49 protein-coding genes, 7 tRNA genes, 2 rRNA genes and 1 riboswitch (2 of these 59 cut by a window edge) are annotated in these 56584 nt (G+C 60.8%); of the genes, 36 read left to right on the top strand and 22 right to left on the bottom strand.

What is annotated here, in order from left to right; genetic code table 11:
- From V9K84_RS14450 to V9K84_RS14425, 6 genes are all read right to left on the bottom strand, one after another.
- Positions 1–771, bottom strand: partial view of a HAMP domain-containing sensor histidine kinase gene (locus V9K84_RS14450; RefSeq protein WP_088514521.1) — the 5' portion only. 567 nt of this gene lie to the left of the window's left edge; 771 of the gene's 1338 nt are visible here — the first part of the coding sequence; it begins with the start codon at positions 769–771; its stop codon lies beyond the left edge, outside the window.
- Between the two features lie 57 nt (positions 772–828).
- Positions 829–1245 carry a Spy/CpxP family protein refolding chaperone gene (locus V9K84_RS14445; RefSeq protein WP_043864115.1) on the bottom strand — a complete coding sequence of 139 codons (417 nt, stop codon included), beginning with the start codon at positions 1243–1245 and terminating at the stop codon, positions 829–831.
- Positions 1246–1408: 163 nt separating this feature from the next.
- Positions 1409–2086 carry a response regulator transcription factor gene (locus tag V9K84_RS14440; protein ID WP_043864114.1) on the bottom strand — a complete coding sequence of 226 codons (678 nt, stop codon included), beginning with the start codon at positions 2084–2086 and terminating at the stop codon, positions 1409–1411.
- Between the two features lie 7 nt (positions 2087–2093).
- Positions 2094–2495 (bottom strand): translation initiation factor 2, encoded by a 402-nt coding sequence (locus V9K84_RS14435; protein ID WP_043864113.1) that lies wholly within the window; start codon positions 2493–2495, stop codon positions 2094–2096.
- Positions 2496–2696: 201 nt separating this feature from the next.
- Positions 2697–2996 (bottom strand): YciI family protein, encoded by a 300-nt coding sequence (locus V9K84_RS14430; protein ID WP_088514522.1) that lies wholly within the window; start codon positions 2994–2996, stop codon positions 2697–2699.
- A gap of 1 nt (position 2997) precedes the next feature.
- The gene (locus V9K84_RS14425) at positions 2998–3594 is read right to left on the bottom strand and encodes a septation protein A (RefSeq protein WP_043864111.1); all 597 of its coding nucleotides are present in this window, start codon (positions 3592–3594) and stop codon (positions 2998–3000) included.
- Between the two features lie 66 nt (positions 3595–3660).
- On the opposite strand from V9K84_RS14425, the gene V9K84_RS14420 reads away from it, so the two are divergent.
- The 7 genes from V9K84_RS14420 (at position 3661) to arfB (ending at position 10634) form a co-directional block, all read left to right on the top strand.
- Positions 3661–4524, top strand: coding sequence for a PHP domain-containing protein (locus V9K84_RS14420; protein ID WP_043864110.1), 864 nt, complete (start codon positions 3661–3663; stop codon positions 4522–4524).
- Positions 4525–4537: 13 nt separating this feature from the next.
- Positions 4538–5167 (top strand): L-threonylcarbamoyladenylate synthase, encoded by a 630-nt coding sequence (locus tag V9K84_RS14415; protein ID WP_043864297.1) that lies wholly within the window; start codon positions 4538–4540, stop codon positions 5165–5167.
- Positions 5168–5295: 128 nt separating this feature from the next.
- Positions 5296–5994, top strand: coding sequence for a ScpA family protein (locus V9K84_RS14410; RefSeq protein WP_168186833.1), 699 nt, complete (start codon positions 5296–5298; stop codon positions 5992–5994).
- Positions 5995–6012: 18 nt separating this feature from the next.
- Entirely contained in the window at positions 6013–6777 is a 765-nt protein-coding gene (scpB, locus tag V9K84_RS14405; protein ID WP_043864108.1) for an SMC-Scp complex subunit ScpB, read from the top strand.
- A 153-nt stretch (positions 6778–6930) separates the two neighbouring features.
- The gene (gene rluB / locus V9K84_RS14400) at positions 6931–7995 is read left to right on the top strand and encodes a 23S rRNA pseudouridine(2605) synthase RluB (protein WP_054916588.1); all 1065 of its coding nucleotides are present in this window, start codon (positions 6931–6933) and stop codon (positions 7993–7995) included.
- Positions 7996–8698: 703 nt separating this feature from the next.
- On the top strand, positions 8699–10120 hold the full coding sequence (locus V9K84_RS14395; protein ID WP_043864106.1) for an amino acid permease: 1422 nt from the start codon (positions 8699–8701) through the stop codon (positions 10118–10120).
- 100 nt (positions 10121–10220) lie between these two features.
- Positions 10221–10634, top strand: a complete 414-nt coding sequence (gene arfB / locus V9K84_RS14390; protein WP_043864296.1) for an alternative ribosome rescue aminoacyl-tRNA hydrolase ArfB — start codon at positions 10221–10223, stop codon at positions 10632–10634.
- On the opposite strand, the gene V9K84_RS14385 is transcribed toward arfB, so the two are convergent.
- The 5 genes from V9K84_RS14385 to phhA form a co-directional block, all read right to left on the bottom strand.
- A complete protein-coding gene (locus V9K84_RS14385; RefSeq protein ID WP_058540765.1) occupies positions 10628–11827 on the bottom strand; it encodes an MFS transporter in 1200 nt (399 codons plus the stop codon). The genes arfB and V9K84_RS14385 overlap by 7 nt on opposite strands.
- Positions 11828–11964: 137 nt before the next feature.
- Complete coding sequence (locus V9K84_RS14380) at positions 11965–12096, bottom strand: hypothetical protein (RefSeq protein WP_255002693.1); 132 nt, start codon at positions 12094–12096, stop codon at positions 11965–11967.
- A gap of 203 nt (positions 12097–12299) precedes the next feature.
- Positions 12300–13493 carry an amino acid aminotransferase gene (locus V9K84_RS14375; RefSeq protein WP_088514524.1) on the bottom strand — a complete coding sequence of 398 codons (1194 nt, stop codon included), beginning with the start codon at positions 13491–13493 and terminating at the stop codon, positions 12300–12302.
- Complete coding sequence (locus tag V9K84_RS14370) at positions 13493–13849, bottom strand: 4a-hydroxytetrahydrobiopterin dehydratase (RefSeq protein WP_036994257.1); 357 nt, start codon at positions 13847–13849, stop codon at positions 13493–13495. The genes V9K84_RS14375 and V9K84_RS14370 overlap by 1 nt, the downstream gene beginning before the upstream one ends.
- Positions 13850–13893: 44 nt before the next feature.
- Positions 13894–14682: a phenylalanine 4-monooxygenase gene (gene phhA / locus V9K84_RS14365; RefSeq protein WP_043860279.1), complete on the bottom strand. Its 789-nt coding sequence runs from the start codon at positions 14680–14682 to the stop codon at positions 13894–13896.
- A 272-nt stretch (positions 14683–14954) separates the two neighbouring features.
- Between phhA and V9K84_RS14360 the strand changes: the two genes are divergently transcribed.
- Positions 14955–16514 carry a sigma-54-dependent phenylalanine hydroxylase transcriptional regulator PhhR gene (locus V9K84_RS14360; RefSeq protein WP_043860280.1) on the top strand — a complete coding sequence of 520 codons (1560 nt, stop codon included), beginning with the start codon at positions 14955–14957 and terminating at the stop codon, positions 16512–16514.
- Positions 16515–16601: 87 nt separating this feature from the next.
- On the opposite strand, the gene V9K84_RS14355 is transcribed toward V9K84_RS14360, so the two are convergent.
- Positions 16602–16862 carry a DUF2790 domain-containing protein gene (locus V9K84_RS14355; RefSeq protein ID WP_043860281.1) on the bottom strand — a complete coding sequence of 87 codons (261 nt, stop codon included), beginning with the start codon at positions 16860–16862 and terminating at the stop codon, positions 16602–16604.
- Positions 16863–17276: 414 nt separating this feature from the next.
- Between V9K84_RS14355 and acs the strand changes: the two genes are divergently transcribed.
- From acs to astE, 13 genes are all read left to right on the top strand, one after another.
- Complete coding sequence (acs, locus tag V9K84_RS14350; protein ID WP_043860282.1) at positions 17277–19238, top strand: acetate--CoA ligase; 1962 nt, start codon at positions 17277–17279, stop codon at positions 19236–19238.
- 535 nt (positions 19239–19773) lie between these two features.
- On the top strand, positions 19774–20556 hold the full coding sequence (locus V9K84_RS14345; RefSeq protein ID WP_043860283.1) for an ABC transporter substrate-binding protein: 783 nt from the start codon (positions 19774–19776) through the stop codon (positions 20554–20556).
- 90 nt (positions 20557–20646) lie between these two features.
- On the top strand, positions 20647–21336 hold the full coding sequence (locus tag V9K84_RS14340) for an ABC transporter permease (protein WP_054916585.1): 690 nt from the start codon (positions 20647–20649) through the stop codon (positions 21334–21336).
- Positions 21333–22031, top strand: a complete 699-nt coding sequence (locus tag V9K84_RS14335) for an ABC transporter permease (protein WP_054916584.1) — start codon at positions 21333–21335, stop codon at positions 22029–22031. The genes V9K84_RS14340 and V9K84_RS14335 overlap by 4 nt, the downstream gene beginning before the upstream one ends.
- A gap of 65 nt (positions 22032–22096) precedes the next feature.
- Positions 22097–22861 (top strand): ATP-binding cassette domain-containing protein, encoded by a 765-nt coding sequence (locus V9K84_RS14330; RefSeq protein WP_043860285.1) that lies wholly within the window; start codon positions 22097–22099, stop codon positions 22859–22861.
- Positions 22862–22968: 107 nt separating this feature from the next.
- On the top strand, positions 22969–23949 hold the full coding sequence (gene argR, locus V9K84_RS14325; RefSeq protein ID WP_043860286.1) for a transcriptional regulator ArgR: 981 nt from the start codon (positions 22969–22971) through the stop codon (positions 23947–23949).
- 318 nt (positions 23950–24267) lie between these two features.
- Positions 24268–25488, top strand: coding sequence for an aspartate aminotransferase family protein (locus V9K84_RS14320; protein ID WP_043860287.1), 1221 nt, complete (start codon positions 24268–24270; stop codon positions 25486–25488).
- A 128-nt stretch (positions 25489–25616) separates the two neighbouring features.
- Positions 25617–26636, top strand: coding sequence for an arginine/ornithine succinyltransferase subunit alpha (aruF, locus tag V9K84_RS14315; RefSeq protein ID WP_043860288.1), 1020 nt, complete (start codon positions 25617–25619; stop codon positions 26634–26636).
- Between the two features lie 62 nt (positions 26637–26698).
- A complete protein-coding gene (astA, locus tag V9K84_RS14310; RefSeq protein WP_088514526.1) occupies positions 26699–27727 on the top strand; it encodes an arginine N-succinyltransferase in 1029 nt (342 codons plus the stop codon).
- Complete coding sequence (gene astD / locus V9K84_RS14305) at positions 27724–29190, top strand: succinylglutamate-semialdehyde dehydrogenase (protein WP_173925083.1); 1467 nt, start codon at positions 27724–27726, stop codon at positions 29188–29190. The genes astA and astD overlap by 4 nt, the downstream gene beginning before the upstream one ends.
- 25 nt (positions 29191–29215) lie before the next feature.
- Positions 29216–30565: an N-succinylarginine dihydrolase gene (gene astB / locus V9K84_RS14300; RefSeq protein ID WP_088514527.1), complete on the top strand. Its 1350-nt coding sequence runs from the start codon at positions 29216–29218 to the stop codon at positions 30563–30565.
- 14 nt (positions 30566–30579) lie between these two features.
- Complete coding sequence (locus V9K84_RS14295) at positions 30580–30870, top strand: hypothetical protein (RefSeq protein WP_043860292.1); 291 nt, start codon at positions 30580–30582, stop codon at positions 30868–30870.
- A 12-nt stretch (positions 30871–30882) separates the two neighbouring features.
- Positions 30883–31890, top strand: a complete 1008-nt coding sequence (gene astE, locus V9K84_RS14290) for a succinylglutamate desuccinylase (RefSeq protein WP_088514528.1) — start codon at positions 30883–30885, stop codon at positions 31888–31890.
- Positions 31891–31979: 89 nt separating this feature from the next.
- Here the strand turns inward: astE and V9K84_RS14285 are convergent, their stop codons facing one another.
- Positions 31980–32486 (bottom strand): 6,7-dimethyl-8-ribityllumazine synthase, encoded by a 507-nt coding sequence (locus tag V9K84_RS14285; protein ID WP_043860294.1) that lies wholly within the window; start codon positions 32484–32486, stop codon positions 31980–31982.
- A gap of 93 nt (positions 32487–32579) precedes the next feature.
- A riboswitch (FMN riboswitch) is annotated at positions 32580–32731 on the bottom strand.
- Positions 32732–32944: 213 nt separating this feature from the next.
- Here V9K84_RS14285 and alaS point away from each other — a divergent pair.
- The 8 genes from alaS to mgtE all read left to right on the top strand — a co-directional run bounded on the left by alaS (position 32945) and on the right by mgtE (position 39743).
- Positions 32945–35563, top strand: coding sequence for an alanine--tRNA ligase (gene alaS / locus V9K84_RS14280; protein WP_043860295.1), 2619 nt, complete (start codon positions 32945–32947; stop codon positions 35561–35563).
- Between the two features lie 90 nt (positions 35564–35653).
- Positions 35654–36889 carry an aspartate kinase gene (locus tag V9K84_RS14275; RefSeq protein WP_043860296.1) on the top strand — a complete coding sequence of 412 codons (1236 nt, stop codon included), beginning with the start codon at positions 35654–35656 and terminating at the stop codon, positions 36887–36889.
- 183 nt (positions 36890–37072) lie between these two features.
- The gene (gene csrA / locus V9K84_RS14270) at positions 37073–37261 is read left to right on the top strand and encodes a carbon storage regulator CsrA (RefSeq protein ID WP_010226667.1); all 189 of its coding nucleotides are present in this window, start codon (positions 37073–37075) and stop codon (positions 37259–37261) included.
- Positions 37262–37333: 72 nt separating this feature from the next.
- Positions 37334–37424 (top strand) — tRNA-Ser (locus V9K84_RS14265).
- Between the two features lie 108 nt (positions 37425–37532).
- A tRNA-Arg gene (locus V9K84_RS14260) sits at positions 37533–37609 on the top strand.
- Between the two features lie 77 nt (positions 37610–37686).
- Positions 37687–37763, top strand: a tRNA-Arg gene (locus V9K84_RS14255).
- A gap of 77 nt (positions 37764–37840) precedes the next feature.
- Positions 37841–37917, top strand: a tRNA-Arg gene (locus V9K84_RS14250).
- A 383-nt stretch (positions 37918–38300) separates the two neighbouring features.
- Positions 38301–39743 (top strand): magnesium transporter, encoded by a 1443-nt coding sequence (gene mgtE / locus V9K84_RS14245; RefSeq protein ID WP_043860297.1) that lies wholly within the window; start codon positions 38301–38303, stop codon positions 39741–39743.
- Between the two features lie 56 nt (positions 39744–39799).
- Here the strand turns inward: mgtE and V9K84_RS14240 are convergent, their stop codons facing one another.
- Positions 39800–40126, bottom strand: a complete 327-nt coding sequence (locus V9K84_RS14240) for an Arc family DNA-binding protein (RefSeq protein ID WP_003254499.1) — start codon at positions 40124–40126, stop codon at positions 39800–39802.
- Positions 40127–40470: 344 nt separating this feature from the next.
- Between V9K84_RS14240 and phnN the strand changes: the two genes are divergently transcribed.
- Together phnN and V9K84_RS14230 are read left to right on the top strand one after the other, a co-directional pair.
- Positions 40471–41061, top strand: a complete 591-nt coding sequence (phnN, locus tag V9K84_RS14235; protein ID WP_088514530.1) for a phosphonate metabolism protein/1,5-bisphosphokinase (PRPP-forming) PhnN — start codon at positions 40471–40473, stop codon at positions 41059–41061.
- A gap of 109 nt (positions 41062–41170) precedes the next feature.
- Positions 41171–41247: transfer RNA gene (locus V9K84_RS14230), tRNA-Arg, on the top strand.
- Positions 41248–41621: 374 nt separating this feature from the next.
- On the opposite strand, the gene V9K84_RS14225 is transcribed toward V9K84_RS14230, so the two are convergent.
- The 8 genes from V9K84_RS14225 to V9K84_RS14190 form a co-directional block, all read right to left on the bottom strand.
- Positions 41622–42320: a phage tail protein I gene (locus V9K84_RS14225; RefSeq protein ID WP_338790738.1), complete on the bottom strand. Its 699-nt coding sequence runs from the start codon at positions 42318–42320 to the stop codon at positions 41622–41624.
- A complete protein-coding gene (locus tag V9K84_RS14220) occupies positions 42317–42679 on the bottom strand; it encodes a hypothetical protein (RefSeq protein WP_338790736.1) in 363 nt (120 codons plus the stop codon). The genes V9K84_RS14225 and V9K84_RS14220 overlap by 4 nt, the downstream gene beginning before the upstream one ends.
- Positions 42680–42878: 199 nt before the next feature.
- Positions 42879–43058 (bottom strand): hypothetical protein, encoded by a 180-nt coding sequence (locus V9K84_RS14215; RefSeq protein WP_157356548.1) that lies wholly within the window; start codon positions 43056–43058, stop codon positions 42879–42881.
- 12 nt (positions 43059–43070) lie between these two features.
- Positions 43071–43394 carry a hypothetical protein gene (locus V9K84_RS14210; RefSeq protein ID WP_338790730.1) on the bottom strand — a complete coding sequence of 108 codons (324 nt, stop codon included), beginning with the start codon at positions 43392–43394 and terminating at the stop codon, positions 43071–43073.
- Positions 43395–44318 carry a hypothetical protein gene (locus V9K84_RS14205; RefSeq protein WP_338790728.1) on the bottom strand — a complete coding sequence of 308 codons (924 nt, stop codon included), beginning with the start codon at positions 44316–44318 and terminating at the stop codon, positions 43395–43397.
- Positions 44319–44609: 291 nt separating this feature from the next.
- Positions 44610–48137, bottom strand: a complete 3528-nt coding sequence (locus V9K84_RS14200; protein ID WP_338790726.1) for a plasmid replication protein, CyRepA1 family — start codon at positions 48135–48137, stop codon at positions 44610–44612.
- 3 nt (positions 48138–48140) lie between these two features.
- Positions 48141–48485 carry a hypothetical protein gene (locus V9K84_RS14195; RefSeq protein ID WP_338790724.1) on the bottom strand — a complete coding sequence of 115 codons (345 nt, stop codon included), beginning with the start codon at positions 48483–48485 and terminating at the stop codon, positions 48141–48143.
- Between the two features lie 504 nt (positions 48486–48989).
- Complete coding sequence (locus V9K84_RS14190) at positions 48990–50414, bottom strand: tyrosine-type recombinase/integrase (RefSeq protein WP_338790722.1); 1425 nt, start codon at positions 50412–50414, stop codon at positions 48990–48992.
- Between the two features lie 427 nt (positions 50415–50841).
- On the opposite strand from V9K84_RS14190, the gene V9K84_RS14185 reads away from it, so the two are divergent.
- The 5 genes from V9K84_RS14185 to V9K84_RS14165 form a co-directional block, all read left to right on the top strand.
- Positions 50842–51270, top strand: coding sequence for a GNAT family N-acetyltransferase (locus tag V9K84_RS14185; RefSeq protein ID WP_088514531.1), 429 nt, complete (start codon positions 50842–50844; stop codon positions 51268–51270).
- Positions 51271–51795: 525 nt separating this feature from the next.
- Positions 51796–53332: ribosomal RNA gene (locus tag V9K84_RS14180) — 16S ribosomal RNA — on the top strand.
- 84 nt (positions 53333–53416) lie between these two features.
- Positions 53417–53493, top strand: a tRNA-Ile gene (locus tag V9K84_RS14175).
- Positions 53494–53500: 7 nt separating this feature from the next.
- A tRNA-Ala gene (locus V9K84_RS14170) sits at positions 53501–53576 on the top strand.
- A gap of 224 nt (positions 53577–53800) precedes the next feature.
- Positions 53801–56584 (top strand): 23S ribosomal RNA (locus V9K84_RS14165); it runs 106 nt beyond the window's last position.
- Together the 16S and 23S rRNA genes with 2 tRNA genes alongside form the textbook arrangement of a ribosomal RNA operon.

Genomic DNA, 56584 nt, shown 5'->3' with positions numbered 1-56584 from the left:
CTCTGCCCGCTCGGCCAGGGCCAGGGCGATCCGCAGGCGTGCCAGCGGTGAGCGCAGTTCATGGGACACGTCACGCAGCAGTTGGCGCTGGCTGGCAATCAGGCTCTGCAGGCGCGCGCCCATGCGGTTGAAGTCATTGGCCAGCACACCGAACTCGTCGCGCCGGTTGGCCAGGCGTGCCAGGCTGTTCTGCTGGTAGGTGGTCTGCCCCAGGTCATGTACCGCGCCACGCAGGCGACTGAGGGGGCGGGTGATCGACAGGGTTACCAGCAGGCTGAACAGGGTCAGTACCACCAGGGCAATGCCCAATGCACTCAGCGGCCACAGCAGGCTGTCGCGGTGCCAGGCGTCGAGTTCGGGGTGAGGGATGCGGTAGATCAGCAGGTAGGTGTCGCCCGTGCCAGGGCTGGTGTACTCCTCGGTGAGGCGTCGCCAGGGCAGCGGCTCGCCGTTGTGCCGGCGCGCCTCGAAGGCTGCTGCGCGGCGCGGGAACGTGCCTGGCACCACGGCCTCGCCGCTTTCGTTGAGCACCTGCACGTCGATGTTGTAGCGTCGCTTGCGCAGCTCCAGATAACGCTGCGCGGCCTCGGGCCCTTGCTGTTCGTAGCGCGCCGACCAGTTCATGGCCAGGGTATTGAGCCCCGGGTGGCGGCTGAGGATCCAGGCGTCCTGATTGAGCATGTGGCCGAGCAGGATCGACAGCCCGGCAACCAGGGTGATGGCCAGCCAGAAACTGGCCAGGATGCGCCAGAACAGTGAACGCAAGGGCATTACCTCAAACGAAAGAAGCCCGACCTGCGGGGGCAGGTCGGGCGGGGTGTGGACAGCTTACTGGGCCTTGCTGGCTTTTTCAGCTTTCCAGGCTTTGAACTCGGCCCACTCGGCCTTGCGCTCTGCCTGCTTCTTCTTCATTTCATCGAACTGCTTCTGCTGCTCTGGCTTGAGCATGCCGCGGATCTGGGTATCGACCTTGTCGTGGCTTGCCTTGAGTTCGTCCTTGAGTGCCTTCTGGTCGGCTGCCGGCAGCTTGGCCAGGTAGCGCTGGGTGATTTCGTGGCGGCTCTTCATCTGCTCGCCCATCAGTTGACGGATCTGCTGGCGCTGCTCGCGGGTCAGGTCCAGCTGGGCGAAAGGCGCTCCACCGCGTTGGTGCTCGGCGCCGTGACGGGGGCCGCCGTCGGGCATGGCCATGGCTACGGTTGGCAGGGCGGCAGCGAACATCAGGGCGATAAGGGTCTTGCGCATGGTGACTCTCCTTGTTGAGGCCGGTCGTTACCGGATGTGCCCAGTCTAGGGAGATCAAGGTCAGCGGCGGTCAGGCAAGGGTAAAGCTTGGGTAAAGACGGTGGGCGAGGGTGTTTACACGGTGGGGCGTTGGCGTGCGCCCCTTCGCCAGCAAGGCTGGCGCCTACAGGCTGTAGTAATAGCCGCGGCTGCGCAGGGCGACGATGCGCGGCCTGCCATCGGGATGCGGGCCGATCTTCTTGCGCAGGTTGCTGACGTGCATGTCCAGGCTACGGTCGTACAGGGTCAGCTTGCGGCCCAGGGCGAGCTGCGCCAGTTCCTGTTTGTCCAGCGGCTCACCCGGCTGGCCCAGCAGGGCTTCGAGAATGCGGCTTTCGGAAAGGGTCAGGGTCAGCTCGCGTTCGTCGATGTCGACCACGCCACGGGCGGGGCTGAAGCGCAGGTCGCCCACTTCCATCTGGGTGGGTGTGGCGGCCGGGTGGCTGCGGCGCAGCACGGCGCGCAGCCGCGCGGTGAGCTCGCGGGGGTCGCAGGGCTTGGCCAGGTAGTCGTCGGCGCCCAGTTCCAGGCCCAGGATACGGTCCAGCGGCTCGCCGCGAGCAGACAGCATCAGCACTGGCAGTTCGGCGTGGTCGCTGCGCAATTGCTTGAGCAGTTCCAGGCCGCTGCCGTCGGGCAGCATCACATCCAGCACCACCGCTGCCGGGGCGTGCTCGGCCAGGGCCTTGCGGGCGCTCTGGCCATCATGGCAGGCACGCACCTGAAAGCCTTCCTGGGTCAGCCAGCTGCTCAGCAGCTCGCACAGTTCCTGGTCATCATCAATCAGTAGCAGCTCGCTCATGTCTCACTCAATTCAACCATTGCCGGCGCCGTCTGTGGCTGCCACTGGCAAAGATACCGCAGAGCACGGCCAACAGGGCAACTCCGGCGCCAATCACGAACCATTGCTGCTGATCGGTGAGCAGCTTGGGCAGCGGGTTGGCCTGGTGTTGCTCGAGCTGCTGCTTCAGGCGTTGGTTCTCCTGGCGCAGGCGGGTCAGCTGGGCACTTTCGCGTTCGTTCTCGGCATTTTTCAGCTGCTGCTTGAGCGCTTCGTGCTGGCGCTCACTTTCCTTGAGACGTTGCTGCAGCTCGGAGATCTGGCTACCCGCACTCAACGACAAAGGGGTGCTGGCGGAGGCTTCGGCGGCCTTGGCGAGCGGGGTCAGCAGCAACAGGCACAGCAGCATGGACAACGGACCTTGACGCATCGGAACTCCTTGATTCCAATCGGGTGTTGCGTAGGTTGTCGGCAGGTGGACGAGAATGATGAACATTCGAGTGGATTTTAAGGCGTAGCACTACAGGCCCGCTGTAGTGGGCAAAGCCAGGAAGGGGGCAGCGAGTGTGTGCGAAGGTGCGCAGAAGGTAAGGCGAACCGGCGCGACGAAGGGCTCGTCGCGCCGATCAGGTTACGGCAGGACCTGCTTGAACGGCTTCACCAGCACTTCGGCATATACACCCGCCGCAATGTAAGGATCCGCATCTGCCCAGGCCTTGGCAGCCTCGAGCGACTCGAACTCGGCGACGATCAGGCTGCCACTGAACCCGGCCGCGCCAGGGTCGTTGCTGTCGATCGCCGGGTGCGGGCCGGCCAGTACGATGCGGCCTTCGGCCTTGAGCTGCTGCAGGCGCTCAAGGTGCGCCGGGCGTGCAGCCAGGCGGGCTTGCAGCGAATCGGCAACGTCTGTGGCGATGATGGCGTAGAGCATGTCAGTCCTCGGTCTTGGGGGTAGTAGGGTCGCTGTCGTGCAGGTGACGGGACAGGTAGACACCCTGGCCCACCAGGAACAGTACGGTCATGCCCAGGCTGCCGAATACCTTGAAGTCCACCCAGATGTCCTGGAAGGTGAAGGCAACGAACAGGTTGGCCGCGCCGCAGAACAGGAAGAACGCGATCCACGCCAGGTTCAGGCGCGTCCACACCGGCTCGGGCAAGGTCAGCGCATGGCCCATGATGCGCTTGATCAATACACGGTCACCAATGAAGTGACTGCCCGCAAAAGCGGTGGCGAACAGCCAGTTCACCGCCGGGGCCTTCCACTTGAGGAAGGTCTCGCTGTGGAAGGCCAGGGTCAGGCCGCCAAATACCAGGCATGCCACCAGGGTCAGCCACTGGCCCTTCTCCAGCTTGCGCTGGCGGATCAGCAATGCGCCATACACCACCAGCGAACTGATGATCAGCACCGCCGTGGCGCTGTAGATGCCGCCCAGCTCGAACGACTGGCCGGCAACGTCGACCGTGCGCGGGTCGAGCTTGTAGACGATGAAAAACAGGAACAACGGGATGAAATCGATGAATTGTTTCACAGTGGCAGCCAGAAGCAGGATGTGACGGCATAATAACAAACATCAATGAGAGCGTATGCGCCACCTATGAATGTTGATCTGCACTGCCACAGCACCGCTTCCGATGGCGCCCTGTCGCCCACGGCGCTGGTCGCTCGCGCCCACGAACACGGCGTGCGGATGCTTTCGCTGACCGACCACGACACCCTCGAAGGCCAGCTCGAAGCCCAGGCTGCCACCCAGGCGCTGGACATGCAGTGGGTCAGCGGGGTCGAGCTGTCCTGCACCTGGGGCGGGGCGACGATTCACATCCTGGGCTACAACTTCCCGCTCGATGCCGAACCGCTGCAGCGCGCCGTCGAGTCGCTGCACCGTGGACGCTGGCTGCGCTCCGAGGAAATCGACCGGCGGCTGGCGCTCAAGGGCATGCCCGGCGCGCTGGACGGCGCCCGTGCCATCCAGCAGGAGCTGGGCGACAGCGGCAATGCGCCGGCCCGTCCGCACTTTGCCGAGTACCTGGTGCGTGCCGGCCACGTCAAGGACCGCGGCGAAGCCTTTCGCAAGTGGCTGGGCGCCGGCAAGCTGGGGGATGTGAAGCTGCACTGGCCAAGCCTGGAAGACACCGTGCAGACCCTGCGCCAGTCCCACGCATGGGTCAGCCTTGCCCACCCGATGCACTACGAATTAACCCGCAGCAAGCGTCGACGCCTGATTGCCGACTATATTCAAGCAGGTGGCCAGGCGCTGGAAGTGGTGAACGGGATGATGCCCGCCGAACAGGTGGGCACGATGTCGATCCTGGCCCGTGAGTTCGGTCTGCTGGCCAGCGCCGGCAGCGATTTCCATGGCCCGGGCGCCTGGTCTGAGATCGGTGTCTACCGGCCGTTGCCGGAGGACCTGCCACCTCTGTGGCGTCGATTCAAACATGAGCAGCCCACTGCACCCGTCTGAACAGGTAGAAAACGTGAGTCAATTTTTCCAGATTCATGCGGAAAACCCGCAACCGCGCCTGATCAAGCAGGCCGTCGAGATCATCCGCAAGGGTGGGGTGGTGGTCTACCCTACCGATTCGTCCTACGCCATGGGTTGCCAGATAGGCGACAAGTCTGCTGTGGAGCGCGTGCGCCGCTTGCGCGGGCTGGACAAGAGCCACAACTTCACGCTGATCTGCTGCGACCTGTCGCAGATGGGCCTGTTCGCCAAGATCGACACCGCCACGTTCCGCCTGCTCAAGGCGCATGTGCCGGGGCCCTATACCTTCATCCTCAATGGCACCCGCGAAGTACCGCGCCTGCTGTTGCACGAGAAGCGCCGCACCATCGGCCTGCGCGTGCCGCAAAACCCCATTCTGCTGGCCTTGCTCGAAGAGCTGGGCGAGCCGTTGATGAGCGTCAGCCTGATCCTGCCAGGCGACGACGAACCCATGACCGACCCGTACGAGATCCGCCAGCGCCTGGAAAAACAGGTCGACCTGATCATCGACGGCGGTTACGGCGACCTCAAGGCCTCCACCATCATCGACCTGACCGGGGAGGAGGCGGTGCTGGTGCGTGAAGGCTGCGGCGACCCGGCGCCCTTCATGGCCGAAGCGTGAACCAGGTCGCTGCGGTCGAGCCGGCCCTGGACCCACAGGCCGGCGCCCAGCAGGAGCTGCCACTGGTGATGGTGTATGGCGAAGCCATGACCGAGATGCCGGTGGACCTGTACATCCCGCCCGATGCGCTGGAAGTGTTCCTCGAAGCCTTCGAGGGCCCGCTCGACCTGCTGCTGTACCTGATTCGCAAGCAGAACGTGGATATTCTCGACATCCCGGTGGCGAAGATCACGCGCCAGTACATGGGCTATGTCGAGCTGATGAAGACCGTACGCCTGGAACTGGCCGCCGAGTACCTGGTGATGGCCGCGATGCTGGCCGAGATCAAGTCGCGCATGCTGCTGCCGCGCTCTGCCGAAGTGGAGCAGGAAGAGGACGATCCGCGTGCCGAACTGATTCGCCGGCTGCAGGAGTACGAACGTTTCAAGGCCGCCGCCGAAGGCATCGACGGCCTGAGCCGGGTTGGCCGCGAGGTGATCGTACCGCGCTTGGAGGCACCCCAGGCCAAGGCGCGCAAGCTGTTGCCCGACGTTGCGCTGGAAGAGGTGCTGATGTCGATGGCCGAGGTGCTGCGCCGCGGCGACATGTTCGAGAGCCACCAGGTCAGCCGCGAGGCGCTGTCGACCCGCGAGCGCATGAGCGATGTGCTCGAGCGCCTCAAGGGCGGCGGCTTCGTGCCCTTCGTCGAGCTGTTCACGGCCGAGGAGGGCAAGCTGGGGGTGGTGGTGACCTTCATGGCCATCCTCGAACTGGTCAAGGAATCTCTCGTCGAACTGGTGCAGAATGAGCCCTTCGCTCCCATCCATGTCCGCGCCCGGGCCGAATAACCGTACACGAGCACCCCAATGAACCTGACCGACCCCCGTGACCTGGCGCCGCTGCTGGAAGCCTTCCTGCTCGCCTCTGGCAAGGCGCAATCGCTGGAGCGCCTGTACGAGCTGTTCGAAGAGGCCGAGCGCCCTGAGCCCGGCGTGTTCAAGAAGGCCCTCGAGGTGCTGCGCAAGTCCTGTGCCGGGCGCGCGTTCGAGCTCAAGGAGGTGGCCTCGGGCTACCGCCTGCAGATCCGCGAGGACTACGCGCCCTGGGTCGGGCGGCTGTGGGAAGAACGGCCGCAGCGCTATTCGCGTGCGTTGCTCGAAACCATTGCGCTGATCGCCTATCGCCAGCCGATTACCCGTGGCGAGATCGAGGATGTGCGGGGCGTGGCGGTGAACACCAATATCATCAAGACCCTGCTCGAGCGCGAGTGGGTGCGCATCGTGGGCTACCGCGAAGTGCCCGGTAAACCGGCGATGTTCGCCACCACCAAGGCCTTTCTCGATCACTTCAACCTGAAGAACCTCGACGAGCTGCCCTCGCTGGCCGAGTTGCGCGAGATGGAACCCGAGCCATTGCTGGAAGTGGATGATGCACCGGTGCCGGCCCACCTGCAGGCCCTGGCCGACGAGAGCGCCGAGCCCGAAGCCCCGGTCGAGGAAACCAGCTTTCACAGCCTGTTGCTGGAGCTGGACTCGATGGAGCAGGGGCTCAAGACCGACTTTGACGACCTGCTCGAGCAAGCCGATGAACCCGATGAGGGCCAGGCAGCGCCCGGTTCGCCGCAGGGCTGAGCGGCCTTCGAGCGGAAAACAGCGTCCTGGGGCGCAATATCGGCTAGTCTGTGGTGCGTTTGTCGTCGGTTCGGCGTATGATTCGCGACCTTTTTTGGCGCTTGTTTGGCCAATTCAATGATTTTCAGCAGCACTACACCGGGAGGTGCCCAGATGAGTGAACAGGATCTGCACGATAGCCCGCCGCGTCCAGCCGGCGAAAAACTGCAAAAGGTACTCGCGCGCATCGGCGTGGGTTCGCGCCGCGACGTCGAGGCCTGGATCAGCCAGGGTCGCATCAAGGTCAATGGCGTGGACGCCACCCTTGGCCAGCGCGTCGACATGCACGACGCGATTTCGGTCGACGGCCGCCTGATCAAGCGTGAAGAAGCCGCCGAGACCGTGCGCCGCGTCATCATGTACAACAAGCCCGACGGCGAGATCTGCACCCGTGACGACCCGGAAGGTCGCCCGACCGTGTTCGATCGCCTGCCGCGCCCGAAAGAGGGCCGCTGGATCAACGTCGGTCGCCTGGACATCAACACCACCGGCCTGCTGATGTTCACCACCGATGGTGAGCTGGCCAACCGCCTGATGCACCCGTCGTCCGAAATGGACCGTGAATACGCAGTGCGTGTACGCGGCGAAGTGGACGAAGACATGATCGCGCGCCTGAAGGCGGGCGTGGTGCTCGAAGACGGTCCGGCGCGTTTCACCGACATCCAGGAAGCCCCGGGCGGTGAAGGTTTCAACCACTGGTACCACTGCGTGGTGATGGAAGGCCGCAACCGTGAGGTGCGTCGCCTGTGGGAGTCCCAGGGCCTGGTGGTCAGCCGCCTGAAGCGTGTGCGCTTTGGCCCGGTGTTCCTCAACAGCGACCTGCCGATGGGCCGCTGGCGCGAAATGAGCCAGGGCGAAGTGGACATCCTGGCTGCCGAAGTGGGGCTCAAGCCGGTGGCGATGCCAGCGATGAAGGCCAAGGTCAAGGACAAGCTCGAGCGCATGCAGCGCAAGTCGTCCAAGCCGGTGGGCCGTGGCGAGCGCGTGCGCACCCTGCGCCCGGCCAAGGAAGGTGGCGCGACCACCGAGCGCGCAGCGCGCCAGCCGCGTGACGACTCGCCACGCAAGGGCCGCAGCACCGTGGCCGAGCGTCCGAGCGACATGAACAAGCGCAAGCCGGCCGGCTCCGCACCCAAGCGGCCGGGCAGCAGCCGTGGCAAGCCGCCGCGGGCTGAGTAAGCGCTCACACAAGCCAACCTTCGGGTTGGCTTTTTTGTGCCTGTGGTGTTTTCACGTGCCCTTCGCCGGCAAGGCCGGCTCCTACAGGCATTGCACTCGCAGTGTAGGAGTCGGCGTTGCCGGCGGAGGGCCGGCGCAGACACTCCAAGGCAACCAGTGGAAACTTTTTGAACCACGTCGTAAATAATTCGTTACGACTTGTGGCGTACTGATTGGGCAAGCCAGCCCATCCTTCAGGCTGTAAACAAACCTTGCCGAAAACGTCGGCGACCCTCACCTTCCGTCCACGTCAACCTCTTGCCCAACCCCCGCAACCACGGTGTGATAGCCGCCATTGCCAAGTGCAAAAGCCCCGCCGCAGAGCTGGGCAAGCCATAACAAGAAATGGAGGCGCCATGCACGCCGTACACTCCCCCAGGCTTCAGAACCCCCGCCGGACCGCTGCGTCTTGTCATCCGACAGTCACGCAACGTGTTGACCCCTGCGCCAAAGCAAGGGTATACAATGCGCCGCGTTTTAACTGTGACCCAACTGCGTACCGCGCAACCTTGCTGACTCCGGGCTGATTCGCCTTGGGCTGCCGCCCGTACCGAAGGCTCTGGTCCAAGACTCCTCAAGGTATACCACCTTGTTAATTCCGCTGCGCCACGAGCGCGGTGGGTCCGATTCCGTCACAGATAAAAACAAACAGGTGACTCCGTTCATGAGTGGACAAAACTCGCATTCAGGTGAGCTCAAGCGTGGCCTGAAAAACCGCCACATCCAGCTGATCGCCCTCGGTGGCGCTATCGGCACCGGCCTGTTCCTGGGGTCGGCCGGGGTGATGCAATCGGCCGGCCCGTCGATGATCCTGGGCTATGCGATCTGCGGCTTCATTGCCTTCCTGATCATGCGCCAGCTGGGCGAGATGATCGTCGAAGAGCCGGTGGCCGGCTCCTTCGCCCACTTCGCCCACAAGTACTGGGGCGGTTTCGCCGGCTTCCTGTCGGGCTGGAACTGCTGGGTGCTGTACATCCTGGTGGGGATGTCGGAGCTGACCGCGGTCGGCAAGTATGTCCACTACTGGTGGCCGGAGATCCCCACCTGGGCCTCGGCAGCCGCATTCTTCATCCTCATCAACGCGATCAACCTGGCCAACGTGAAGGTGTTCGGCGAGGCGGAGTTCTGGTTCGCGATCATCAAGGTGCTGGCCATCGTCGGCATGATCGGCCTGGGCAGCTACCTGCTGGTCAGTGGCAGCGGCGGCCCTGAAGCCTCGGTCACCAACCTGTGGGCCCACGGCGGTTTCTTCCCGCACGGCGTCGGCGGCCTGGTGATGGCCATGGCGATCATCATGTTCTCCTTCGGCGGCCTGGAAATGCTCGGGTTCACCGCAGCCGAGGCCGACAAGCCGAAGACCGTGATCCCCAAGGCGATCAACCAGGTCATCTACCGCATCCTGATCTTCTACATCGGTGCCCTGGTGGTACTGCTGTCGCTGACCCCGTGGGACAGCCTGGTCAGCAGCCTGACCAGCTCGGGCGATGCCTACAGCGCCAGCCCGTTCGTGCAGGTGTTCTCGCTGCTGGGCAGCAACACCGCAGCGCATATCCTCAACTTCGTGGTGCTGACCGCGGCGCTGTCGGTGTACAACAGCGGTACCTACTGCAACGCGCGCATGCTCTACGGCATGGCCGAGCAGGGTGATGCGCCGGCCAGCCTGGCCAAGATCGACAAGCGTGGCGTGCCGGTACGCTCGATTCTGGCGTCGGCAGCCGTTACCGTGGTGGCGGTGCTGCTCAACTACCTGATGCCGCACAGCGCCCTGGAGCTGCTGATGTCGCTGGTGGTGGCGACCCTGGTGATCAACTGGGCGATGATCAGCTACTCGCACCTCAAGTTCCGCCAGCACATGGACCGTACCGGTCAGAAGTCGCTGTTCCGCGCGCTGATCTACCCCTACGGCAACTACCTCTGCCTGGCGTTCGTGGTGTTCATCCTGGGCATCATGCTGCTGATGCCGGGCATCCGTGTATCGGTGTACGCGATTCCGGTATGGCTGGTGGTGATGTGGGGCTTCTACTGGCTCAAGAGCAAGCGCAGCGCCAACGGCGCCCCTGCAGTGCCGAGCGCCGCCCTCAAGTAAGCGCAGGATGCTGCAATGAAAGCCCGGCCTTGTGCCGGGCTTTTTGGTTTTGTGCACCAGGGCGGGTATCCTGAAGGCCAATTCGCGCAAAGCCAGGCCCATGCTGATCATTTCCAACGCCGTGCACATTCCCGATGACGAGATCGAATTGAACGCCATTCGCGCCCAGGGCGCCGGTGGGCAGAACGTCAACAAGGTCTCCAGCGCCGTGCACCTGCGCTTTGACATCAATGCCTCGTCACTGCCGCCGTTTCACAAGGAGCGGTTGCTGGGCCTGCGTGACAGCCGGATCACCAGCGACGGGGTGATCGTGCTCAAGGCCCAGCAATACCGTACCCAGGAGCAGAACCGGGCCGACGCCCTGGAGCGCTTGCGCGAACTGATTCTGGCGGCGGTGAAGGTCGAGAAGGCGCGGCGGCCTACGCGCCCGACCCTGGGCTCCAAGACCCGTCGCCTGGAGTCAAAGAGCAAGCGCGGGGCGATCAAGGCCGGGCGCGGCAAGATCGACTACTGAAGCGTGTGGCGTACCGGGTTCAGTCGTGCCTGGCGGTACAGGTAAAGGCTGAGCAGCAGGCCGCACAAGGCGGCGATTGCCGCAAACAGAAAGATCGAGGCAAAGCCGAAACCTGCCGCCACGGCCCCCGCCAGTGGTCCAGTGATACCCAGCGACAGGTCAATGAACAGTGAGTAGGCCCCCACCGCGGCACCGCGGTTGGCCGCCGGCACCAGATTGACCGCCTCTACCCCCAGCGCCGGGAATACCAGCGAAAAGCCGAAGCCGCTCAGTGCCGCACCGGCCAGTGCCAGTTCGGCGCTGGGGGCCAGCCACAGCAGCAACAGGCCGATCGTCTCCACGCTCAGGCAGGCAATGGCGACACGGTAGCCGCCCAGACGGTTGATCAGGTTGCCGAACAGCAGGCGTGCGCTGATGAAGCTGGCGCCGAACAGGCTCAGGCACAAGGCTGCGTTGTGCCAGGACTGGCTGGCGTAGTACAGGGTAATGAAGGTGGCGATGGTGCCAAAGCCGATCGAGCCCAGCGCCAGCCCCGAGCCATGCCCGAAAACCCGCCCCAGCACATGCAGAAACGGCATGCGCACGCCACTGACGATCGGCGCCGCCTGCTTGGGCCAGGCCAGCGCCAGGCCTGCCGCGCACAGCAGCAGGATGCTCACGCCCATGCTCCACAGCCCCAGCTGCTGTACCAGCACCACCCCCAGCGGTGCGCCGATGGCCAGCGCGCCGTAGCTGGCGATGCCGTTCCAGGAGATCACCTTGGCGGTGTGCTGCGCGCCCACCCGCCCGATGCCCCAGCCGATGGCGCCCGAACCCACCAGGCTTTCGGCGCTGCCCAGCACCAGGCGCCCCACCAGCAGGCTGGTCAGGCTCATCCAGGGCGTGGCCTGCAGCCAGGCGGCCAGCAACATGAACACGCCGCTCAGGCCGCAGCCGGCCAGGCCGTACATCACCGCACGCTTGCAGCCCTGATTGTCGATGAGGCGGCTGGCATAGGGGCGGCTGAGCAGGGTGGCGAGGTATTGCACGCTGATCACCAGGCCGGCGACCACGGCGCCGAACCCCAGGGTGTCGTGCACGAAGCCGGGCAGCACGGCCAGGGGAATGCCGATGTTGAGGTAGCCGATGAAGGTGAACAGCACGATGGAGACGACTTGCAGGGTGACCGCCAGGGGGCGCGGTGTGACAGGCATGGAAGGTCCGGGAGGTGACGGGCTGGAGTGCCTATCATAGACCTGTGGAACGCGGGGAGGGTTCTTGGCGGTGTGAAAACCCGTTGCCGGGGTCGTCCCCTGTCGTAGTGGTTTTCACACGCCGGGTAGTGCGCGGTTTATTCCTGTTCGGCGCTCGGGGTTTCGTCGCCATCGGAATCTGCCACGTGGGCAGGTTCGGCGCTGAGAGGAGCAGCAGGCTGCTCGGCTTGGTTCAGGCTTGGGAAGGGAAGATTCGGGATTTCATGCATCTCGTCGTTCCTCGCAAGTTTATAAGGTGGAAAGGCTGCGCAAGGCGCGCTTGGCTTCGATAAAGCCTGGGCAGGATACAGGAGTCTGGATGACAGTATGAATTTTCCTGCTGATTGGTGGCCTTCAGCGGCTTCGCCGGCACGGCCAGCGCCTACACGGATCGACGTCGTCCCTGTAGGAGCCGGCCTTGCCGACGAAGGCTTCAGCGACAGACGTCCGCGATGGCCGCCGCCAGCACCTGCAGCCTGGCCGCATCCGCCCCGGCGATGTTCGCCCGCCCGGTACCGACCATGTACACACTGTGCTTCTCGCGCAGTTGCGTCACTTGCTGCGGTGAGAGGCCGGTGTAGGAGAACATTCCGCGTTGCGCGGCGATATGCGCGAACCGCTCGCTCAGCCCATGGGGCTGCAGCGCCTCGACCAGGCCGACCCGCAGCATGGCGATGCGCTGGCGCATGGCGTCGACTTCGTCGGCCCACAGGCGCTTGAGCGCCGGATCGCCAAGAATCGTCGCCACCACCGCCGCGCCATGGTCTGGCGGCGTCGACCACAGGTTGCGTGCAATCGATGCCAGCTGACTGCGCACATCCTGCAGCTTTTCGGCGCTGTCGGCGCATACCAGCAGCGCACCGGTGCGCTCGCGGTACAGGCCGAAGTTCTTCGAGCACGAACTGGTCACCAGCAGCTCCGGCAGGGCCTGGGCAAACAGCCTCACGGCCCAGGCATCCTGCTCCAGCCCGTCACCGAAGCCCTGGTAGGCGAAGTCGATCAGCGGCAGCAGTTCGCGGCGCTTGACCACTTCCAGCACCGCCTGCCAGTCCTGCTTCGACAGGTCGAAGCCGGTGGGGTTGTGGCAGCAGGCGTGCAGCAGCACCACGTCGCCCGTGGGCACCGATTCCAGTGCCGCGAGCATGCCGGTCACGTTCAGGCGGTTGTCTGCGCCCACATAGGGGTAGTGGCTGACCTTCAGGCCGGCACTGGCGAACAGCGTTTCGTGGATCGGCCAGGTCGGGTCGCTCAGCCAGATGCCACGCCCTGGCAGGCACTGGCGGATGAACTCCGCCGCCAGTCGCAGTGCGCCGGTGCCGCCCGGGGTTTGCGTGGCGCCTGCGCGCCGGGCTGCGAGCAGTGGCGCGTCGTCACCGAGTACCAGTTGCGCGATCAGTTGTCCGAAGGCTGCATCCCCGTGACCGCCTACGTAGCTTTTGCTGGTCTGGGCGTCGAGCAGGCGCTGTTCGGCCAGCTTGACCGCCCTGGGCACCGGGGTAAGGCCCTGGGCGTCCTTGAACACGCCAACCCCCAGGTCGAACCTGTCGGGGTTGGTGTCCCTGGCGTACGCCTCCATCAGCCCCAGAATCGGGTCGCCTGGCACGCGCGCGATGGCGCCGAAGTGCATTACTTGCGACCTTCTGCGGTGCTGGCGACCTCATCGGTGCGCGCGGCCATGATGAAGTCGTTGCGGTGCAGGCCCTTGATCGAGTGGCTCCACCAGGTCACGGTGACCTTGCCCCACTCGGTCAGCAGGCCAGGGTGATGGCCTTCGGCTTCGGAGATTTCGCCCACTGCGTTGGTGAACGCCAGGGCATGTTTGAAATTCTTGAACAGGAACACTTTTTCCAGCTGCATGATGCCGTCGCGCACTTCGATGTTCCAATCCGGGATCTGCTTGATCAGTACCGGCAGTTCTTCGTCGCTGACCTGTGGGGCGTCGGCACGGCAGGCTTCGCAATGGGCTTGGTTCAAGGCGTTCATAGGTGATTCTTCCGCAAGTGGTTGTTATAGGTGTACAGGGTGGCTCAAGCGGCCACCTTGGGGGGGAATTTGGGGGCGTGCAGGCCCAGCTGCATGGCGCGTTGAACCATGCCCATGATGTCTTCGTGGGCCAGGTCGAACAAGCGCTTGAGCTGCGGCAGGGCGAAGTACACCGGCTGCAGGATATCGATGCGATACGGCGTGCGCATGGCCTCGAGCGGATCGAAGGCCTGGTGTTCCGGTTCGTCGGACAGGCTGTAGACGGTTTCCTTGGGCGAGGAGAGGATGCCGCCGCCGTAGATCCTGCGGCCCTGCGGGGTGTCCACCAGACCGAACTCGATGGTCATCCAGTACAGGCGGGCCAGGTAGACGCGCTGTTCCTTGGTCGCGGCCAGGCCGAGTTTGCCGTAGGTGTGGGTGAATTCGGCAAACCAGGGGTTGGTCAGCAGCGGGCAGTGGCCGAAGATCTCGTGAAAGATGTCGGGCTCTTGCAGATAGTCGAGTTCTTCTTCGGTGCGAATGAAGGTGGCCACCGGAAAGCGCTTGCTGGCCAGCAGTTCGAAGAAGGTCTGGAAGGGGATCAGGGCCGGCACGCGGGCAACTTGCCAGCCGGTGGTGGCGCCCAGTACCTGGTTGATCTCGCTCAGTTGCGGAATGCGGTCATGAGGCAGGTTCAGTTGTTCGATGCCGTCCAGGTACTCCTGGCACGCGCGCCCCTCGATCACCTTCAGCTGGCGGGTGATCAGGGTATTCCACACCGCATGTTCCTGCGGCGGGTAATCGATAAAACCCTGCGCATCGGGCTCGCGGGCCACGTAGTGCGTCTGTTTCATGCTGCTCTCCTGATGAGGGCCTTTATTGTTATAGGGTGGCTTTCGCCATGCCCTAGGAATACCCCCTCACCCTGGTGTTTGCATCCCGTTGCCTCGTGCCCGGCGGGCGGTTCAACCGTATTTTTGTAACGCAGATTTTACGGTGGTGCCGAAGTGCCGAGAAAACGCAGGTGCTGGTAGCTGTGAATTCGCCTTTTTGTAACGTATTCTTTACGAGAATTCATGCCGTTGTGCAGATAGTTGGCCTCGTCTTCTTGTTTGTAGGACCTTTCATGCGTATCAAAGTGCACTGCCAGAACCGCATCGGTATCTTGCGCGACATGCTCAACCTGCTGGTCGAGTACGGGATCAACGTGGCCCGCGGCGAGGTGGGGGGCGAGCATGGCAATGCCATCTACCTGCACTGCCCGAACCTGATCAACCTGCAGTTCCAGGCGCTGCGCCCCAAGTTCGAAGCCATTACCGGTGTGTTCGGGGTCAAGCGCGTGGGCCTGATGCCCAGCGAGCGCCGGCACATGGAGCTCAATGCCTTGCTGGGTGCGCTGGATTTTCCGGTGCTGTCGATCGACATGGGGGGCTCGATCGTCGCGGCCAACCGTTCGGCGGCGCAGTTGCTCGGGGTACGGGTGGACGAAGTGCCGGGCATTGCATTGTCGCGGTATGCCGAGGATTTCGACCTGCCTGAGTTGGTGCGGGCCAACAAGTCACGCATCAACGGCTTGCGGGTGAAGATCAAAGGCGATGTGTTCCTGGCCGATATCGCACCGCTGCAGTCCGAGCACGATGACAGCGAGGCGCTGGCAGGGGCCGTGCTGACCCTGCACCGGGCTGACCGCATCGGCGAACGCATCTACAACGTGCGCAAGCAGGAGCTGCGTGGGTTTGACAGCATTTTCCAGAGCTCCAGGGTGATGGCGGCGGTGGTGCGCGAGGCACGTCGCATGGCGCCGCTGGATGCGCCACTGCTGATCGAGGGCGAGACCGGTACCGGCAAGGAGCTGCTGGCCCGCGCCTGCCACCTGGCCAGTCCGCGTGGGCAGGCGCCGCTGATGGCGCTCAACTGTGCCGGGCTGCCCGAGTCGATGGCCGAGACCGAGCTGTTCGGCTACGGGCCGGGGGCGTTCGAAGGCGCCCGCGCCGAGGGCAAGCTTGGCCTGCTGGAACTGACCGCGGGCGGCACGCTGTTTCTCGACGGCGTGGGTGAGATGAGCCCGCGCCTGCAGGTGAAGCTGTTGCGCTTTCTGCAGGACGGTTGCTTTCGCCGGGTGGGCAGTGACGAGGAGGTGTACCTGGATGTGCGGGTGATCTGCGCGACCCAGGTGGACTTGTCGGAGTTGTGCGCCCGCGGCGAGTTTCGCCAGGACCTGTATCACCGCCTCAACGTGCTGTCGCTGCACATTCCACCGCTGCGCGAATGCCTGGACGGCCTGGCGCCGCTGGTGGAGCATTTTCTCGACCAGGCCAGCCGCCAGATCGGCTGCCCGTTGCCGAGCCTGGCACCGGCGGCGATGGAGCGCCTGAGCCAATACCATTGGCCGGGCAACGTGCGGCAACTGGAGAACGTACTGTTCCAGGCGGTTTCATTGTGCGACGGCGGGGTGGTCAAGGCCGAGCATATTCGCCTGCCCGATTATGGCGCGCGCCAACCTTTGGGCGAGTTTTCCCTGGAAGGTGACTTGTCGCAAATAGTCGGTCGTTTCGAAAAAGCCGTACTTGAAAGTTTGCAGGGTGAATTCCCCAGTAGCAGAGCACTGGGTAAACGCCTGGGCGTTTCGCATACCACCATTGCCAACAAGTTGCGTGATTACGCAATCGGCAAAGTTGTGGAGTGACTTGAAAGGCGGGGAAGTTACTGTTTGCAGCGAGGGTGCGCCTCGTCGACACAAGGCCCGAGGCGCAACTACCGTCAGTGTGCTCTATCAGCCGTTGGAGCACCCGTTACCCATGACGCGGTATTCGAGAATGTGCTTCTGGCCTTGGGAGTCCTCGTAGGTCATGCGGGCCGGAACCACTTCGCAGACGTTCGGGACTTCGGTCATGGAAATGACTTTGGCGATGTCCAGATGTTGCGAGTAACTGTATTGTTCAACCGGAATCTGCTCGGCGGAAACATCTGCAACTTCAGCCGCCATGGCCGATGCGCAAAAACTACCGAGTGCCAATACCAGTAAAGCTTTCATCTTCAAGTTACCTGTCTAAGGTCGTAAGGGGTCACGCTGCGCTTGTGGCGCGGCGTGTGCAGCAAGTTGAAACTTTCAGGGTTATCGCGGGATTAACATGCCTTCGTGGGGGCTGTTACCAGTTAATTCGCGTTGCCGTTGCTGGCGAGGTGAATTCTAGGAGTGTGGCGGGCCCCGAAACAGAGCCCGTTTTGATAAACACTGTTGGCGGAAACTGTAACAATCAGTTGAAATTTCACCCCGGGATTTATTTTTCTATCTGTTGCCGCGCTGGAACGCCCGTGCCAGAGCGGTCGACGCGCAGTGTTGGTCCAAATGCAGGTCCCGTTACTACCAACGTCGAATGGCCCTTGGCGCTCTGGTACAGTTAAAACGAGGTCATACAAAAACAACTATTACACCGAGGTAACAAAGATGAGTGCGGCTCCCCTGTATCCCGTGCGTCCCGAGGTTGCGGCCAACACGCTGACCGACGAGGCGACCTACAAGGCCATGTACCAGCAGTCGGTGATCAACCCTGACGGCTTCTGGCGCGAGCAAGCTCAGCGCCTCGAGTGGATCAAGCCCTTCACCAAGGTCAAGCAGACCTCGTTCGACGACCACCATGTCGACATCAAGTGGTTTGCCGACGGCACTCTGAACGTTTCCTACAACTGCCTGGACCGTCACCTGGCCGAGCGTGGCGATCAGCTCGCGATCATCTGGGAAGGCGACGACCCTTCCGAGCACCGCAACATCACCTATCGCGAACTGCACGAGCAGGTCTGCAAGTTCGCCAACGCCCTGCGTGGCCAGGACGTGCACCGCGGCGACGTGGTGACCATCTACATGCCGATGATTCCCGAAGCCGTGGTCGCCATGCTGGCGTGCGCGCGTATCGGCGCGATCCACTCGGTGGTGTTCGGCGGCTTCTCGCCCGAGGCGCTGGCCGGGCGCATCATCGACTGCAAGTCCAAGGTCGTGATCACCGCCGACGAAGGGCTGCGTGGCGGGCGTCGTACCGCACTCAAGGCCAACGTTGACCTGGCGCTGACCAACCCGGAAACCGCCAGCGTGCAGAAGATCATCGTGTGCAAGCGCACCGGTGGCGACATTGCCTGGCACCAGCACCGCGACATCTGGTACGAAGACCTGATGAAAGTGGCTTCTGCCCATTGCGCGCCGAAAGAGATGGGCGCCGAAGAAGCGCTGTTCATCCTCTATACCTCCGGCTCCACCGGCAAGCCCAAGGGCGTGCTGCACACCACTGGCGGCTACCTGGTGTACGCCTCGCTGACCCATGAGCGCGTGTTCGACTATCGCCCTGGTGACGTGTACTGGTGCACCGCCGACGTGGGCTGGGTAACCGGTCACAGCTACATCGTCTATGGCCCGCTGGCCAACGGCGCCACCACCCTGCTGTTCGAAGGCGTGCCGAACTACCCGGACATCACCCGTGTGGCGAAGATCGTCGACAAGCACAAGGTCAACATCCTCTACACCGCGCCCACCGCCATTCGCGCGATGATGGCCGAAGGTCAGGCGGCCATGAAGGATGCCGACGGTTCGAGCCTGCGCCTGCTGGGCTCGGTGGGCGAGCCGATCAACCCTGAAGCCTGGAACTGGTACCACACCACTGTGGGCAAGGAGCGTTGCCCGATCGTCGACACCTGGTGGCAGACCGAGACCGGCGGCATCCTGATCAGCCCGCTGCCGGGCGCCACTGCGCTCAAGCCGGGCTCGGCCACCCGTCCGTTCTTCGGCGTGGTGCCGGCGCTGGTGGACAACCTGGGCAACCTGATCGACGGCGCCGCCGAGGGCAACCTGGTGATCCTCGATTCGTGGCCGGGCCAGTCGCGTTCGCTGTACGGCGATCACGACCGTTTCGTCGACACCTACTTCAAGACCTTCCGCGGCATGTACTTCACCGGTGACGGCGCGCGCCGCGACGAAGACGGATACTACTGGATCACCGGCCGGGTCGACGACGTACTCAACGTCTCGGGCCACCGCATGGGGACCGCCGAGATCGAGAGCGCCATGGTTGCGCACCCGAAGGTCGCCGAGGCGGCGGTCGTCGGTGTGCCGCATGATCTGAAGGGGCAGGGCATCTATGTCTACGTCACGCTCAACGGTGGCGAGGAGCCGAGCGAAGCATTGCGTCTGGAGCTGAAGAACTGGGTGCGCAAGGAGATCGGGCCGATCGCCTCGCCAGACGTGATCCAGTGGGCGCCAGGGCTGCCTAAAACCCGCTCGGGCAAGATCATGCGCCGTATCCTGCGCAAGATCGCCACGGCCGAGTACGACGGCTTGGGCGATATCTCGACGCTGGCCGACCCGGGTGTGGTGCAGCACCTGATCGACACGCACAAGTCGATGAACCTGGCGTCGGCCTGAGTCATCGCCGGCAGGCCGGCCCTTGTAGGGATCGGCCTGCCGGCGATAGGGCCGGTTGGCTGTCAGCACAAAGCCCCGCACTGCGGGGCTTTTTCATGCCTGTTACGCCGACTTTCATCGGTAACCTTTTCTGTCACCGGTTTCGCACGCAAACGGGGCATTGGGAAACGCCGCCGCCCGATCCGGGCGCATCCACCACGCCAATTTTGCATGGCTGCCACGCTGCACTTGCCGGATTACAAGGCTTTGCCAATAATGGGCGCGGTTATTGCTTGATTGATAGGTTATTTGTCTCTCGCTTTTGCATATTCCGCGAAAGCTGTCAATATCTCCGGCCCTGACTTCCGGCGCTTCTGTAACTAGTTGTCGCATTGAAGAAATATCGGGTTCGGAGCTGTCGCTAAAATGCCAATCACTCGCTCGTGATGCCTCGACCCTGTTTCGTCGAGCCCTGCGCAGCTCGCGTTGTACCCATTCGCAACGTCGACGGCCAATCGGCCTGTCACGTATTGCCCTTTACCGATGGAGTTCCCAGATGAAGAAACTCGCACTGCTTGGCGCCCTGGCGCTGTCCGTGTTTTCCCTGGCATCGCTGGCTGATGAAAAACCACTGAAGATCGGCATCGAGGCCGCCTACCCACCGTTCGCTTCCAAGGCGCCGGACGGCAGCATCGTGGGCTTCGACTACGACATCGGCAACGCGCTGTGTGCAGAGATGAAGGTCAAGTGCGTTTGGGTCGAGCAGGAGTTCGACGGCCTGATCCCGGCGCTCAAGGTGCGCAAGATCGACGCCATCCTGTCGTCCATGTCGATCACCGATGATCGCAAGAAGTCCGTGGACTTCACCAAGCGCTACTACCTCACGCCGGCCCGCCTGGTGATGAAGGACGGTACCACCGTCAGCGACAGCCTGGACGAACTCAAGGGCAAGAAGATCGGCGTTCAGCGTGGCTCGATCCACGACCGTTTCGCCAAGGAAGTGCTGGCCCCCAAAGGCGCCACCATCGTTCCCTACGGCACCCAGAACGAAATCTACCTGGACGTTGCCGCCGGTCGTCTGGATGGCACCGTGGCCGATGCGACCCTGCTCGAAGACGGCTTCCTCAAGACCGACGCCGGCAAGGGCTATGCATTCGTAGGCCCGTCCTTCACCGACGCCAAGTACTTCGGTGACGGTATCGGTATCGCCGTGCGCAAGGGCGACGCCCTGAAGGACAAGATCAACACCGCCATCGACGGCATCCGTGCCAATGGCGAGTACAAGAAGATCCAGGACAAGTACTTCAACTTCGACATCTACGGCCCTGACGCGCAGTAATCCGTCGACGTTTCACCTGTTCAATGGTGCAAGCAGCAGAAGCGCTGAGGTTTGCACCATTTTTTCATCCCTAAGGTCGAGGACCTCAACATGTTGAAAGGCTACGGGGCAGTCATCCTCGATGGAGCATGGCTGACGCTACAGCTCGCCTTGTCGTCCATGGCCCTGGCCATCGTACTGGGCCTGATCGGCGTGGCGCTGCGGCTGTCGCCGGTGCGCTGGCTGGCCTGGCTCGGCGACCTGTACGCCACGGTGATCCGCGGGATCCCCGACCTGGTGCTGATCCTGCTGATCTTCTACGGCGGTCAGGACCTGCTCAACCGCGTCGCACCCTTGCTCGGTTTCGACGATTACATCGACCTCAATCCGCTGATGGCGGGTATCGGTACCCTGGGCTTCATCTTTGGTGCATACCTGTCCGAAACCTTCCGCGGCGCTTTCATGGCCATCCCCAAGGGGCAGGCCGAAGCCGGCATGGCCTATGGCATGAGCGGCCTGCAGATCTTCTTCCGGGTGCTGGTGCCGCAGATGATTCGCCTGGCGATCCCTGGCTTCACCAACAACTGGCTGGTACTGACCAAGGCCACCGCACTGATTTCGGTGGTGGGCCTGCAAGACATGATGTTCAAGGCCAAGCAGGCGGCGGACGCGACCCGCGAGCCGTTCACGTTCTTCCTGGCGGTCGCGGCGTTGTACCTGGTGATCACCAGCGTCTCGTTGCTGGCCCTGCGTTACCTCGAGAAACGCTACTCGGTTGGCGTAAAGGCGGCTGATCTATGATTTTCGATTACAACGTCATCTGGGAAGCCATGCCGCTGTACCTGAGCGGCATGCTGACCACGCTCAAGCTGCTGGCGCTGTCGTTGCTGTTCGGCCTGCTGGTGGCAGTGCCGCTGGGCCTGATGCGGGTGTCCAAGCAGCCGCTGGTGAACATGAGCGCCTGGCTCTACACCTACGTGATTCGTGGCACGCCGATGCTGGTGCAGCTGTTTCTGATCTATTACGGGCTGGCCCAGTTCGAGGCGGTGCGCGAGAGCTTCCTGTGGCCGTGGCTGTCCAGTGCGACCTTCTGTGCGTGCCTGGCCTTTGCCATCAATACCAGTGCCTACACCGCCGAGATCATCGCCGGCAGCCTCAAGGCCACGCCCCACGGCGAGATCGAAGCGGCCAAGGCGATGGGCATGTCGCGGGTCAAGATGTACCGCCGCATCCTGCTGCCCTCGGCCCTGCGCCGGGCGCTGCCGCAGTACAGCAATGAAGTGATCATGATGCTGCAGACCACCAGCCTGGCGTCGATCGTGACCCTGATCGACATCACCGGTGCGGCGCGCACGGTCAATGCCCAGTACTACCTGCCGTTCGAGGCGTACATCACCGCCGGTGTGTTCTACCTGTGCCTGACCTTCATTCTGGTGCGCCTGTTCAAGCTGGCTGAACGCCGCTGGCTCGGCTACCTGGCGCCGCGCAAGGGCTGAGCCCGGCGGCAACTTTTTCGCCCCGGGCGCAGGCCCGGGACTGACGCTTTGTGAGAACCGACAGCATGTACAAACTCGAAGTCCAAGACCTGCACAAACGCTATGGCAGTCACGAAGTGCTCAAGGGTGTGTCCCTGGCGGCCAAGGCGGGCGATGTGATCAGCATCATCGGCTCCAGCGGCTCGGGCAAGAGCACCTTCCTGCGCTGCATCAACCTGCTCGAGCAGCCGCATGCCGGCAAGATCCTGCTCAACAACGAAGAGTTGAAGCTGGTGGCGAACAAGGACGGCGCGCTGAAGGCGGCCGACCCCAAGCAGTTGCAGCGCATGCGCTCGCGTCTGTCGATGGTGTTCCAGCACTTCAACCTGTGGTCGCACATGACTGCGCTGGAGAACATCATCGAGGCACCGGTGCACGTGCTGGGCATGAGCCGCAAGGACGCGCTGGAAAAGGCCGAGCACTACCTGGCCAAGGTCGGTGTGTCCCATCGCAAGGATGCCTACCCGGGCCATATGTCCGGTGGTGAGCAGCAGCGTGTGGCGATTGCCCGTGCACTGGCGATGGAGCCTGAAGTGATGCTGTTCGACGAGCCGACCTCGGCGCTGGACCCGGAGCTGGTGGGCGATGTGCTCAAGGTGATGCAGGCGCTGGCCCAGGAAGGCCGCACCATGGTGGTGGTGACCCACGAGATGGGCTTCGCCCGCGAGGTGTCCAACCAGCTGGTGTTCCTGCACAAGGGTGTGGTCGAAGAGAGCGGCAACCCGCGTGAAGTGCTGGTCAACCCGCAGTCCGAGCGGTTGCAGCAGTTCCTGTCCGGCAGCCTGAAATAATCGACCGTGCTACAGTTCGAGGCTGCCGCTTTGCACCAGAATAGGGCATGCTGCGCCTCGATCGAGGCTTTTCTCCCAGACTCCTCTCAGGTTTCGGACCTTACCCAATGACCACCCAGCGAATCGGTTTTCTCCTCTGGCCCAGCACCAAGGCCTTGACCCTGGCGCTGGCCGAAGAGGTCTTGCGGGTGGCCCAGAAGGTGCACCCCGAAGTGGTCTACGAGTTGCTGTTCCTGCAGGCCGAACCTGCGCCGGAGGGCGCCTGGCGCTTGCCTGGCGAAGCCTGGGTGGGGCGGCTGGAAGGTTGCCAGAAGCTGTTTCTGCTGGCCGATGAGCCGCCGCAGGCGGTAGGCGCGGCGCTGGGCAGCGCGCTCAAGCAACTGGTGCGCTCGGGGTGCGTGGTGGGCGGTCTTTCGGCAGGTGTGTATCCGCTGGCCCAGCTGGGCCTGCTGGATGGTTATCGCGCCGCGGTGCACTGGCGCTGGCAGGATGACTTCGCCGAGCGCTTCCCCAAGGTCATCGCCACCAGCCACCTGTTCGACTGGGATCGCGATCGGCTGACCGCCTGTGGTGGCATGTCGGTACTGGACCTGCTGCTGGCCGTGCTGGCCCGTGACCATGGCGCCGAGCTTGCCGGTGCGGTTTCCGAAGAGCTGGTGGTCGAGCGCATTCGCGAGGGGGGCGAGCGTCAGCGCATCCCGCTGCAGAATCGCCTGGGCTCCAGCCATCCGAAGCTGACCCAGGCGGTGCTGCTGATGGAGGCCAATATCGAAGAGCCGTTGACCACCGACGAGATTGCCCAGCATGTGTGCGTATCGCGCCGGCAGCTGGAGCGGATCTTCAAGCAGTACCTCAATCGGGTGCCCAGCCAGTATTACCTGGAGCTGCGCTTGAACAAGGCGCGCCAGATGCTGATGCAGACCAGCAAGTCGATCATCCAGATCGGCCTGTCGTGCGGGTTCTCGTCGGGGCCGCATTTTTCCAGCGCGTACCGCAACTTCTTTGGCGCAACGCCACGCGAAGACCGCAACCAGCGCCGCAGCAACAGCCCGTTCGAGTTGTCGTCGGCGCCTGCCGAGCGCGGCTGATTCGGTAGCGCAGCGCGACCTTCGGCGGCAAACCAGCGCCCGCAGCGTCGAAGGGGGCTGCACCGGCCCGAGGGCGCTGGCTTGCCAGCGAAGAAGCCCCCGCAAATCCGTGCGTGACACAATCTCCCCGCCAGCACCGCGCACCGTTTAAACTGCGCCTTTGCGACCCTATTTGTCGCATTGCCGAAAGCCTTGGCAAAACAGGGTTTGGCGCTATAAGAAGTTGTCGCTTGGCGGCAAGGCCGGGCGTTCATCAGTCCTTACAATCCCCCCATCGCTCGCCAGTTCCAGGCAGGCGTTCCTCTTCAGGAGACTCCGATGTCCGTTGAGCAAGCTCCGGTGCAACGCGCCGATTTCGACCAGGTAATGGTCCCCAACTATGCGCCGGCCGCTTTCATCCCCGTGCGTGGCCAGGGCTCCCGTGTATGGGACCAGGCGGGGCGCGAGCTGATCGATTTCGCTGGCGGCATCGCCGTAAACGTCCTGGGGCACGCCCACCCGGCGCTGGTCGGTGCGCTGACCGAGCAGGCCAACAAGCTGTGGCACGTGTCCAACGTGTTCACCAACGAGCCAGCCCTGCGTCTGGCCCACAAGCTGGTCGACGCCACCTTTGCCGAGCGTGCGTTCTTCTGCAACTCCGGCGCCGAGGCCAACGAGGCCGCCTTCAAGCTGGCCCGTCGTGTCGCCCACGACCGCTTCGGCCCTGAAAAGCACGAGATCATCGCTACCGTGAACAGCTTCCACGGTCGCACCCTGTTCACCGTGAGCGTCGGTGGCCAGCCCAAGTACTCCGACGGCTTCGGCCCTAAGATCACCGGCATCAGCCATGTGCCGTACAACGACCTCGAAGCGCTCAAGGCGCAGATCAGCGACAAGACCTGCGCGGTGGTGATCGAGCCGATCCAGGGCGAGAGCGGCGTGGTGCCGGCCGACAAGGCCTATCTGCAAGGCGCGCGCGAGCTGTGCGACAAGCACAACGCGCTGCTGATCTTCGACGAAGTGCAGACCGGCGTCGGCCGTACCGGTGAGCTGTTCGCCTACATGCACTACGGCGTGACCCCCGACATCCTGACCAGCGCCAAGAGCCTGGGCGGCGGCTTCCCGATTGCCGCGATGCTGACCACCGAAGCGCTGGCCAAGCACCTGGCCGTGGGCACCCACGGCACCACCTATGGCGGCAACCCGTTGGGCTGCGCCGTGGCCTCTGCGGTGCTGGATGTGGTCAATACCCCTGAAGTGCTGGCGGGCGTCAAGGCCAAGCACGAGCGCTTCAAGGCGCGCCTGGAGAAGATCGGCCAGCAGTACGGCCTGTTCACCCAGGTCCGCGGCCTGGGCCTGCTGATCGGTTGCGTGTTGTCCGATGCCTGGAAGGGCAAGGCCAAGGACGTGTTCAACGCTGCCGAGAAAGAAGGCCTGATGGTTTTGCAGGCCGGCCCGGATGTGGTGCGTTTCGCCCCCAGCCTGGTGGTGGAAGATGCCGACATCGATGAAGGCCTTGACCGCTTCGAACGCGCTGCCGCTGCACTGACCAAGGCCTGATACCGGCCTGCGGTCCTTCGCTGGCCCCGGTGGCCAGCGAACCGATTCTGGTGGCCCGTGCCCGTGGCACGTGCCGCTTCTTCTGCGCCGGCAGCTGTCGGCCCGATTTTCCCTAAAGGAGTGACACCATGCTGGTGATGCGCCCCGCGCAAATGGCTGACCTGGGTGAAGTGCAGCGTCTGGCCGCGGACAGTCCCATCGGTGTCACGTCCCTGCCGGATGATGCCGGTCGCCTGGGCGACAAGATCGCTGCGTCCGAAACCTCCTTTGCCGCCGAAGTCAGCTTCAATGGCGAGGAGAGCTACTTCTTCGTGCTCGAAGACAGCGAGACCGGCAAGCTGGTCGGCTGTTCGGCCATCGTGGCCTCGGCCGGCTATTCCGAGCCGTTCTACAGTTTTCGCAACGAGACCTTCGTGCACGCCTCGCGCGAGCTGAAGATCCACAACAAGATCCATGTGCTGTCGCAGTGTCACGACCTGACCGGCAACAGCCTGCTGACCAGCTTCTACGTGCTGCCCGAACTGGTGGGCACCGGCTGGGCCGAGCTCAATTCCCGCGGCCGGCTGCTGTTCATGGCAGCGCACCCGGAGCGGTTTGCCGATTCGGTGGTGACCGAGATCGTCGGCTACAGCGACGAGCACGGCGACTCGCCGTTCTGGGATGCCATCGGGCGCAACTTCTTCGACCTCAACTACGCTGCCGCCGAGCGCCTGTGCGGGCTCAAGAGCCGTACCTTCCTTGCCGAGCTGATGCCGCATTACCCCATCTATGTGCCCCTGCTGCCGGATGCCGCGCAGGAGGCCATGGGCCAGGTGCACCCGCGCGCGCAGATCACCTTCGACATCCTGATGCGCGAAGGCTTCGAGACCGATCACTACATCGATATCTTCGACGGTGGGCCGACCCTGCATGCGCGGGTGTCCGGCATCCGCTCCATCGCCCAGAGCCGGCTGGTGCCGGTCAAGCTGCAGGAGCAGGCCGTCAAGGGTGGGCGCCCGTACCTGGTATCCAACGGCCAGTTGCAGGATTACCGCGCCGTGATGCTGGAGCTGGACTGGGCCCCTGGCAAGCCGGTGCAGCTGGACCTGGCCGCCGCCGAGGCGCTGGGAGTGGGTGAGGGCGCCAGCGTGCGCCTGGTCGCGGTCTGATTGCCTGGCTACCCCAGGTCGAGTTTCGCAGGGGCCAGCAGGCACCTGCCCGAGGAGATAGCATGATTGTTCGTCCCGTACGCAGCAGCGACCTACCGGCGCTGATCGAGCTGGCGCGCAGCACCGGCACCACCGGCCTGACCACTCTGCCGGCCAACGAAGAGCGCCTGGCCCACCGGGTGGGCTGGGCCGAGAAGACCTTCCGCGGCGAAGCCGAGCGTGGCGATGCCGACTACCTGTTCGTGCTCGAGAACGACGAAGGCGAAGTGGTGGGCATTTCGGCCATCGCCGGTGCCGTTGGGCTGCGTGAACCCTGGTACAACTACCGGGTGGGCCTGACCGTCAGCGCGTCCCAGGAACTGGACATCTACCGCGAGATCCCCACGCTGTTTCTGGCCAACGACCTGACCGGCAACTCCGAGTTGTGCTCCCTGTTTCTGCGCAGCGACTACCGCAGTGGCCTCAATGGTCGTCTGCTGGCCAAGGCTCGCCTGCTGTTCATTGCCGAATTCAGCGAACTGTTCGGCAACAAGATCATTGCCGAAATGCGCGGCATGTCCGACGAGCAGGGCCGTTCGCCCTTCTGGGAGAGCCTGGGCCGACACTTCTTCAAGATGGAGTTCAGCCAGGCCGACTACCTGACCGGGGTCGGCAACAAGGCGTTCATCGCCGAGCTGATGCCCAAGTTCCCGCTGTACACCTGCTTTCTGTCCGAGGCGGCGCGCAATGTGATCGGGCGCGTGCACACCGATACCGAACCGGCGCTGGCCATGCTGCAGAGCGAAGGCTTCAGCTATCAGGGCTACGTCGACATCTTCGACGCGGGCCCGGCGGTCGAGTGCCAGACCGGCAAGATTCGCGCGGTGCACGACAGCCAGGCCCTGGTGCTGGCGATCGGCACGCCGGGCGACGATGCCACCCCTTTCATCATTCACAACCGCAAGCGCGAGGACTGCCGTATCACTGCAGCGCCCGCGCGCTTGGCTGCGGGCACCCTGGTGGTCGACCCGCTGACGGCCAAGCGCCTGCGCCTGAGCGCCGGTGACCAGGTACGTGCGGTGCCACTGTCCGCAGCACGGGAGGCCAAATAATGACCACGCACTACATTGCCGGTACATGGCAGGCCGGCCAGGGCGAGGCCCTGCAGTCGCTGAACCCGGTCAGCCAACAGGTGATCTGGCAGGGCCAGGGCGCCGACGCGGGGCAGGTCGAGGCCGCGGTACAGGCTGCGCGTCAAGCCTTTGCTGGCTGGGCTCGCCAGCCGCTGGAGGCGCGTATCAGCGTGCTCGAAGCCTTTGCCGCGAGCCTCAAGGCCCACGCCGATGAACTGGCCCGCTGCATCGGCGAAGAAACCGGCAAGCCGCTGTGGGAGGCCACCACCGAAGTGACCAGCATGGTCAACAAGGTGGCCATTTCGGTGCAGAGCTACCGCGAACGTACCGGCGAGAAGAGTGGCCCGCTGGCTGACGCCACGGCGGTACTGCGGCACAAGCCCCACGGTGTGGTGGCGGTGTTCGGCCCGTACAACTTCCCGGGCCACCTGCCCAACGGGCATATCGTGCCGGCGCTGCTGGCCGGTAACAGCGTGGTGTTCAAGCCCAGCGAGCTCACGCCGAAAGTGGCCGAGCTGACGCTCAGGTGCTGGATCGAGGCCGGGCTGCCGGCTGGCGTGCTCAACCTGGTGCAGGGGGCGCGGGAAACCGGGGTGGCCCTGGCGGCCAACCCCGGCATCGACGGCCTGTTCTTCACCGGCTCCAGCCGCACCGGCAACCTGCTGCACCAGCAGTTTTCGGGGCGCCCCGACAAGATCCTGGCCCTGGAGATGGGGGGCAACAACCCCCTGGTGGTCGATCAGGTGCAGGACCTGGACGCTGCGGTATACACCATCATCCAGTCGGCCTTCATTTCCGCCGGCCAGCGCTGCACCTGTGCACGCCGCCTGCTGGTACCCCAAGGCGAATGGGGCGACACCCTGCTGGCGCGGCTGGTGGCCGTAAGCCGGAACATTTCGGTGGGCGCGTTCGATCAGCAGCCGGCGCCGTTCATGGGCTCGGTGATCTCCCTGGGGGCAGCCCGCGCGCTGCTCGATGCCCAGGCCCAGTTGCTGGCCAGCGGCGCACAGTCGCTGCTGCCGATGACCCAGCCACAGGCCGATGCGGCGTTGCTGACCCCGGGCATCATCGACGTGACCTCGGTGGCCGAGCGCCCGGACGAGGAGTTCTTCGGGCCGCTGCTGCAGGTTATCCGCTACAGCGATTTCGATGCCGCGATCCGCGAAGCCAACAACACCCAGTACGGCCTGGCCGCAGGGCTGTTGTCCGATTCCGAGGCGCGCTACCAGCAGTTCTGGCTGGAAAGCCGCGCCGGTATCGTCAACTGGAACAAGCAACTGACCGGTGCCGCCAGCAGCGCACCGTTCGGTGGTGTCGGGGCCAGTGGCAACCATCGGGCGAGCGCCTATTACGCGGCCGACTACTGCGCCTACCCGGTGGCGTCGCTGGAGGCATCCAGCCTTGTGCTGCCCGCCACGCTGACGCCCGGCGTCACCCTATAACAACAGCTTCACGGAGCCTTAGCCGATGAAATCATTTGAAGTGAATTTTGATGGCCTGGTGGGGCCGACGCACAACTACGGCGGGCTGTCCTACGGCAACGTTGCTTCGCAGAGCAACAGCCAGCAGGCATCCAACCCGCGTGAAGCGGCGCGCCAGGGCCTGGCGAAGATGAAGGCGCTGATGGAGATGGGCTTTGTGCAGGGTGTACTGGCCCCGCAGGAGCGTCCGGATGTGGTTGCGCTGCGTCGCCTGGGCTTTGGCGGCAGCGATGCGCAGGTCATCGAGCGGGCGGCCAGGGAGGCAATGCCGTTGCTGGTCGCCAGTTGCTCTGCGTCCAGCATGTGGGTGGCCAACGCCGCCACGGTCAGTCCGAGCGCCGATACGGCCGACGGACGCGTGCACTTCACGGCGGCCAACCTGAACTGCAAGTACCACCGCAGTATCGAGCACCCGACCACCAGTCGTGTGCTGGGCGCGATGTTCGCCAATACGCAGCACTTTGCCCACCATGCCGCGTTGCCGGCGGTGGCGCAGTTCGGTGACGAAGGTGCTGCCAACCACACGCGCTTCTGCCGTGCCTATGGCGAACCGGGCGTGGAGTTCTTCGTGTTCGGGCGCAGTGCATTCGATGCGCGCTACCCGGCGCCGCACAAATACCCGGCCCGCCAGACCCTGGAGGCTTCCCAGGCGGTTGCCCGGCTGCATGGCCTGAGTGCCGACGGCGTGGTCTATGCTCAGCAGAACCCTGCCGTGATCGACCAGGGCGTGTTTCACAACGATGTGATCGCGGTGGGCAACGGCGAGGTGCTGTTCTATCACGAGGACGCCTTCCTCGACACCGAAGCGGTGCTGGCCGAGCTGCAGGCTAAACTGGCCGGATGTGGCGGCAAGTTCAAGGCCATCTGCGTGCCGCGGGCCCAGGTGACGGTCGAGGACGCCGTGCGTTCGTATCTGTTCAACAGTCAGTTGCTGTCCCGTGAAGACGGTTCGATGCTGCTGATCGTGCCGGAGGAATGCCGCAACAACGAGCGGGTCTGGGCCTATCTGTCGGCCTTGACCGGCCAGGGCGGGCCGGTGACCGAGGTCAAGGTCTTCGACCTCAAGCAGAGCATGCAGAATGGCGGCGGCCCCGCGTGCCTGCGTTTGCGCGTGGCGCTCAACGAAACGGAACTGGCGGCCGTCAACCCAGGGGTTATCATGACCGCGCCGCTGTACGACACCCTGACCCAATGGGTCGACAGGCACTACCGCGACAGCCTGAGCGAACGCGACCTGGCTGACCCGCAGCTGTTGCTGGAATGTCGCACGGCACTGGATGAGCTGACCCAGATCCTCAAGCTGGGTTCGGTGTATCCGTTCCAACTCCAACCTTGAAAGAGAACTCGATTATGTCCGACGCCCTGCAGCTGATCCTCGAAGATGAAGATGGCACCCAGCTGGAAACTTCCTGCACCCGTTTTGCCGTGCTGTGGCAAGGCAAGGAAGTGTGGATTCAGCAGGATGGCCGCGGCCAGCTGCTGATCGGTGTCGATGTTGAAGAAGGCGACGCCGAGTATGCCAACCTGCTGCTGCGCCCGCTGGCCACCAACCTGGTGAGCCTGCAGCTGGAAATGGAGCCGGCCGATGCTGGCGAAGATGACGACCACGTCCATGGCCCCGATTGCGGGCATCACCACTAAGGAACACCGCCCATGCTCGCCCTCGGCAAACTGCTTGAACTGACCCTTGCCGGTCGTGAACCGGCAGAGAAGACCCAGCTGACTGTCGAAGGCGTGCGCATGCGCTGGCTCGACGAGGGGGCGCTTGAAGTGACCCCGCCCGAGGGGCGTGACGATGGCATGGACCTGCTGCTGTCTGCGGGCATTCATGGCAACGAGACTGCACCGATCGAGTTGCTCGACGAACTCCTGCATGGCATTGCCAGGGGGGAGATCAAGCCGCGGGCGCGTGTGCTGTTCCTGTTCGGCAACCCCGAGGCGATGCGCACGGGCGCGCGGTATATCGAGCACGACGTCAACCGTCTGTTCAACCGGCGTCATGAGCAGTCCAGTGGTGTCGAGGCATTGCGTGCCTGTGCGCTGGAGCGTCTGGCAACGGCCTTTTTCTATAAAGAGGGCCGTACCCGCCTGCACTATGACCTGCACACCGCCATTCGCGGCTCCAAGATCGAGCAGTTTGCGCTGTATCCCTACAAGGAAGGCCGTCAGCACTCGCGTCGGGAACTGGCTCGCTTGCGCGCCGCCGGCATGCAGGCTGTGCTGCTGCAGAGCAAGCCTTCGATCACCTTTACCGCATTCACCTACGAAACCCTGGGGGCCGAAGCGTTCACCCTCGAGCTGGGCAAGGCGCGGCCGTTCGGCCAGAACGGCGAGATCAAACTCGGCAAGCTCGAAGCGCGGCTCAGGGCGATCATCGAGGGTAACGAGCCGGCTGAAGATGAAGGGATCGGCGGGCTGCAACTGTTCAGCGTCGCGCGCGAGATCATCAAGCACAGCGACAGCTTCCACCTGCACCTGCCGGCGGATATCGAGAACTTTTCCGAGCTTTCCAGAGGGTATCTGCTGGCCGAGGACCTGGCCGAGACGCGCTGGGTTGTCGAGGAGGAGGGCGCGCGGATCATTTTCCCGAACCCCAAGGTGAAGAACGGGCTGCGTGCGGGGATGCTGATCGTGCCTGCGTCGGATGAGCAGTTGGGCTGAAGATGAAACACCTTCGCCGGCAAGGCCGGCTGCTACAGGTGTCGCGCATCCCGTAGCAGCCGGCCCTGCCGGCGAAAGGGGCAGTGCAATCAGCCCGCCATCTTCTGCGGTACTTCATTGCGGCGCAGCGAGCGCAGCTTGAGCAGGGTGTCGGCGCAGGTCACTGCCGCTTCGGCGCCCTTGTGCACGAAGTGATCGAAGAAGAACTTCTGGTGCTCGTCGCCGGCATGGAAGTGATGCGGGGTCAGTACCACCGAGAACACCGGCACTTCGGTTTCCAGCTGCACCTGCATCAGGCCGCTGATCACCGACTGGGCGACGAACTCATGGCGGTACAGGCCGCCGTCCACCACCAGGCCTGCAGCCACGATGCCGGCGTAACGGCCGCTGCGGGCCAGCAGCTTGGCGTGCAGCGGGATTTCGAAGGCACCGCCGACTTCATAGAAGTCGATATCGCTCAGCTGATAGCCTTGCTTGGCCATCTCTTCGACGAAACCCTTGCGGCTCTGGTCAACAATATCCTTGTGCCAGCAGGCCTGGACGAAGGCGATGCGATCGTTGTGATGGCCTTTGCTGTCGATTGGGGTAGCTTGCATTGAAACGAACTCCTGTTTGTATGAGAAACAGGGCAGTGGATCGAAGGGGATTGTCGTTGCGCAGATGTGCAGACGCAGGCACTCGCGTGCCTATCCCGCTCTCTCTTTATCCGGACTATGACCGTCGGCCCCGGAATCACACCGGGTCTGCTGACCTTGCAGGGTTGCCTGCAAGCGCTCGCGGGCTATGCGCAATGGGCGCAATTACCGCCGGTGGGGAATTGCACCCCGCCCTGAGAACGTGCCGCCAGTGGCTGGCGACGCACACGTTGTAGCATAGATGTCGGCAGAACGTATAGCCTGCTAAGCAAACCGCGCCGGATGAAGGTCATTTCATCCTCAAATGGCGGTTGGCGATGTATAAACTCACTGCACCTCGTGTTAAGGCTCGATATAATGCGGCCCTTTGCCGTCGTTTCGTCAATTTGACGCAGGCCGCCGTTTCCGTGGAAGAACCTATGAAAAGCGCAGAAATCCGTGAAGCCTTCCTTCGCTTCTTCGAAGAGCAGGGCCATACCCGAGTTGCCTCCAGCTCCTTGATCCCGGGCAACGACCCGACCCTGCTGTTCACCAACGCGGGGATGAACCAGTTCAAGGACTGCTTCCTTGGCCAGGAAAAGCGCGCGTACACCCGCGCCACCAGCAGCCAGAAGTGCGTGCGCGCCGGCGGCAAGAACAGCGACCTGGAAAACGTCGGGTATACCGCGCGTCACCATACGTTCTTCGAAATGCTGGGCAACTTCAGTTTCGGCGACTATTTCAAGCGTGATGCCATCACCTACGCCTGGACCTTCCTCACCGGCGTGCTGCAGCTGCCCAAGGAAAAGCTCTGGGTCACCGTGTATGCCACCGATGACGAGGCCTACGACATCTGGACCCAGCACATCGGTGTGCCGGCCGAGCGCATGGTGCGCATTGGCGACAACAAGGGCGCGCCCTACGCCTCGGACAACTTCTGGACCATGGGCGATACCGGCCCGTGCGGCCCCTGCACCGAGATCTTCTATGACCACGGCGCCGACATCTGGGGTGGCCCGCCAGGCTCGCCGGAAGAAGACGGTGACCGTTACATCGAGATCTGGAACAACGTCTTCATGCAGTTCAACCGCACTGCCGACGGCGTGCTGCACCCGCTGCCTGCACCGTCGGTGGACACCGGCATGGGCCTGGAGCGCATCAGTGCGGTGATGCAGCATGTGCATTCGAACTATGAAATCGACCTGTTCAAGAACCTGCTGAGCGCGTCGGCTGCCGCCATCGGCTGCAGCAACGAAGACCAGTCGTCGCTCAAGGTAGTGTCGGACCACATTCGTTCGTGCAGCTTCCTGATTGCTGATGGCGTGCTGCCTTCCAACGAAGGCCGTGGCTACGTGCTGCGTCGCATCATTCGTCGTGCCTGCCGTCACGGCAACAAGCTCGGTGCCACCGGCAGCTTCTTCTACAAGATCGTTGCGGCGCTGGTTGCCGAGATGGGCGAGGCGTTCCCGGAACTCAAGCAGCAGCAGGCCAACATCGAGCGCGTGCTCAAGGCCGAGGAAGAGCAGTTTGCCAAGACCCTGGAGCAGGGCCTGAAGATCCTCGAGCAGGACCTGGCCGAACTCAAGGGCAGCGTGGTGCCCGGTGACGTGGTGTTCAAGCTGTATGACACCTACGGTTTCCCGATGGACCTGACGGCCGACATCGCCCGTGAGCGCAGCCTGACCATCGACGAAGTCGGTTTCGAGCGCGAGATGGAGGCGCAGCGTGAGCGCGCGCGTTCGGCCAGCGCCTTCGGCCTGGACTACAACACCCTGGTCAAGGTCGATGTGGCCACCGAATTCACCGGTTATGCCACCACCGAAGGCGCTGCCAGCGTCGTTGCACTGTACAAGGACGGCAAGGCCGTCGAGCAGCTGGGTGAAGGCGAGGAGGGTGTGGTGATCCTCGACCGCACGCCGTTCTACGCCGAGTCCGGCGGCCAGGTGGGTGACTGCGGGTACCTGCAGGCCGGTGCCGTCCGCTTCGATGTCCGTGACACCACCAAGACCGGCGGTGCCTTCCTGCACCACGGTGTGGTTGCCAGCGGCAAGCTGAGCGTCGGTGCCCAGGTTGAAACCCGGGTCGATGCGCAGGTTCGTCATGCCACCTCGCTCAATCACTCGGCCACCCACCTGCTGCACGCGGCATTGCGTCAGGTGCTGGGCGAGCACGTACAACAGAAAGGCTCGCTGGTCGACAGCCAGCGCCTGCGTTTTGACTTCAGCCATTTCGAGGCGGTAAAGCCAGAGCAGCTCAAGGCGCTGGAAGACATTGTCAACCGCGAAGTGCGCAACAACACCGAGGTCATGACCGAAGAGACCGACATCGAGACTGCCAAGCAGAAGGGCGCCATGGCGCTGTTCGGCGAGAAGTATGGCGACAGCGTGCGCGTGCTGAGCATGGGCGGTGATTTCTCCGTCGAGCTGTGCGGCGGCATCCATGCCAAGCGCACCGGCGATATCGGTCTGCTCAAGATCATCAGCGAAGGCGGTGTGGCCTCCGGGGTGCGTCGTATCGAAGCGGTCACTGGCGCCGCCGCACTGGCCTACCTGAACGCTGCCGAAGAGCAGTTGAAGGAAGCTGCCCAGCTGGTCAAGGGCAGCCGCGAGAACCTGGTCGACAAGCTGTCGGCGGTGCTCGAGCGCAACCGTCAGCTGGAAAAGCAACTGGAGCAACTGCAGGCCAAGGCCGCCAGTGCTGCCGGCGATGACCTGTCTGCCAGCGCAGTCGACGTCAAGGGCGTCAAAGTGCTGGCCGCACGTCTGGACGGGCAGGACGGCAAAGCCTTGCTGGCCCTGGTCGACCAGTTGAAGAACAAACTCGGCCGCGCAGTGATCCTGCTCGGCAGTGTCCACGAAGAAAAGGTCGTACTGGTCGCAGGCGTGACCAAGGACCTGACCGGCCAACTCAAAGCCGGTGATCTGATGAAGCAAGCCGCTGCAGCGGTGGGCGGCAAAGGCGGTGGTCGTCCGGACATGGCGCAAGGCGGTGGCGTGGATGCCGCAGCGCTGGACGGTGCACTGGCTCTGACCGTGCCATTCGTAGAACAGGGTGTCTGAAGCGCCCGGTGGCCCGCCATCCGATGGCGGGCCCTGGCGTTGGGTAATTGTGTTTATTGGGTGCCCTTCACGGGCTGAGGCGGCTTTGAAATGGCGTTGATCGTACAGAAATTTGGCGGCACCTCGGTGGGCACGGTCGAGCGCATCGAACAGGTTGCCGACAAGGTGAAGAAGTTCCGCGAGGCTGGCGACGACCTGGTGGTCGTGCTGTCGGCAATGAGCGGGGAAACCAATCGTCTGATCGAGCTGGCGAGGCAAATCAGCGATCAGCCGGTTCCGCGCGAGCTGGACGTGATCGTGTCCACCGGCGAGCAGGTGACCATCGCGTTGCTGGCCATGGCGCTGATCAAGCGGGGTGTGCCTGCGGTGTCCTACACCGGCAACCAGGTGCGTATTCTCACCGACAGTGCGCACAACAAGGCGCGCATCCTGCAGATCGATGATCAGAAGATTCGTGCCGACCTCAAGGCAGGTCGCGTGGTCGTGGTAGCCGGTTTCCAGGGCGTTGACGAGCACGGCAGCATCACCACGCTGGGGCGTGGCGGTTCCGATACCACCGGCGTGGCCTTGGCGGCTGCATTGAAGGCTGACGAGTGCCAGATCTACACCGACGTCGATGGTGTCTATACCACCGACCCGCGCGTGGTGTCCCAGGCGCAGCGGCTGGACAAGATCACTTTCGAAGAGATGCTGGAAATGGCCAGCCTCGGGTCCAAGGTGCTGCAGATTCGGGCCGTGGAGTTTGCCGGCAAGTACAACGTACCGCTGCGTGTACTGCACAGTTTTCAGGAGGGTCCGGGTACCCTCATTACTATTGATGAAGAGGAATCCATGGAACAGCCGATCATTTCCGGCATCGCCTTCAATCGCGATGAAGCCAAGCTGACCATTCGCGGTGTGCCGGATACCCCGGGCGTGGCATTCGGGATTCTGGGCCCCATCAGTGCAGCCAATATCGAAGTCGACATGATCGTGCAGAACGTTTCGCACGATAACACTACCGACTTCACCTTCACCGTACACCGCAACGATTACGAAAAGGCGCAGAAGGTACTGGGTGAAACCGCCCTGAAGCTCAATGCCCGCGAAGTGGTGGGTGATACCAAGATCGCCAAGGTATCGATCGTGGGTGTGGGCATGCGCTCGCATGCGGGCGTTGCCAGCCGCATGTTCGAATCGCTGGCCAAGGAGAGCATCAACATCCAGATGATCTCCACTTCGGAAATCAAGGTGTCGGTGGTTATCGAAGAGAAGTACCTGGAACTGGCTGTGCGTGCCTTGCACACCGCTTTCGAACTCGACGCGCCTTCCCGTCAGGGCGAGTAAGCGTTGTGCTCACTGGGGCGCGGCCTGGCCGCGCCCTTCGTGTTTTTGAACGGCACAAGAAACCTGTGGGTTGTCGGGTGTCGGTCAACGTTCAGGCGTAGGTCCGCCGCTGTTCTGGCGGCGGGTTGAAGCCCTTTTTTTGCAGACTGTTATCCCTGAACTGAATTGCGTGAGGAGAAAGGTATGTTGATTCTGACTCGTCGGTGCGCAGAGAGCCTGATAATTGGCGACGGCGAAATCACCGTGACCGTGCTCGGCGTCAAAGGAAACCAGGTACGGATTGGGGTGAACGCGCCCAAGGAAGTGGCCGTGCACCGTGAGGAAATCTACCTGCGGATCAAGAAAGAGAAGGACGAAGAACCAACCCATTAATTTTTATCGATATTTTTTCAAAAAAGGGTTTGCAAACGGGGAAGGCTCTGGTTATTATACGCCCCGTGTTGCGGAGAGGTGGCCGAGTGGCCGAAGGCGCTCCCCTGCTAAGGGAGTATACCTCACAAGGGTATCGGGGGTTCGAATCCCCCCTTCTCCGCCATTATTCATGTAGGGCGCTGTAATCTTGCTTGAATCGCTAAGTAGTTGAAATTAAACGAAAAAGTGGTTGGCAAATCGATTAAGCGGTCTATAATGCGCGGCAACAAATGCACTCGTAGCTCAGCTGGATAGAGTACTCGGCTACGAACCGAGCGGTCACAGGTTCGAATCCTGTCGAGTGCACCATACGACGAAGTAGTTTCCAGTCTGGAAGTTGCCTCAGTTTCAACCAGAGGTGATCTGGTCCATCAAGTACCAACCCTGCACTCGTAGCTCAGCTGGATAGAGTACTCGGCTACGAACCGAGCGGTCACAGGTTCGAATCCTGTCGAGTGCACCATACGACGAAGCAGTTTCCAGTCTGGAAGTTGTTTCAGCTTCAACCAGAGGTGATCTGGTCTATCAAGCGCCAACCCTGCACTCGTAGCTCAGCTGGATAGAGTACTCGGCTACGAACCGAGCGGTCACAGGTTCGAATCCTGTCGAGTGCACCATACAACAGAAGGCCCGCTTTTTGAGCGGGCCTTCTGCTTTTCGGCTTTTCACTTTTCCGTAAGGCGCGATGAATAAACTGTCATCGATGCGTTTACCGGCCTCTGCTAACTTTTGCGTCTTCAATGTGTTCTTTGGGGTGTGCCAGCCGTCGCACTGTCAGAGCTGTACGTTGTCACAGCTTTATCTCGCAAGCGATTGTTCTGGCCAATATTTTCAGCCCGAGCAGCCCAAGCCGTGTATGATTGCGCCCGTCAGCTCCGCCGGGGCTTGTGGAATACCACCATGGACTTACCCAGTAGTTACTCAATAGCTTGTTTTGCCAATCACGATCTGACTGATTGATTCTCCTGGCGTGCTCCGCTGCTGGGAGTGGAGTACGCGTATGACCGAAAGTGAAGTAAAAAAATCGCAAGAAAGCCTGCAGGATCGCCTGGCCCAGGTGGTCGAATTGCTGCAGCGCCAACGAGTGGTCGAAGACCTGACACATCGTCAGGAAGGGCACCATAACGATCGGGTCGAAAATCTCGTACACCGCCAGAATCTGGTCGAGCTGCAACGCAAGCTCGATGATCTGCACTCCGCTGACGTTGCCTACATTCTCGAAGCCCTGCCGCTGGATGATCGTCTGACGGTCTGGCAACTGGTCAAGGCCGAGCGTGATGGTGACATCCTGCTCGAGGTATCCGATTCGGTTCGGGAAACCCTGATCGCCGACATGGACGATCACGAGCTGCTTGCCGCTGCCAAGGAGATGGACGCCGACGAGCTGGCCGACCTTGCGCCGGAGCTGCCGCGCGACGTCGTGCATGAGCTGATGGAAACCCTCGATGCCCAGCAGCGTGAGCGCGTACGCTCCGCGTTGAGCTATGACGAGGACCAGGTCGGTGCCTTGATGGACTTCGAGATGGTGACCATCCGCGAGGACGTCAGCCTTGAGGTGGTGTTGCGTTACCTGCGCCGGCTCAAGGAGCTGCCAAGCCATACCGACAAACTGTTCGTGGTCGATTACGACGGCAAGCTCAAGGGTGTGTTGCCCATCAAGCGGCTGCTGGTGAACGACCCCGACAAGCAGGTTGCCGAGGTGATGGCCAGTGACCCGGTCAGTTTTCATCCCGATGAAGACGCCTACGATGCGGCACAGGCCTTTGAGCGCTATGACCTGATTTCGGCACCGGTGGTGGACAAGAGCGATCGCCTGATCGGCCGTTTGACCATCGACGAAATGGTCGACCTGATCCGTGAGGAAAGCGAGAACGAAGTCCTCAACATGGCGGGTCTGCGTGAGGAGGAAGACATCTTCGCCTCGGTCTGGCGTTCGCTTCGCAACCGTTGGGCATGGCTGGCAATCAACCTGATCACGGCCTTTGTCGCTTCGCGAGTGATCGGCCTGTTCGAGGGGTCGATCGAGAAGCTGGTGGCGTTGGCTGCACTGATGCCCATCGTGGCCGGTATCGGGGGCAACTCCGGCAACCAGACCATTACCATGATCGTACGTGCCATGGCGCTCGATCAGGTCAGCCCGGGCAATACTGCGCGATTGATGCGCAAGGAGCTTGCGGTGGCCTTGATCAATGGCCTGGTGTGGGGGGGCGTGATCGGCGTTGTGGCCTACCTGCTCTATGGCAGCTGGTCGCTGGGGGTAGTGATGACTGCGGCGATGACCCTGAACCTGCTATTGGCGGCCCTGATGGGCGTTCTTATCCCGATGACGCTTGCCCGAATGGGGCGCGATCCTGCGATGGGCGCAAGTGTGATGATCACTGCCATGACCGACAGTGGCGGGTTCTTCATCTTCCTGGGCCTTGCTACGATCTTCTTGCTGTAAAAAGGCAAGGCATAAAAAAAGCCAGCGAAAGCTGGCTTTTTTGTGCGTGGGTGGAATCAGGAAGCGTCTGCGGCCATCTCGACGTCATGGGCGATCAGTGCGACCAGAGCATTTTGCTGGCGATGGGACAGCTGGCGGAAGCGTTGCAGCAGTTCACGTTCGTGCAGTGACAGCTCTGGGCTGTCCAGGCGCATGCTCAGCTCGTCGCCCAGTGCACCTTCCTGAATAAGGCTCTGCTCCAGGCGTGCAATGATCTCGGAGTTCATGCTGCGGTGGTGGTTACGCGCAACCTCGGCAATGCGCTCACGCATTCCGTCTGGCAGGCGGACGACAAATTTGTCAGCGGTGCGGCTTGAGTAGATAGCCTGTTTCATTGGGCGCATATAATTGACCGGTTTAGTTCAGGGGGAAGCGGTTCTCGAAATCGGCCGCACGATGAGTGTTACGACCATCGTTAAGACAAAATGTTCAACCTGGAGTACGAAAGAGATCTTCATCATGCCTCAGTATCGCCAGTTCCTTGGCGTCAATTCTGTGACAAATATTGAACTGGGTAAAGGCGTTATGCCAGTACCAATTATCAGAAATGCGCACTGGTTTGAAAAGTTTTCATTTGGCGCTCGGCCTGGCCACCTCGGCGGCTCGACTTTTCGTCGCCGGCAAAGGCGCAAAGACCGTGCAATGCGCCTAAAATGCGCGAGCTTTCCTTTCTCTGAGCATAGTGGCTATGCAGTATGACGCAAGCGAGGTTCCCTTGGCGGGGGCGGGTAGGGTGATCTATTTGATGGGGCCGTCCGGTGCCGGCAAGGACAGCCTTCTGGATGCGGCGCGTGAGCTTTTGTTGGCAAGCCATGTGCGCATTCCTAAGCGTGTCATCACCCGCTCCGCCGAGGCGGTGGGGGAAGACGCAGTCGCCGTATCGGTCCAGCAGTTCGAGCAGATGGCTGACCGTGGCGAATTTGCCCTGCAGTGGCGCGCCAATGGGTTGGCTTATGGGGTTCCTGCTTATATAGATGCGTGGCTTGCCGAAGGCTGGCACGTGATGGTCAACGGGTCGCGCGCGCACCTGCCGGTGGCGCAGGCGAAGTACCCGGACCTGTTGCCCATATTGCTTTGTGTGAATCCGCAGGTATTGCGCGGGCGATTGCTTCAACGGGGCAGGGAGGGGCAGCACGAGATCGAGCAGCGAATGGCGCGCAACCAGCAGTCTATGACACAGGTTGATGATCGGGTCCGGCGGGTGGACAACTCGACCAGTCTTGACGATGCAGTGCGCCGCTTGCTGATGGTTTTGCAAGAGGCAGGCGTACGTGCCTGAGGCTGGAAACCACCTACTGGTAAAAAGCGCAGAGACGACATGACAAATCCTGGCTCGCTGGGTAACATGCTCGCCGTTCCGTATGGCGGGCCATGTACGCCAGACGCATGTCTCAGTAGCTCAATTGGATAGAGCATCCCCCTCCTAAGGGGAAGGTTGCAGGTTCGAACCCTGCCTGGGACACCATATAAATCAACGGGTTAGATTAATTTACGAAGATTGCTTTTAAATTTTCCTATTATTTTCCCCGTTCGCTCCCCGTTTTATCGGCTATGTCTATCGGTCGATCCTCGTTTTTTTTGCAGTCAAAAAAAAGCCACCCTATGGATGGCATTGGTGACTTTTCAAACAGAGTTACTAATCAGTTTTCAAGGCTGCGACTAAATCGGGAACTCCGGCACTCCTTAATGCGGCTGATGCTAGCATCAAGGCCTGCCTGCGTCTTTCTTGCTCATCGGCCAGCGTTACCGGCCCTAGCAAGTGTAAAACGCAAATGTCCCACGATGCGGCGCTGTCTTCATCAGCAACCCCGCAACGCTCCAGCATTGACGGTTTTTTGGTCATGCTACCAATCTCAGGTGTCCATCAGTAGTTATGCGTGGCTGCCCATCCTGCGTCATGCGGTAATTTTCCCCGGCCACATATCCAACGGGGAAAATGCTTGTGGCCACGGCGTCCTGGCACGCGGACGCTACCGCCAGCAGAGCTGGTTGCAGTTTTACAGCCGGGGGCGAGTAGGGCCAGACCGTGCAGTCGTCGCCGGACAGGGTCGCGGTGGCGATATGGACCGCGCTGCGTTGCTCTGTGATTGCAAAAACACGGGTTAGGTGACTGCGCAAGTTCTTGTATTGTCGCGCCGCTCGCTCGGCGCGCTCGTAGGAGTCGCTGGTTACCGGCTTGCCAGTTGCCACTAGGCCTACTTCGAATGTATACGGTTCGCCTGGTGGTGATCTTTGCCACCATTCAAGTATCTCGACACCGTAACCCAGCGGGGCCAAAGCTTTGGAAATGGAACCAGGCGTGCCTTTGTGTTTATGAACATTGAGGCTAGATTCGATTACATCGCGCCTTTCCTGTTCGGTCCACGTCGTATCCCATTCATCGACGCTCAGCGCCCAAGCCAGCCACGGCAGCAGCGATGCAGGGCACGTTGCTGGGTTCCAAGACTCGCGAACCAACAGCGGCACGCCAGACAGTCTGGCGGTCGCTTCGCACAGCGCACGTTCCTGCGCTGTTGCGTTGGCCGGTAGCAGACTCACAGGCCGAAACCTGGCGCGTCGATGTTGCCGGCAAGGCATCCGCGCTTCAGCATCCCACGGCGAAGGCGCTGACCAGGACTAGCGTTGCGGCTTGGCGTCCATTTCGGCCGCTTGGCCTGGTCAGCCACAAACTCAGCGTCAGCGTGCGCACGCAAGGCCGTGCCGAAACGAGTGGCCAGGGTCTTAGCGTCATCGCCACCACGGCGCAGCTCGGCCAGCAACTCGGACACTTCGGGGCACAGTGGCTGACGCTTTAGAATGGTTTTCAATGCCTGGGCATCCCGTAGCAGTCTGGCCGCAGCCTTCTCGATTTCATTCTGACTTGCGAATAGCGCTTCTAAAGTTTTCACTTGGTTCATTATCTCGGCACTCGATACTTGCCGCGATTCCTGCGCAATCGCCGCAGCTTGAATTAGGTGGCCCGTTGTGTCCGCAGGTGGGGCCATTCCTGCTCACTATCGCTTCTGAGGCAGCAGTGATTCTTCAAATAGTTGCCCCACTTTTGTCGAACCTGGCAGGGGCCTCCAGGGCAAAACCACCTCTGAGGGAGGCGATTCTTTAAGCTTGTTGCGAGTCGAATCCGGCGCGCATTGCGCGGGATGCAACTTGAGTCATGGACACGTTAAAGCCAGTCTCTTTCGCGATCCTGGCTTGCTCATCGTGCAGGCGCCGTTCCAGGTCCGCGTCAAGCAGCACGGTCAGCTTTACAGGTTTCATTGCCTTCATCTGTGCTTTCATTTTCTTCACCAATTACCAGGAGTGAACCCAGTTTTTGCGCACCTTCGCGCCGTTGCCCCCAGTCTTCCGCAAATGATTTCTCACTATGCTGGACAGGTAGCGGGTGGCGCGCTGCAGGTGGGCTTCAGTCAGCTCAGGGAACATTCGCGACAGGCGTTCGCTATTGTCGTCGCCGTGTACCCAACCTTTCATGCCTGCTGGCTGAACCACAACTCGCGGTTCACCGTCCTCGCCAGGCTGGCGAACGTAAACACTCGCACCGTCTAAGGCTGCCAGGACTTCAGCAGGCAGGGCGGTGGCTTCCGCCACCTCGCCTTCCTTACGCTTGGCGCGCATTTACGCGCCAACCTTGAAGAACGCGCCAGGCAGCGGCAGCAGGGCTTGCATGTTCACCCAGCAAGTCAGGATCAATTCGCCCTGCTTGTTGGTGCGCTCGGCCACCAGGCGAATATCCTCATGCACTGCCACGGCTGCGCGATTGAACGTACCAGTGATGGTTTCAGCGACAGTTGGCGTCAGCTCAGCCAGTACGCCAGCGGCTCGCAGGGTGCCGTCTTGGCCAACGGACGCACCAGCGCCAGCGGTGCCCACCAGGGCGCGAAGCTCGGCAAACTCGACGCCAAGTGCTGCGGCAGCGCCAAGGCTGAAGGCGGCAGGGTTGCCAGCGACGATGGCCGAAAGCAGGGCGACATCAGCGGCGCGAGCAATGCCCAGGGCGATGCTGACCAGTGCGCTATCAGCCAGTTGGCCGCTTTCGTAGGCAAGCTGTTCTGCGCGGCTCAGCGCTACACGAAAGCCCAGGGATGGAATGGTTTCCAGGTCGATCAAGTCGCGGTAAATCGGCAGAGCGCTGTTGGCCAGTTCATTGCCGTCTGGAACCACGGCGAAGTTTGCGGCCTCGATAACGGTATAACCCGCGTTTCGACGCTGCAGGGCGATGCCACCACCAGGTATGCCGATTGCGTCGTCGGCTTCGTTCACCAGGATAATGCGGGCACCGGCCTGAGATACGCGGCTCGACTCCAGCAGGACACTGCTGAAAGTGGTTTTCTTACCGGCCTCGGTGCCAACCGGAACGCGAACCTGGTTCATCCCTTGGCTTGCGAGGAAAGGGGGCAGGCTCAGTTCGCGGAGGCTTAGTGTGCTGACACTGGCCGGAACCCTGGGCATTACGTGGCGCACGTCGCCTGCATGGTCATAGGTGACGCTTGCGCCCAGTTGGCGTTTTGCATCTTCGAAAAGCTTTTGGAGTTCGTTCATTTCAGGGCGTCTCGGAATTGGTGAGGTGTTGTCCGAATTATCCGCCCCGGTTAAGGATGGTTCCTCTTGGGTTTTTTCCGACTATATGAAACTACTTCATGCGACCTTGCTGAAAACCCCATAAGCCCCCGTGTTTTAGGGGGCTGCATGAGGATTTCTAATGTTCAGATATAGTTGTTAAACCTGTTTTGAAAATGCACGCAGATATGGGTTGTGGCGAGGCTATTGACCCCACATGCCCTGCCGCCCGAGGAAGGACCCGTGAATTCATGGGCAAGGCCGGTCCTCTGGTCACGCCGCACACCGCTCGACGAATACCAGCTTGAACCATAGGGCAGTGGACCTAGCACCTGCTGTGGGGCCTCTGCTATTCAGGTGGGCAAGAATTAGCGACTCGGCTCGCTGCCTTGTCATTTGGTCTATTTCTGCGATCAGCTGATTACGGATGGCGAGCCAATGAGCGTCATCCTCTCTGCGACTGAACAGTGCCACTTGACCTGTTTTCCCGTAAGTAATAACACCGCATCTGGCACTGTTTCGACGCTCGGCCCAGCCTGCCGTTACCTGAAAAGCAGCCTCTTGTAGTTCGTAACACTTAGTTCCCGCCCACTCATTGCGACGGCGTTTCAGCTCCAGGCCCATAGCGCGAAATATCTCACCAACGTCCTTCTGCGGCGCCTTCGGCATTGGGAAGGGTTTCTGCTCGCCATCCTTGTTGTTGCCAGTGGATGATCCGAAGCGCGAAGGAACGATGCCCAACCACGCCAGTAGGTGTCTGCGGTCAATGGCTCGATGAATCAATTGGTCTGCAGTGTCGTCATCAACCCTAAGGCCTGGCCGAATCTCCACGTCATCAAAAAAGTCACGGTATGCGGTCACACGGGCGCGAGTGAAGCGACGCTGGGTCATGTGCTTGGCATCATCGTTACGCTCAGCCAGGCCAAATACGGCAGCACTAAAGCGATCCAGGCGCCGTGGGCCTCTGCCATCGTCCCAAATGTCCAAGGCATCGTCGGAAACGTCGGTGATGCCCAGCGCGTGACGTATGGCGTGCTTGGTCAAAGCATCCGATTGCTCTTGCGTGCGATGCTCAGCGCTGCGCAGGCGGCGTGCTTCGTCGTCGTTCAGGTCGCTGGCACCCAGAATCGCGGCGCGGCGCTCGTCTGCCAGCTCAGTGCGCAGCGCCTTTAGTTCATTGGCGTCCGGAGCGTCGGCTTGCATTTGCAGGCGCTTTATAGAGAAGCCAGCGCGCTGCAGTACCCAGATCAGGCCAGCAGCGAAGTCGGCGCGGGCATTGGAGTTGTCCGCCCGAATGTCAGCCACGAATCCGTCAAATTTAGTCGCAGCGGCGGCTGTGCCTTCAGCAGCGGCAGCGGCTTCCATGCCCAGCAGCATGGCTTCGGGATCGTCTAGGCCGCGCATGGTGTTTGCCACCAGGGCGACGGACCAGCTTCTTAGGTAGCGCACGCGACGCATCATCTGCGCGGCGTCGGCAGGTGTGATTGCGTGACCGCCACCGATGAAAAAGCCATGATGGAACCAGGCGCCGGCTGCCTTGTGCTCGATGCTCAGGCCTGAAGAAATAACGGGCGAATGCACCACCGCGTCGTAGGTGCGCGAAACGGCTTCAGGGTTCTGCCAGAAGGCTGACGGCTTGCTGTTGCCGCGATTGCTCGCAGTGACGGCCAGAACACGGGCGCCGGTAGATTCCAGCAGCCTGGCAACTTCAGCAACGCGCTTTTCAGACTCACAGCTCACCCATATGCGCTGACCATCGGTCACACGGGCGCACATTTCGCCATAGGCTGCGGCAACAGCGTCGGCGCCGTAGCCAGTGCCAGCGCTCAGACCTTCGTTGCGTGGACGAACCTCAATAATGCGGAATTGCTCTCCAGGCCTGCAGGACTCCAGGAACTGTACAACACGGTCATCCATGCCAGCATCGGCGCCGATCACGCAACGGGCACGGCTCACCAGGTCGCGCAGGTACTGGTAGACCTCGGCGTTGGTGCCTTCTTCAGTACGACAGGTTTTGTCGGATTCCAGGAAGCGCAGAACCTGGGCGATTTCATCCACGAACAGGTAGGCGCATTCCCTGACAATTTGCGCATGGGCGCCCTTGGTGATGCTCGGCAGGCAGGTGGCCAGGGCGCGAACTGACCACGCGGTTTCCTGGGTCACGTCGCCGTAGTGGTCACAGCTCAGGCGCTCGGCCATTTCAGCGACCAGGCTGCGGCGGTGGCAAGTGGCGATGAAACGGCCATGTTGGCGCGCCCATGTTGCAAATGGTTTGCCGACGCGCTGGGTCTTGCCGCTCGCCATCGGTGCCCACAGCAGGACAACGCCCTGGTAGTCGTCGGCGCCCAGTTCTGGCAGCTCGGTGCGGACTTCGTGCCGGTGCCGACGCAGGATTTCCGGCGATACGGTCACATGCGACAGGGCACGCTTGTGGCGCTGATTGTTCCAATAGGTCAAAGCGCGGCCCATGGTGGCAACGGTTTCAGGGTGCAAGCGGTCGGCTGCGGCGTGCTCGATACGCTCCAGCAACTCGCCCAGAGTCATCTGCGTCGGGATCGTCACGGCGCGCTTGCGGCAGATAGCCCATGCCACGGCAGCGGCCCGCAGTGGGTCAGCCTCTTTTGCCAGCTTGTTGAACCAGACCTGTTCACGGCCTAACAGCTCGATGCGCGGGAGGTTTGCTAGGTCAGTGAATATGGGCAGAGAGAGGCGAGGGGGGTGGTCCTCGGCTGGTTCTTCACGCGCAGGTGAGAGGGCACACACCAGCAGTTCTGTCACCGAAGCTAAACCGAAGCGTGCAGCGTGGTCGTTCCAGTCGTCGCCCACAGTAGGCGGCATAACGAATGGCAAACCGGTTGCTTCGGCACCTTTCTGACCTGCTCCTTTGGCGTCGTTGTCAGCGGCGACTGCGTTTAAACGGCCAGGTAGCTCGGCAGCTACGGTGGCCATGTTGCCAGCGTCGAAGGCGACTATGACGGCGGCACCTGTTGCCGCATGGATAGTCGCGGCGGTGGCGTAGCCTTCGGCTAGCCAGGCTAGACCAGTACCCTCGATGCGGTGGAAAGTGCCCTGTTTGCGGCCTCCCATTAAAAACCGTTTCTCGCCGCCCTCACTGATGCGCTGCACGTTAAAAAGTGAGCCGTCCACGGCTACCATGGGCACCAGAATTTCACCACGGCGCGCCACCGGTACAGTCTGCCACTTGGCTTTTTCATCGTTCCAGAGGCGGGCGCGCTGGTCTAGGGTCGCCACGCGCAATCCATGTGCCTGAACCTGTTTGACGGTCAGGTAGGAATGTCCGACGCACGGCGAGGCAGAAGCCCACACCATAGCGGCGGCTTCTGCGGCAGCCTGGTGGCCAGCGTGACGCTGTTTATCGTTGACTGCTCGTCTGGTGTGGGCTTCGGCTTGCAGCTCGGCAGCTCGGTGGCGGTACTCTTCGCGGCGCGCCTCAATAGCGGCGCCTGACGTGTCGTCACTGGCCGAAGCCTTCCAGTCCTGAAAAGCCTGGTCGCGTGGCTTCCAATAGATGGCGCTCCGACCGATAGCGGTGAAGGTGATCGACGGCCAAACGGTGCCGTCGCTGTCGGTGACCCACTCGCCCCGGTAGGATCGAGTTTTAGTGTTCTTGCCATCCAGGTCGGGCAGTTTGTGCCACTTGCCGTCCAGGTCGGGCATGGCATCCAACAAGGCGCCAACGCAGGCTGCTGCCGCCTGGGCATCTTCGATGTATCTGGACAGGGCATCGAGCGGCGATGGGTAGTGTTCGGCCACCCACGCTGCGAACTTGGTTTGCTTCATGCTTCAGCCCCGCTGGCGCAAGGAGTGGAACACGTCCAGCCAAATGCGTTCGGCATCCAAGCGACTGATAGGCCAAGGTTGATCGGTAGGCGCCATGTGTGCCAGATCGGTGATGATGCCCTGAATGTGATTGTCGTTGGGGGATGCCAGCAGAATGGCTTCGATAGCCCACCAGGCGTGCTGGATGCGTAGAGCGTCAAGGCGTGGTTGTGCCGGGTAGCGGGTTTGACGTGGCGCAATAACCATGTCCGCTAGCACCTTATAAATGCGTTGGAATCTGACAGTTTTGTATGGATTCCGGGCCGCACGAATCCTGCCAGCACGGTGCTGGCCTATGCGTTTAGGCATGATTAGACCTCCCCGATTAGGGGGCGGCTGTTGATCCAGCTGTTAACTTCAGACTCCAGCCAGGCAGTACGGCGGGGGCCAATGTGTCGGCCAGCCGGAAACACACCATCGCGACACCAGCGCCACAGAGTAATGCGGCTTATGCCGACCAGGGAGCAAACGGTTTTTGGGGGGAGTAGGCGTTCTGAGTTATGAGTTTGCATGTGATTGGCTCTCTACGAGCCGAGGCGTTGCGCAGCTATTGCTTGTGAGCTACGATTATCAGGCGTGACCAACGCACTGAATTGCCTCGGCGAATCAGTTCGGGGTTAGGAGGTGAGATTCCTAGGTTCCCCATCATTCAAGATGGCCAGCCAACGTGCTGGCCTCTTTCGTTTCAGAGCTTATCACTCAATAAAAACTGCGCAACTTACTGGTTTTTAACGGAAAATCACTCTAAATCATCTGGCATCACTGCACATAATGTGTACGGGTGAAAAAGCCTTGAACTGTATTGGTGCCAGTTTAAGTGCGGGTGAGTTTTCGTCGCTTTGCCAAAACAATGACATTGGTTTCGGCTTTGGATTTACCAGAGACAAGGCCATCCAGATACTCGCTCCACATAAGCAGTGCTGCGGTCTTTTCGGGTAAATAAGTATTTCGGTCGTAGTATTTTGCTTGGACCCCCGTACGCCCATGTGACAACAGCCACGCACGAACCTCGGTTGATACGCCATTGGCCGCTAGCAACGTTTCGCACGTCGCCCGTACTCGCTGCCAACTGAAGGGTGCGGTCTTACCTGCTGCTACCAGTGCCTTGCTCGCATCGCTGAAAATGCGAGACACCGTATCTCGGTGCGCATTCATCTCCGGTGCAAGAGCAAAGGGACCAGGCCCAATGCGATCAGCTAGGAGGGGGGAAATGATTTCCTTTATGCGAGGTGTGATCGGCAATAGGTGTTCCCATGCCTCGGTCTTTTTCCCCTTGGTGTCTAATAGCGTGATTGAAGTCTCGGTCACGTCCTGCCAGTTGGCCGCTAGTAACTGCTTAATGCGTTGTCCTCCCAGGTAGACGAGCGCCTGGGCGATAGCTTTTTTTCTCTCCGGGAGTGCATCGAGGTAAATCAGCAGTTCGGCCAGCTCTACAGGGGGCAGCGATTCGGTGTTCCCGCCTTTGGCATCCTCGATTGGTGGTATTAGCGCCGCAGGGTTGGCATTAATAGAGAACAGTTTGTTACCTGTCTTTCCTCGCTGACCAGCGGCCAAATGTGATGCTGCGGCATGGTTGAATGCTGTCCTGATATACCGGCGCAGCTCATCTGCAGTGCTGCGCATGTTCGATGCTGGCGGCTGTGCTTTATGTCCTATGCCGCGTGGCTTCGGCTTTCGCTCCAGTACGTCGTCGAGAAGATTCGTTATATCAGCAGGCTGTATCTCGTTGGCGTACCGCTGGGCAAGGTCTGGGCGCAGCTGGAAGACGTTCACGCGAAACAATGACCGTACTTTGTTCGCGCTCGCTTTACCTTTCTGCTCCATGTGGCTCAGGTAGTTTTCTAGCAGGTCGCCAAACGTTCCCCTTTTAGCTTCGGTTTCTGCCATCAGCCTTTGCTTCTCGCGCTCTGAGGTCGCTCGCGCTTCAGCTTCGTCCCTCAGTTCAAGATATTTGGCGAGACTTCCAGCCATGGCTACTTCGGAGGAGATCCTAAGGACCTCAGAGCGGATGCCGTCGAGAGTTCGTTCTTCGGTATCGGGTGTTGGCTTTTTGGACAGGATGCCGACTTGCAGTCGCTTATCACTGGTCTGCGTCCGCTCTCGATAATAGGCAAGGATTGCCCCCGATGCTTTGCGCTCCAGGAGTAGTGTCCCCTTGCCCCTTGACCCCACAGGTTCAGACTGACGGGTTTTCACCGCATACGCTTCCATTTCGGTGAGCCGTGTTCGCTTGGCCATCGTTCTTCCCCGTTCGTTCCCCGTTTCGCTTGAAAAATCATGCTATCCAGTGAAACCAAGGAATACAAGAAAAGACGTAAAGTGTCCGTAATCATTGGGTTTTTTGTGATTTACGATGATTTCTTGAAACAACTCGGAACCACTTGCCTACCCCCTCCTAAGGGGAAGGTTGCAGGTTCGAACCCTGCCTGGGACACCATCCTTCGTTCGAGGGCTGGCTGCTTCCTGCGCTTTACCTTCTCTTCTTCTGCTCCATCCATCCCTCCTCGTTTCTGCGCATGATTCGCTACCTTGGCTGACGTTCGTGCTGCCCCCTGGCGAGCCTCCTTCTACCTGTGAACCCGAATTCCGATTTAACATCCGCTGCGAGCCGGCGCCTGCAGGCTCGCAGCGTACTCATGTAGTCCAATGCCGCACAGGAGAGCTTATGACAGATGCCCCTTACCGATTCACCCTGGGCGCTGACGCCGATGCCATGGCAGTGGTGCGTGAAGGGCTGCGCCGCTTCAACATCGAACAGATCGGCCCTTACACCTATGAAAATTTCCAGCTGTATGCCCGCGATGGCGGGGGCCAGGTGAGAGGTGGGCTGTTCGGTCATTTCGCAATGGGCTGGCTCTATATCGACTACTTCTGGTTGAGCGATGCCGCACGCGGTCATGGGTTGGGCAGCGAACTGCTGATGCGAGCCGAAGAGGAGGCGCGGGCGCGGGGCTGCACCGGTTTGTTTCTTTATACCTATAGCTTCCAGGCCCCTGACTTCTACCAGAAGCAGGGATACCACATCATGGGGATGCTGGAGGATTGCCCGCCTGGTTATCAGCGCTACTACCTGAAAAAGACGCTTCAGTCTTGAAATGCTCATGCTGACCTATGTGCCGAGGTTATTTTGAAATAAACCCTTGACGCACGATTTAATCTCTCTATAATTCGCCCCACTTCCGGCGCAGTCGGAACGAAAAACTCCTTGAATATCAATGAGTTGGGCGTTTCAGGTCAGGCTGGAGGTGCTTCGATCGAAAGATCGGCAGCGGTGAAAAAGGTGGTTGACAGCAGGTTGTAACGCTGTAGAATTCGCCTCCCGCTACGAGAGATCGAAGCGAGTCAAGTGTTTGAAGTGAAACGAAAAACTTCAAAATAAACGCTTGACAGACTCTGAGGAAAGCGTAGAATGCGCGCCTCGGTTGAGACGAAAAGTTCTTGACCAACCGCTCTTTAACAACTGAATCAAGCAATTCGTGTGGGTGCTTGTGGGCTCAGACTGATAGTCAGAAAGATTATCAGCATCACAAGTGACTGCACGAAAATCGAAAGATTTGAAAGTAAGTCATTTGAGAATGCTGAGCCAAGTTTAGGGTTTTCTCAAAACCCAAGCAGTATTGAACTGAAGAGTTTGATCATGGCTCAGATTGAACGCTGGCGGCAGGCCTAACACATGCAAGTCGAGCGGATGAGAAGAGCTTGCTCTTCGATTCAGCGGCGGACGGGTGAGTAATACCTAGGAATCTGCCTGGTAGTGGGGGACAACGTTTCGAAAGGAACGCTAATACCGCATACGTCCTACGGGAGAAAGCAGGGGACCTTCGGGCCTTGCGCTATCAGATGAGCCTAGGTCGGATTAGCTAGTTGGTGAGGTAATGGCTCACCAAGGCTACGATCCGTAACTGGTCTGAGAGGATGATCAGTCACACTGGAACTGAGACACGGTCCAGACTCCTACGGGAGGCAGCAGTGGGGAATATTGGACAATGGGCGAAAGCCTGATCCAGCCATGCCGCGTGTGTGAAGAAGGTCTTCGGATTGTAAAGCACTTTAAGTTGGGAGGAAGGGCAGTAAGCGAATACCTTGCTGTTTTGACGTTACCGACAGAATAAGCACCGGCTAACTCTGTGCCAGCAGCCGCGGTAATACAGAGGGTGCAAGCGTTAATCGGAATTACTGGGCGTAAAGCGCGCGTAGGTGGTTCGTTAAGTTGGATGTGAAATCCCCGGGCTCAACCTGGGAACTGCATCCAAAACTGGCGAGCTAGAGTAGGGCAGAGGGTGGTGGAATTTCCTGTGTAGCGGTGAAATGCGTAGATATAGGAAGGAACACCAGTGGCGAAGGCGACCACCTGGGCTCATACTGACACTGAGGTGCGAAAGCGTGGGGAGCAAACAGGATTAGATACCCTGGTAGTCCACGCCGTAAACGATGTCAACTAGCCGTTGGAATCCTTGAGATTTTAGTGGCGCAGCTAACGCATTAAGTTGACCGCCTGGGGAGTACGGCCGCAAGGTTAAAACTCAAATGAATTGACGGGGGCCCGCACAAGCGGTGGAGCATGTGGTTTAATTCGAAGCAACGCGAAGAACCTTACCAGGCCTTGACATCCAATGAACTTTCCAGAGATGGATTGGTGCCTTCGGGAACATTGAGACAGGTGCTGCATGGCTGTCGTCAGCTCGTGTCGTGAGATGTTGGGTTAAGTCCCGTAACGAGCGCAACCCTTGTCCTTAGTTACCAGCACGTTATGGTGGGCACTCTAAGGAGACTGCCGGTGACAAACCGGAGGAAGGTGGGGATGACGTCAAGTCATCATGGCCCTTACGGCCTGGGCTACACACGTGCTACAATGGTCGGTACAGAGGGTCGCCAAGCCGCGAGGTGGAGCTAATCTCACAAAACCGATCGTAGTCCGGATCGCAGTCTGCAACTCGACTGCGTGAAGTCGGAATCGCTAGTAATCGCGAATCAGAATGTCGCGGTGAATACGTTCCCGGGCCTTGTACACACCGCCCGTCACACCATGGGAGTGGGTTGCACCAGAAGTAGCTAGTCTAACCTTCGGGAGGACGGTTACCACGGTGTGATTCATGACTGGGGTGAAGTCGTAACAAGGTAGCCGTAGGGGAACCTGCGGCTGGATCACCTCCTTAATCAACGACATCAGCTGTCTCATAAGCTCCCACACGAATTGCTTGATTCATTGAAGAAGACGATTAGGTTAGCAACCTTCGATTGGGTCTGTAGCTCAGTTGGTTAGAGCGCACCCCTGATAAGGGTGAGGTCGGCAGTTCGAATCTGCCCAGACCCACCAATTTGCTGGGGCCATAGCTCAGCTGGGAGAGCGCCTGCCTTGCACGCAGGAGGTCAGCGGTTCGATCCCGCTTGGCTCCACCACCCCGCTTGCTAATTTGTCAAAGCTTAGAAATGAATATTCGCGTCGAATATTGATTTCTGAACTTTATCAGAATCGTTCTTTAAAAATTTGGGTATGTGATAGAAAGATAGACTGGACAGCACTTTCACTGGTGTGTGTTCAGGCTAAGGTAAAATTTGTGAGTAATTACAAGTTTTCGGCGAATGTTGTCTTCACAGTATAACCAGATTGCTTGGGGTTATATGGTCAAGTGAAGAAGCGCATACGGTGGATGCCTTGGCAGTCAGAGGCGATGAAAGACGTGGTAGCCTGCGATAAGCTTCGGGGAGTCGGCAAACAGACTTTGATCCGGAGATCTCTGAATGGGGGAACCCACCTGGCATAAGTCAGGTATCTTGTACTGAATACATAGGTGCAAGAGGCGAACCAGGGGAACTGAAACATCTAAGTACCCTGAGGAAAAGAAATCAACCGAGATTCCCTTAGTAGTGGCGAGCGAACGGGGACTAGCCCTTAAGTGGCTTTGAGATTAGCGGAACGCTCTGGAAAGTGCGGCCATAGTGGGTGATAGCCCTGTACGCGAAAATCTCTTAGTCATGAAATCGAGTAGGACGGAGCACGAGAAACTTTGTCTGAATATGGGGGGACCATCCTCCAAGGCTAAATACTACTGACTGACCGATAGTGAACCAGTACCGTGAGGGAAAGGCGAAAAGAACCCCGGAGAGGGGAGTGAAATAGATCCTGAAACCGTATGCGTACAAGCAGTGGGAGCCTACTTGTTAGGTGACTGCGTACCTTTTGTATAATGGGTCAGCGACTTATATTCAGTGGCGAGCTTAACCGAATAGGGGAGGCGTAGCGAAAGCGAGTCTTAATAGGGCGTTTAGTCGCTGGGTATAGACCCGAAACCGGGCGATCTATCCATGGGCAGGTTGAAGGTTAGGTAACACTGACTGGAGGACCGAACCGACTACCGTTGAAAAGTTAGCGGATGACCTGTGGATCGGAGTGAAAGGCTAATCAAGCTCGGAGATAGCTGGTTCTCCTCGAAAGCTATTTAGGTAGCGCCTCATGTATCACTGTAGGGGGTAGAGCACTGTTTCGGCTAGGGGGTCATCCCGACTTACCAAACCGATGCAAACTCCGAATACCTACAAGTGCCGAGCATGGGAGACACACGGCGGGTGCTAACGTCCGTCGTGAAAAGGGAAACAACCCAGACCGTCAGCTAAGGTCCCAAAGTTATGGTTAAGTGGGAAACGATGTGGGAAGGCTTAGACAGCTAGGAGGTTGGCTTAGAAGCAGCCACCCTTTAAAGAAAGCGTAATAGCTCACTAGTCGAGTCGGCCTGCGCGGAAGATGTAACGGGGCTCAAACCATACACCGAAGCTACGGGTATCACTTAGGTGATGCGGTAGAGGAGCGTTCTGTAAGCCTGTGAAGGTGAGTTGAGAAGCTTGCTGGAGGTATCAGAAGTGCGAATGCTGACATGAGTAACGACAATGGGAGTGAAAAACTCCCACGCCGAAAGACCAAGGTTTCCTGCGCAACGTTAATCGACGCAGGGTTAGTCGGTCCCTAAGGCGAGGCTGAAAAGCGTAGTCGATGGAAAACAGGTTAATATTCCTGTACTTCTGGTTATTGCGATGGAGGGACGGAGAAGGCTAGGCCAGCTTGGCGTTGGTTGTCCAAGTTTAAGGTGGTAGGCTGAGATCTTAGGTAAATCCGGGATCTTAAGGCCGAGAGCTGATGACGAGTTGCCATTAGGCGACGAAGTGGTTGATGCCATGCTTCCAAGAAAAGCTTCTAAGCTTCAGGTAACCAGGAACCGTACCCCAAACCGACACAGGTGGTTGGGTAGAGAATACCAAGGCGCTTGAGAGAACTCGGGTGAAGGAACTAGGCAAAATGGCACCGTAACTTCGGGAGAAGGTGCGCCGGTGAGGGTGAAGGACTTGCTCCGTAAGCTCATGCCGGTCGAAGATACCAGGCCGCTGCGACTGTTTATTAAAAACACAGCACTCTGCAAACACGAAAGTGGACGTATAGGGTGTGACGCCTGCCCGGTGCCGGAAGGTTAATTGATGGGGTTAGCTAACGCGAAGCTCTTGATCGAAGCCCCGGTAAACGGCGGCCGTAACTATAACGGTCCTAAGGTAGCGAAATTCCTTGTCGGGTAAGTTCCGACCTGCACGAATGGCGTAACGATGGCGGCGCTGTCTCCACCCGAGACTCAGTGAAATTGAAATCGCTGTGAAGATGCAGTGTATCCGCGGCTAGACGGAAAGACCCCGTGAACCTTTACTATAGCTTTGCACTGGACTTTGAATTTGCTTGTGTAGGATAGGTGGGAGGCTTTGAAGCGTGGACGCCAGTCTGCGTGGAGCCATCCTTGAAATACCACCCTGGCAACTTTGAGGTTCTAACTCAGGTCCGTTATCCGGATCGAGGACAGTGTATGGTGGGTAGTTTGACTGGGGCGGTCTCCTCCTAAAGAGTAACGGAGGAGTACGAAGGTGCGCTCAGACCGGTCGGAAATCGGTCGTAGAGTATAAAGGCAAAAGCGCGCTTGACTGCGAGACAGACACGTCGAGCAGGTACGAAAGTAGGTCTTAGTGATCCGGTGGTTCTGTATGGAAGGGCCATCGCTCAACGGATAAAAGGTACTCCGGGGATAACAGGCTGATACCGCCCAAGAGTTCATATCGACGGCGGTGTTTGGCACCTCGATGTCGGCTCATCACATCCTGGGGCTGAAGCCGGTCCCAAGGGTATGGCTGTTCGCCATTTAAAGTGGTACGCGAGCTGGGTTTAGAACGTCGTGAGACAGTTCGGTCCCTATCTGCCGTGGACGTTTGAGATTTGAGAGGGGCTGCTCCTAGTACGAGAGGACCGGAGTGGACGAACCTCTGGTGTTCCGGTTGTCACGCCAGTGGCATTGCCGGGTAGCTATGTTCGGAAGAGATAACCGCTGAAAGCATCTAAGCGGGAAACTTGCCTCAAGATGAGATCTCACTGGAGCCTT

Origin of the sequence: Pseudomonas sp. AE27, from assembly GCF_037113495.1 — a bacterium.
Classification (GTDB): domain Bacteria; phylum Pseudomonadota; class Gammaproteobacteria; order Pseudomonadales; family Pseudomonadaceae; genus Aquipseudomonas; species Aquipseudomonas palmensis.
This window is presented reverse-complemented; position numbering and strand designations above follow the sequence as displayed.

What these genes read in the sequence shown, in the direction of transcription:
- V9K84_RS14445 (WP_043864115.1), bottom strand. Translation starts at nt 1,245, where the DNA reads ATGCGCAAGACCCTTATCGCCCTGATGTTCGCTGCCGCCCTGCCAACC.
- V9K84_RS14440 (WP_043864114.1), bottom strand. Translation starts at nt 2,086, where the DNA reads ATGAGCGAGCTGCTACTGATTGATGATGACCAGGAACTGTGCGAGCTG.
- V9K84_RS14435 (WP_043864113.1), bottom strand. Translation starts at nt 2,495, where the DNA reads ATGCGTCAAGGTCCGTTGTCCATGCTGCTGTGCCTGTTGCTGCTGACC.
- V9K84_RS14430 (WP_088514522.1), bottom strand. Translation starts at nt 2,996, where the DNA reads ATGCTCTACGCCATCATCGCCACAGACGTTGCCGATTCGCTGCAAGCC.
- V9K84_RS14420 (WP_043864110.1), top strand. Translation starts at nt 3,661, where the DNA reads ATGAATGTTGATCTGCACTGCCACAGCACCGCTTCCGATGGCGCCCTG.
- scpB (WP_043864108.1), top strand. Translation starts at nt 6,013, where the DNA reads ATGAACCTGACCGACCCCCGTGACCTGGCGCCGCTGCTGGAAGCCTTC.
- rluB (WP_054916588.1), top strand. Translation starts at nt 6,931, where the DNA reads ATGAGTGAACAGGATCTGCACGATAGCCCGCCGCGTCCAGCCGGCGAA.
- V9K84_RS14395 (WP_043864106.1), top strand. Translation starts at nt 8,699, where the DNA reads ATGAGTGGACAAAACTCGCATTCAGGTGAGCTCAAGCGTGGCCTGAAA.
- arfB (WP_043864296.1), top strand. Translation starts at nt 10,221, where the DNA reads ATGCTGATCATTTCCAACGCCGTGCACATTCCCGATGACGAGATCGAA.
- V9K84_RS14385 (WP_058540765.1), bottom strand. Translation starts at nt 11,827, where the DNA reads ATGCCTGTCACACCGCGCCCCCTGGCGGTCACCCTGCAAGTCGTCTCC.
- V9K84_RS14380 (WP_255002693.1), bottom strand. Translation starts at nt 12,096, where the DNA reads ATGCATGAAATCCCGAATCTTCCCTTCCCAAGCCTGAACCAAGCCGAG.
- V9K84_RS14375 (WP_088514524.1), bottom strand. Translation starts at nt 13,493, where the DNA reads ATGCACTTCGGCGCCATCGCGCGCGTGCCAGGCGACCCGATTCTGGGG.
- V9K84_RS14370 (WP_036994257.1), bottom strand. Translation starts at nt 13,849, where the DNA reads ATGAACGCCTTGAACCAAGCCCATTGCGAAGCCTGCCGTGCCGACGCC.
- phhA (WP_043860279.1), bottom strand. Translation starts at nt 14,682, where the DNA reads ATGAAACAGACGCACTACGTGGCCCGCGAGCCCGATGCGCAGGGTTTT.
- V9K84_RS14360 (WP_043860280.1), top strand. Translation starts at nt 14,955, where the DNA reads ATGCGTATCAAAGTGCACTGCCAGAACCGCATCGGTATCTTGCGCGAC.
- V9K84_RS14355 (WP_043860281.1), bottom strand. Translation starts at nt 16,862, where the DNA reads ATGAAAGCTTTACTGGTATTGGCACTCGGTAGTTTTTGCGCATCGGCC.
- acs (WP_043860282.1), top strand. Translation starts at nt 17,277, where the DNA reads ATGAGTGCGGCTCCCCTGTATCCCGTGCGTCCCGAGGTTGCGGCCAAC.
- V9K84_RS14345 (WP_043860283.1), top strand. Translation starts at nt 19,774, where the DNA reads ATGAAGAAACTCGCACTGCTTGGCGCCCTGGCGCTGTCCGTGTTTTCC.
- V9K84_RS14340 (WP_054916585.1), top strand. Translation starts at nt 20,647, where the DNA reads ATGTTGAAAGGCTACGGGGCAGTCATCCTCGATGGAGCATGGCTGACG.
- V9K84_RS14335 (WP_054916584.1), top strand. Translation starts at nt 21,333, where the DNA reads ATGATTTTCGATTACAACGTCATCTGGGAAGCCATGCCGCTGTACCTG.
- V9K84_RS14330 (WP_043860285.1), top strand. Translation starts at nt 22,097, where the DNA reads ATGTACAAACTCGAAGTCCAAGACCTGCACAAACGCTATGGCAGTCAC.
- argR (WP_043860286.1), top strand. Translation starts at nt 22,969, where the DNA reads ATGACCACCCAGCGAATCGGTTTTCTCCTCTGGCCCAGCACCAAGGCC.
- V9K84_RS14320 (WP_043860287.1), top strand. Translation starts at nt 24,268, where the DNA reads ATGTCCGTTGAGCAAGCTCCGGTGCAACGCGCCGATTTCGACCAGGTA.
- aruF (WP_043860288.1), top strand. Translation starts at nt 25,617, where the DNA reads ATGCTGGTGATGCGCCCCGCGCAAATGGCTGACCTGGGTGAAGTGCAG.
- astA (WP_088514526.1), top strand. Translation starts at nt 26,699, where the DNA reads ATGATTGTTCGTCCCGTACGCAGCAGCGACCTACCGGCGCTGATCGAG.
- astB (WP_088514527.1), top strand. Translation starts at nt 29,216, where the DNA reads ATGAAATCATTTGAAGTGAATTTTGATGGCCTGGTGGGGCCGACGCAC.
- V9K84_RS14295 (WP_043860292.1), top strand. Translation starts at nt 30,580, where the DNA reads ATGTCCGACGCCCTGCAGCTGATCCTCGAAGATGAAGATGGCACCCAG.
- astE (WP_088514528.1), top strand. Translation starts at nt 30,883, where the DNA reads ATGCTCGCCCTCGGCAAACTGCTTGAACTGACCCTTGCCGGTCGTGAA.
- V9K84_RS14285 (WP_043860294.1), bottom strand. Translation starts at nt 32,486, where the DNA reads ATGCAAGCTACCCCAATCGACAGCAAAGGCCATCACAACGATCGCATC.
- alaS (WP_043860295.1), top strand. Translation starts at nt 32,945, where the DNA reads ATGAAAAGCGCAGAAATCCGTGAAGCCTTCCTTCGCTTCTTCGAAGAG.
- V9K84_RS14275 (WP_043860296.1), top strand. Translation starts at nt 35,654, where the DNA reads ATGGCGTTGATCGTACAGAAATTTGGCGGCACCTCGGTGGGCACGGTC.
- csrA (WP_010226667.1), top strand. Translation starts at nt 37,073, where the DNA reads ATGTTGATTCTGACTCGTCGGTGCGCAGAGAGCCTGATAATTGGCGAC.
- mgtE (WP_043860297.1), top strand. Translation starts at nt 38,301, where the DNA reads ATGACCGAAAGTGAAGTAAAAAAATCGCAAGAAAGCCTGCAGGATCGC.
- V9K84_RS14240 (WP_003254499.1), bottom strand. Translation starts at nt 40,126, where the DNA reads ATGCGCCCAATGAAACAGGCTATCTACTCAAGCCGCACCGCTGACAAA.
- phnN (WP_088514530.1), top strand. Translation starts at nt 40,471, where the DNA reads ATGCAGTATGACGCAAGCGAGGTTCCCTTGGCGGGGGCGGGTAGGGTG.
- V9K84_RS14220 (WP_338790736.1), bottom strand. Translation starts at nt 42,679, where the DNA reads ATGAACCAAGTGAAAACTTTAGAAGCGCTATTCGCAAGTCAGAATGAA.
- V9K84_RS14215 (WP_157356548.1), bottom strand. Translation starts at nt 43,058, where the DNA reads ATGAAAGCACAGATGAAGGCAATGAAACCTGTAAAGCTGACCGTGCTG.
- V9K84_RS14210 (WP_338790730.1), bottom strand. Translation starts at nt 43,394, where the DNA reads ATGCGCGCCAAGCGTAAGGAAGGCGAGGTGGCGGAAGCCACCGCCCTG.
- V9K84_RS14205 (WP_338790728.1), bottom strand. Translation starts at nt 44,318, where the DNA reads ATGAACGAACTCCAAAAGCTTTTCGAAGATGCAAAACGCCAACTGGGC.
- V9K84_RS14200 (WP_338790726.1), bottom strand. Translation starts at nt 48,137, where the DNA reads ATGAAGCAAACCAAGTTCGCAGCGTGGGTGGCCGAACACTACCCATCG.
- V9K84_RS14195 (WP_338790724.1), bottom strand. Translation starts at nt 48,485, where the DNA reads ATGCCTAAACGCATAGGCCAGCACCGTGCTGGCAGGATTCGTGCGGCC.
- V9K84_RS14190 (WP_338790722.1), bottom strand. Translation starts at nt 50,414, where the DNA reads ATGGCCAAGCGAACACGGCTCACCGAAATGGAAGCGTATGCGGTGAAA.
- V9K84_RS14185 (WP_088514531.1), top strand. Translation starts at nt 50,842, where the DNA reads ATGACAGATGCCCCTTACCGATTCACCCTGGGCGCTGACGCCGATGCC.